Below are 53,602 nucleotides of genomic sequence, written 5' to 3'. Positions count from 1 at the left end.
GGAGGTCGGGCCGTGGAGCCGGTGCACGCGCTGGAGCGCATCGCGTTCCTGCTGGAGCGCGCGGACGCCGAGACCTACCGCGTACGGGCCTTCCGCACGGCTGCCGCGGCCCTGACCGAGCTGGGCGCCGCGGAGGTGGCGCGCCGGGCGGAGGCGGGCACCCTGCGGGCGGTCAAGGGGCTCGGGCCCAAGACCGTGGCCGTCGTCCAGCAGGCCCTGGCCGGCGGGGTGCCGGAGTACCTGGAACGGCTGGAGAAGGACGCGGACCGGCCGCTGGCCGCCGGGGGCGATGCGGTGCGCGCCGCACTACGGGGCGACTGCCACCTCCATTCGGATTGGTCGGACGGCGGCAGCCCGATCGCCCTCATGGCGCGTACCGCGGCCGACCTCGGCCACGCCTGGGCGGTGCTCACCGACCACTCGCCGCGCCTGACGATCGCCAACGGGCTGAGCGCCGAGCGGCTGCGCGAACAGCTCGCGGTGGTGGCCTCGCTCGAACCCGAGCTGGCGCCGTTCCGGCTGCTCACCGGCATCGAGTGCGACATCCTGGACGACGGGTCGCTGGACCAGGAGCGGGACCTGCTCGACGAGCTCGACGTGGTGGTGGCCTCCGTCCACTCCAAGCTGCGCATGGACGGCGCGGCGATGACCAGGCGGCTGCTGACCGCGGTGCGCGATCCGCTGGTCGACGTGCTCGGGCACTGCACCGGGCGGCTGGTGACGGGGCGCGGCCGGCCGCCCTCCGCCTTCGACGCCGATGCGGTGTTCGCCGCGTGTGCCGAGGCGGGCACCGCGGTGGAGATCAACTGCCGTCCCGACCGGCTCGACCCGCCCCGTCCGCTGCTGCGCAAGGCGGTGGCGGCCGGGGTGTACTTCGCCATCGACAGCGACGCGCACGCGCCCGGCCAGTTGGACTGGCTGTCCTACGGCTGCGCCCGGGCCGCCGAGTGCGAAGTGCCCGTCGAGCGGGTCATCAACACCTGGACCGCACGCCAGCTCACCGCCTGGACGCGTACCCGCAAACCCCCCGCCCGCGCCGCCGCCCGGCCATCACGGACCTAGGACGCGTTCCTCCCCGTACCCCCGACCGAACAGTTCGTCGCACGCCTCGTCGAAAGGGCCCGCACCATGCGCTCGATGTGGAAGGGAGCCATCGGCTTCGGTCTGGTCTCCATCCAGGTGAGGCTGTATCCGGCGACCGAGGAACACGGCGTCAGGCTGCACCAGGTGCACACCGCCGACGGCGGGCGCATCCGGATGAAGCGCATGTGCGAGCAGTGCGGCCAGCAGATCGAGTACGCGGACATCGCCAAGGGTTACGAGGACGTCGACGGCCGTACGGCGGTGCTGACCGATGACGACCTGACCGAGTTGCCGCTGCCGAGCAAGCAGCTCATCGACGTCATCGCGTTCATCGACGCGGCCGAGATCGATCCGCTGCGGCTCTCCCGCGCCTACTACGTGGGGGCCGACTCGCCCGCCGCGGCCAAGCCGTACGTCCTGCTGCGCGAGGCGCTGACGGACAGCGGGCGGGTCGCGGTGTCCAAGGTGGCGCTGCGCACCCGGGAGTCGCTGGCCGTGCTGCGCGTGCACGAGGACGTGCTGGTGTTGCACACGATGCACTGGCCCGACGAGATCCGCGCCGCGGGCGGGCTCGCCCCCGCCGACAACGTGACGGTCAGGCCGCAGGAGCTGAAGATGGCCACCTCCCTGATGGACACCCTCTCGGAGGACTTCGACCTCGACTCGCTGCACGACGACTACCAGGCGGCGCTCGACGAACTGGTCGCCGCCCGACTCGAAGGCAAGGCGCCGCCGTCGCCCGAGGGCACGGAGCCGCCGCCGGACAACGTCGTGGACCTGATGTCCGCGCTCCAGGCGTCCATCGACGCGCGCGGGGGCGAGGGTGGCCGGGGCCGCGCCAAGAAGGCCGCGGGTACGCGCGCGAAGAAGAGCACGGCGGCCAAGAAGACCACCGGCACCAAGGGCGGCGGCTCGGGGCGTACGGCCAAGACGGCGAAGTCCGCCGCGAAGAAGACCGGCTCGGCGGGGTCAGGGCGGACGGCCAAGTCGGCGTCGGCCAAGTCCGCCAAACCCACCGAGCGAACCACGCGCACCCGCAAGCACGCGTGAGCTCACGGGCGCCCGCACACGGGCCGCGAGCCGCCCGCGCCGGCCCGGCCGGAGCCCCCTGCGACAGAGCGGCGGCACCGTGTCGGCGGAGGTGTACGAGGCACGTGAGGTGTACGGCAGGTGGGCCGGGCGAGGACGCAGGGTGGGCCGGGGCGTCCGCGTGCGCGTACGCGCACGCCGCGAGCGACCGGCCCACCGTGCACGGCCCGGCTACGGCACCACCACGATCTTGCGCCCGATGCCGGCCCGGAACTGCTCCAGGGCCTGCGGGTACTGCTCCAGCGGCAGCCGGTCGCTGATGAAGACGGACGGGTCGAGCACGCCGGACGCGAAGAGGGCTGCGGCCCGCTCGTAGCTGTGCAGGACCGCCATCGAGCCGGTGATGGTGATCTCCTGGTTGTAGATGCGGTACGGCTCGATCGTTGCCCTGGTCGCGTAGTCGGCCACGCCGAACTGGAGGAACGTCCCTGCCTTGGCGACCCGCTGGAGACCGTCCTGGATGGCCCCCGCGTGTCCGGTGGCGTCGATGACCACGTCCCAGCCGCGCGGCTGCTCCAACTCATCGGCCGCAGCCGCCGAGCGCGAACAGCCCAGGGCGCGGGCGGTGGCGAGCCGGTCCGGGTTGAGGTCGAGCACGTCGACGCTGACCGCCCCGGTCCGCTTGGCCAACTCCAGCATCATCAGGCCCATGGTGCCGCTGCCGTAGATGAGGACCTCTGCGCCCAGGTTGCTCTTCAGCACGTCGTAGCCGCGTACGGCGCAGGACAGCGGCTCGATGAGGGCGGCGTCCTGGAGGCCCACGTGGTCGGGGAGCTTGACGCAGTTGCCGACCGGCGCCAGGGCGTACTCGGCGGCGCCGCCCGCCACGGAGACGCCGATCGCGTTCCAGTTGTCGCACAGGTTGCCGCGGCCGATCCGGCAGTAGCGGCACTCGTGACAGTGCAGGGACGGGTCGACGGCCACCCGGTCGCCGAGCGCGAGTTCGGTGACCTCGCTGCCGAGCCCGACCACCTCGCCGGCGAACTCGTGCCCTGGCACGATCGGCAGGGTGGGCGCGAACTCGCCCTCCAGGATGTGCAGGTCCGTGCCGCACAGACCACAGGCTGCGACATCCACGACGACCTCACGCGGCCCCGGCGTAGGGTCGGGGACGGTCGCCACGGTGACCTTGCCGACGGCCTCGATGAGTGCGGTCCTCATTGTTTCACTGCTCCTAGCGACAGGCCCTGGACGAGCTTGTCCTGGGCGGCGAACCCGGCGGCGAGCACCGGGAGGGAGATCACGACGGACGCTGCGCAGACCTTGGCCAGGAACTGGCCCTGGCTGGTGATGAAGCTGGTGAGGAAGACCGGCGCGGTCTGCGCGCGGACGCCGGTCAGTACGCGGGCGAAGAGCATCTCGTTCCAACTGAAGATGAAGCAGATCAGCGAGGTGGCGGCGATGCCGGGCCCGGCGACGGGGGCGACCACCCGGGCCAGGATGGTGCGCAGCGGGGCCCCGTCGAGCTGGGCGGCCTCGATGATCGCCACCGGGACGTCGGCCAGGAAGGACTGCATCATCCACACCGCGATCGGCAGGTTCATCGAGGTGTAGAGGATGACCAGCAGCCAGATGTTGTCGAGCATCCCGACGTTCTTGGCGAACAGGTAGATGGGCAGCAGCCCGGCGACCACCGGCAGCATCTTGGTGGAGAGGAAGAAGAACAGCACGTCGGTCCACTTGCGCACCGGGCGCAGGGACAGGGCGTACGCGGCGGGCAGCGCGAGTACCAGGACCAGCAGGGTGGAGACGACGCTGGCGGTCAGCGAGTTGATGAGCGAGGGCCAGGGGCTGGCGCCGTCGTCGGCCCCGAAGAAGGCGCGGTAGCCGTCCCAGGTCAGCGAGGCGCCCAGGGCGGGTGGGTTGGTGGCCGCGTCCTTCTCCGAGTGCAGGGAGGTCAGCGCCATCCAGGCCACCGGCAGGAAGAAGACGAGGCCGGCCAGCCAGGCGAGCAGGCCGAGGGCCGCGCCGCGGCGGCGTGCCGTGCGCCGCGGCCCGGCCGGTGTGCGGCGCCGGGGTACGGGCCGGGTGGGTGGCGGTGCCGTGGGGGCGTCGGCGGTGGCGGTCATGAGCGGGACGCCTCCTCGGTGAACAGGGACGAGACCACCCGGAGTGCGAAGGTGGCGATGATGATCGAGCCGATGACGACGAGCACGCCGGCGGCGGACGCCTGGCCGTACTCATGGGCCTGGTAGAAGGTCTGGTAGATGGTGTACGGCAGGTTGGCCGTGTCCAGGCCGCCCGAGGTGATGGTGAACACGGCGTCGAAGTTCTGCACGATGTACACCGAGCCCAGCAGCACGCCGAGTTCGAGGTAGCGCCGCAGGTGCGGCAGGGTGAGGTAGCGGAAGATCTGCCAGTTGCCCGCGCCGTCGATCCGGGCGGCCTCGATCATGTCCGTCGGCCGGCTCTGCAACCCGGCCAGCAGGATCAGCATCATGAACGGGGTCCACTGCCACACCAGGGACACTTCGACGGCCAGCAGCGGCATTTCGGAGACCCAGTCGGGCTGGGGCGGACTGTCGTCGCCGAAGCGCGCGCACACCCACGTCAAAGCGCCGTTGAGTAGGCCGTAGTTGGGGTTGTACAGGACGTGCTTCCACAGCAGGGCGGCGGCGACCGGGACGATCAGGAAGGGCGCGATGAGCAGGGTGCGGACGATGCCGCGGCCCCGGAACTTGCGGTCGAGCAGCAGGGCGAGCAGCAGCCCGAGGACGACGGTGACCAGGACGACGGTGGCCGTCAGCAGGGCGGTGGTGAGGACCGACTCGCGGAGCGCGGCGTCCTCGGCGGCGTGCCGGTAGTTGCTCAGTCCGGTGAAGCGGCGCTCGTCGGGCTCCAGGGAGTTCCAGTCGAAGAGCGAGATCACCAGGGTGGCGACGAAGGGGAGTTGGGTGACGGCGATGAGGAAGACCAGGGCGGGCAGCAGGGGGGCGCGGGTGGCCCACGCCTTGAGTCGGCCCGGTGGCTGGTGCGTGCGGGCGGCCGAGGTCGCGGGCGGCTTCGGGGCGCCGGCGGTGGGCTGCCCGGTGGTGGGTGCGCTCATCGGTCCTGGTACTCCTCACCGACCTGCTCGGCCAGTCGCTGGGAGGCACGCAGGGCCGTGCGTACGGACTGGCGCCCGGCGATGGCGGAGCTGATCTCCTGGGAGACCTTGGTGCCGAGGTCGGTGAACTCGGGGATGCCGACGAACTGGATGCCGGCCGCGGGCCGCGGCTGCACGCCGGGGTCGCGCGGCTTGGTGGCGGCGATGGAGCGGTGCGTGATGTCGGCGAACGCCCGGGCGGCGGCCCGGTATTCGGGGCGGGCGTAGGTGGAGGCCCGTTTCCCCGCCGGCACGTTGGCCCAGCCGCTCTCCCGGCCCACCAACTCCTCGTACTCCTTGCTTGAGGCCCAGGAGATGAAGCGCCAGGCGTCGTCGGACTTCTTGGACGCCTTCTGCATGCCCCAGGCCCAGGTGTAGAGCCAGCCGGAGTCGGTCGTCTTGTTCACCGGCGCCTTGACGTAGCCGATCTTTCCCTTGACCCGGGATTCGGGGCCCTCCAGGCTGCCGGCCGCCGCGGTGGCGTCGTACCACATGGCGGCCTTGCCCAACACCATGTTGAGCAGGCACTCGGCGTATCCGGACTGTGCGGCGCCGCTCTGGCCGTGCTTGCGCACCAGGTCGACGTAGAACTCGGTGGCGTTGACGAACTCCGGCGCGGTCAGCCGGGCCTGCCAGCCCTTGTCGAACCAGGTGCCGCCGAAGGTGTTCACCACGGTGGTCAGCGGTGCGGTCAACTCGCCCCAACCGGGCATGCCGCGCAGGCAGATGCCCTTCATGCCGGGGCGGGCGCCGTCGAGGTCGGCGGCGAGGTCGGCCACCTGCTGCCAGGTCGGGTTGGCCGGCATGGTGAGGCCGCGCTCGGCGAAGACGTCCTTGCGGTACATCAGGAAGGAGGACTCGCCGTAGAAGGGTTCGGCATAGACCTTGCCGTCGTCGGCGGTCAGCGACTGCCGTACCGGGGCCAGGACGTCCTGCTGGTCGAAGGCGGGGTCATCGGCGAGGTAGGGCCCCAGGTCGCGTAACCAGCCGTGGCGGGAGAAGAAGGGCACTTCGAAATTGCTGATGGTGGCGACGTCGTACTGTCCCGCTTGGTTGGAGAAGTCCTGGCTGATCTTGTCCCGGACATCGTTTTCCGGCAGGACGGTGAAATTGACCTTGATGCCCGTAGCCCGGGTGAAGTGCCGTTTGGTCAGCTTCTGTAACTCCGTCATCTGCGGGTTGTTGACCATCAGCACGTTGATGGCGTCGCCGCCGAAGAGCGAGGAGCCGCCTGCGCCGACGTACCCCTCGCACCCGGCGCACGCTGCGATGAGCACCCCCGCCGAGGCGGCGGCGACCAGCGCGCGGACGCCGCGCCGGCTCTGGATGGACATGGGTCCTCCCCGTCGATCGGTCTGTCGAGTCGTGGTGGGCGCGCCGGCCGCCCGGCCCGCAACCCGCCCCAGCGACGGGTGACCGTACGGGCGGCGGGTGGATACGGGCATGCGCGGTCACCGCACGGCGGTGCCACCGCGACCGGTGGGACGAGGTGGCGCGGCGGGAGGTCGGGCGGCCGGGTGGGGCTGCTGGGGTGGGGGGCTGGTGGGGCTACTGGGCACGTCGCGCCTCTGCACTGTCGGTGAGTCGCGCTCATGCGTCGTGGGTGGGTCGTGAGGCGTTCCTGTCGGCGCCGCTGACCGCGACGGGCACGGCGCTGTCTTTCGGGGGCGCCGGGGCGGCCCGAGGGGGTGGCGGAGCATCGTAGGAGGGGGCGCCGGCCGGCGGGGCTGCTGCCGCCACTTGGGCCGGCCGCGGCGCTGTGCCGGTCACACGCGCAGCACCTGCGGCCCGAGCAGGGCGTAGCGGTGGGCCTCGGCCAGTGGCAGCCCGGTGTCGGTGATGATGACTTCGAACTCGTGGGCCTCGGCGAATCGGCAGAAGCTCACGGCGCCGAACTTGGTGTGCACGCCGGCGAAGATGCGGCGCCTGGCGACCCGCATCACCTGGGCCTTGACCTCGCTGACGGCCGGGTCCGGGGTGGTCAGACCGTACTGCCTGGAGATTCCGTTGGCGCCGATGAACGCCAGGTCGATGACGAAGCCCTGGAGCATGTGGGTCGCCCAGTGGCCGACCGAGGCCAGCGTGCCGCCGCGGACCCGCCCGCCCACCAGGAGGACGGTGATCCGGTCGCTGACCGCGAGCCCGCTCGCAGTGGCGAGCGAGGAGGTGATGACGGTCAACGGCCGTTCTCTGGGCAGCGCTTGGGCGATGAGCTGGGGGGTGAAGCCTTCGTCGATGTAGATGGTCTCCGCGTCGCCGACGAGTTCGCCGGCGGCTGCGGCGATCCGGGACTTCTCGGCGACGTGCATGGTGGTGCGGAAGGCGAGCGTGGTCTCGTAACCCGCGCTCTCCACCGGGTACGCGCCGCCGTGCGTGCGCCGCAGCAGGCCGCGGTTCTCCATCGCGTGCAGGTCACGCCGTACGGTCTCCTTCGATACCCCGAGCTTCTCCGCGAGCTCCGTCACCACCACGGAGCCGGTGTGGCGGGCGAGTTCGAGGATGGTGCGCCGGCGTTCCTCTGCATCCACAACGACTCCCCATCCCCCATGCTGCGCTGCCCTCGTCTGCCCGTTCGGGCAGCTCCTGATCAGATTTCTACAAGGGGTACGGGGATGTGACCAGGCCAGACGCCGGGCATCTGGTGACCGAATATGCCCGGTTAACGATGTGCAAACATGCAGGCCAGCAGGGAGATGACCGGGCCGGTCAGCAGGGTGCGTGCCCCGTTTACGGGCATTATTGTGACCGCTTTCTGCCCGATCACCCGACGGGGAGGGCGTGTTTCCACCCGGCCACCGGAAGGGGAGGCGGGCACTCCGCCCGAGTCGACGGTGTTGCGGGTTTTGTTCGCACGTGGCCGGCGAGCCCGAGATGGCGCCTTGAGCGGATACGGTGCTGCCATGGCAAACAACGGGGCAGGGGCGGCGGACGAGTCGGGATACGCCCTGCTCATTGCGGCAGGCCCGACCGGCAAGCAACGGGCGATGGACGCAGCCGCCGCGCTGCCGCCGCTGGCGGCCGTTGCACCCACAGTGTTGCTGGGTACGGCGGGCGGCGCCCAGGTCGTGCAGTTGGTCGACCCCGACGACCCGCAGACCGTGCTGGCACATCTACGGACGGCAGCCGCGCACCCCGGGGCGGTGCTCGTCTACCTGGTCGGCCAGGTCACCCTGGACGCCAAGCAACACCTGCCGCACCTGGCCCTGGCCAGGACGACGCCGAAGACGGCCCGCTACACGGCGCTGCCCTGGCACTGGCTGTCCTCGGAGTTGGGACAGCGCCCGGCCGGTAGCACCACGGTCGTCGCCGACGTGGTGGCGGACGAGTCCGCCTGGCCCAAGGTGACCGTCGAACTCCTGGCCGCCGGGCTCGATCTGTACGGGTGCGTCAGTCCGCCACCGCGGCGGCGGCAACTCAGTACGCCGCACTACACGCGCGCTCTGGCCGGCACCCTCCGTTCGGTCAACACCCGCCCGCCGCTGCCCCAGTTGCACCAGCACGTGGTGGATCAGACCGGTTTCGGCCAGGGGCCGGCCCTCCTGCTGGCTCCCCACGGCGCCACTGCGCACAACGCCGGCGGGGGTGGGGCCGGGATGGCCGGCGCGGTGGCCGATCTACCGGCTGGCTTCGGAGCGGGGCCCGTTCCCGGGGCGGTGCCCGATTTCGGCCTGCCGGGGCCTGGGGCGGGCCTTGCTCCCCTTCCTAGTGCGGTGCCCCTTCCTGGTGTCCCGGCGGCGGGGCCCGTTCCTGGTGCGGTGGCTGCTCCTGGTGCCCCGGGGGCGGGGCCTGTTCCCGGCGCGGTGGCTGCTCCTGGTGCGCCCGAGGCGGGGCCTGTTCCCAGCGCGGCTCCCGCCCCCGGCGCGGCGCCCGTTCCCGGCGTCCCGGAGGCGGCGCCCGATTCCGTTCCTGGCGTGGCGCCCGGTTCCGACGGCTCCGGGGCCACTCCCGTTCCCGGCGCGGCGCCCGGTCCTGGTGCGGGTGCCGCTCCCGGCGCGGCGCCCGACCCTGATGGCCCTGAGGTGGGGCCTGTTCCGGGGACGGTGGCTGCTCCCCGTGCCCCTGGGGCGGGGCTTGTTTCTGACGCGGCGCCTGGCCCCGGTACAGCGCCCGACTCCGGCGTACCCGAGGCGGCGCCCACCCCCGTTCCCGGCGCGCAACCCGATCCCGGCGCCGCGGCACCGGCCGCCGCGGAGTGGCCGCCGCTCGCTCCAGGTGGGGTCGGTGGTCCTGGGCCGGCCGACCCCGGCCCGTCCGCTGCCGCGGCGCCCGCTCCGGCGCCGGCGCCGGGTGCCGGGGTCCCGCCGGCGCCCGACACCCAGCCCGAGGCAGGGCGAGGCGCCCGGGCGTACGCCATGGAGCAGGGCATCGGCACACCGCTCGATCCGCTGCCGGCCGCGGGCGCGGCTCCCGTTCCGCCCGCCAAGCCCGTGCCCGCACCGGGCACCACACCGACCGCCGCTACGGCCGGGGCTTCACCGGCAGCGCCGGCGCCCACCACACCCGCCGGCGCTGCTCCGGCGGCGGACCTCGCACCGCCGTCCGCTGCCGACCTGGTGGCCGGGGCTTCGGCGGCGAAGCCGTCCGCGGTGCCCCCGGCCACGCCGGCTGACGACACCGCCGCACGGCCCGCCGCTGGCACCGACTCGCCGGCCCCCGCCACGCCTGCCGCCCGCCCCGCCGGTCCCGTCGCCCGCCCCACGGTCGCGCTCACCACCGACGCCCCGGCCACCGCCCCGACCGGCGGTGGCACGCCCGGAGCAGCGCCCCGGGCCGGCGTCACCGCGGCGACCACGCGGGGCACGGGCTCCGCGGTGGACGTCCCACACCGGCCGACGTACGCCCCCGGGCCGCCACCGGCCCACACCCCCGGCCAGGCCGGCACGGCTGTCGAGGCGGCGCACGACCCGCACGGCGCGATACTGGAGGCCGCCCACGCCGGTCGGCACAGCGAGGCCGCGGCCATGGCGGCGGCCTGGGAGCAGGATGCGTTCCGTTCGGCCGGGCCGAACTCGCCGCAGGCACTGCACTGGCTCGAAGTCCGCGCCGACCTCGCCCGACTGGCCGGCGACCCGGCGCGCGCCTGCGAGCTGTGGATGGCAGCCGCGACCACCCGACTGGGCGCCGGCCAACCCGCGGACCAGCCCGACGTCGAGGGCGCCGTGGACCGGGCGCACCACCAGTGGCAACAGGTGGACGACCCGGTGCGGGCGCGCTCGTTGGCCACCGAGTTGATGACGCTCCGTACCCGTGTGCCCGGGCGGCGACCTGGTGCACTGCGCGCCATTGAGGCCAGACTGGAGGGCCTGCGCGCCGCGCGCGCCAGTTAGCGCGCGGCAGTTGCCACGCCGACGTTCGTACCCGGAGGTCCGCACCGTGTTCACCGACCTGCCCCTCCACGAGCTCCGCAGCTACCGGCCGTCGCTGCCCGAACCGCCGGGCTTCGACGCCTTCTGGCAGCGCACTCTCGCCGAGGCCGGGAATCACCCGCTGGACGCCGAGTTCACCGCGTACGACGCCGGTCTGAGCCTGCTGCACACCTATGACGTGGCCTTCTCCGGCTTCGGCGGGCACCGCATCCGGGGCTGGCTGCTCGCTCCGCGGGCGGCGGCGACCGACGGCGGGGGGCCGCTGCCGTGCGTGGTGCAGTACATCGGTTACGGGGGCGGGCGCACCCTTCCCCACGACTGGCTGCTGTGGCCGGCGGCCGGCCATGCGACGTTGGTGATGGACACCCGCGGCCAGTCCGGTCCGGGCCGGCCCGGCGACACCGCCGACCCGGTGGGGGCCGAGGGGCCGGCGGTGCCGGGAATGGTGACCAAGGGCATCCTCTCCCCGGACGACTACTACTACCGCCGGCTGTACACCGACGCCGTACGCGCCGTGGACGCCGCCCGCAGCCATCCGCTCGTCGACCCCGACCGCATCGTGGTCGGCGGGCGCAGCCAGGGCGGGGTACTGGCGCTGGCCGCTGCGGCGCTCGCGCCCGGCGTCGCGGGGGCCCTGATCGACGTGCCCTTCCTCACCGACATCCGACGCGCCATCGAGATCACGGACGCCGAGCCGTACGCCGAGATCGCCCGCTACTGCGCCGGCCAGCGCGACCGCGTCGACCAGGTGCTGCACACGCTCGACCACTTCGACGGGCTCAACTTCGCCTCGCGCAGCACGGTCCCCGCGCTCTTCTCGACGGCGTTGCGGGACGCCATCACTCCGCCCTCCACCGGCTTCGCCGCCCACCACCACTACGCGGGCGCCAAGGAGCTCCTGGTGTGGCAGTTCAACGGTCACGAGGGCGGTGGCCTGCACCAGCAGACGGAGCAGGTGCGCTTCCTCCAGAAGCTGTGGGCCTGACCCCACTCCCCCCGGCAGGGCTGATCACCCCACCCGTCCGCGTCAGCCGCCCGCTATCGCCTCCGTCGCGGCCTGCCTGGTCCCGTGCTCGGTTTCGGTCTCTCCCTGGACGAGACCTGCGTACCGCCCCTGGCGCAGCATGAGTTCTTCGTGGGTGCCGCGCTCGACGATCTCGCCGCGGTCCAGGACCACGATCTGGTCGGCGCTGCGCACGGTGGACAGGCGGTGCGCGATGGTGATGGTGGTGCGGTTGGCCGCGAGGGCGTCAATGGCCTGCTGCACGGCTTGTTCGGTGCGGGTGTCCAGGGCGCTGGTCGCCTCGTCGAGGATGAGCACGGGCGGGTCGCGCAGGATGGTGCGCGCGATGGCCAGCCGCTGTTTCTCACCTCCCGAGAACCGGTAGCCCCGCTCCCCCACCAGCGTGTCGTAGCCGTCGGGCAGGGCGGCTATGTGTGCGTGGATCTGGGCCGCTTCGGCCGCCGCCCGCATCTCCGCGTCGGTCGCGTCGGGCTTGGCGAACCGTAGGTTGTCGGCGACCGAGGCGTGGAAGAGGTACGTCTCCTGCGAGACGACGCCCACCGCCCGGGCGAGCGCGTCGAAGCTGAGGTCCCGTACGTCCACGCCGTCGATGAGCACCCGGCCGCCGGTCACGTCGTACAGCCTGGGCACCAGATAGCTGAGGGTGCTCTTGCCCGATCCGGTGGGGCCGACCACGGCCAGGCTGCCGCCGGCCGGGACGGTGAGGTCGATGTCGCGCAGGGTGGGCTCGCCCGCGTCGGCGTCGTAGTGGAAGCTCACCCGGTCGAAGCGGACGTCGCCGCGCACCCGCGGCAGGTGGACCGGACGCTCGGGCTCGGCGATGTCCACGGGCAGGTCGAGGTATTCGAAGATGCGGTGGAACAGGGCGAGCGAGGTCTGCATCTGGACGCCGGTGGAGAGCAGGCTGACCGTCGGGCGGAACAGGCCCTGCTGGAGGGTGACGAAGGCGACGAGGGTGCCGATGGACACGCTCGGGCCGCCGCTCTGCTGTGCTATCCCGGCCGCCCAGTAGATGACCGCGGGCATGGCGGCCATGACGATGCCGATCGTGGCCATCCGCCAGCGGCCGGCCATGTTGGAGCGCACTTCCAGGTCGACCAGCCGCTCGGACTCGCGGGTGAAGTCGGCGGTGAGCGAGTCGGCCCGGCCCATGGTGCGGCCGAGCAGGATACCGCTGACCGACAGCGATTCGGTGACCTGCGCGGCCATGGCCGCCATTTGTTTCTGGCGCAGGGAGGCGATCCGCTTGCGCTCCCGGCCGACGCGTCTGCTGATCCAGACGAAGACCGGAAGGAGGCAGAGGGACACCGCGGTCAGTCGCCAGTCGAGGGCGAGCATGGCCACGATGCTCGCCAACACACTGGTGAGGTTGGACACCAGGGAGGTGGCCGTGGAGGTCACGGTGGCCTGCATGCCACCGATGTCATTGGCGATGCGCGACTGGACCTCGCCCGTACGGGTGCGGGTGAAGAACGCCAGCGGCATGCGCTGCAACCGGTCGTAGACCGCGGTGCGCAGGTCGTGCATCACCCGTTGGCCGACGGTCGTGGAGATCAGCGTCTGGAGGACCCCGAAGATGCTGTTGACGACCGCGGCGATGATCATGCCGCACACCAACAGGGTGAGCAGGCCCGTCCGCCCTTCGGGGATGGCAGTGTCGAGCACCTCGCGCAGCATGAACGGTGAGGCCACCGTCACCAGCGAGGACGCGGCGACCAGCGCCCCGACGAGGGCGAGGCGGCCTCGATAGGGCCGGAAGAGGCGGAGGATGCGCCGCACCTGTGCGGGCTCGTCTCGGTCGGCGGGGGGAGGCTCCCACCGTGGCTCGTGATCGCGCATGGACTCCTTCTGCGAAGCGTGAGGTCATGCGAACCGGTGTTCGCACGTTTCCCCGAGCATAGCTCACTGTTACCTAGACTCACAATGAATAAAGTCCTGTAGTCTCGTGCCATGCCAGCCTCCGACGCCTCAGGTCATCTCGCTGAGCAGTTGCTGCGCCTGACCCGCAGGCTGCACCGCGCCCAGAAGCGCCATCTGGAGCCGTTGGGCATCACACCGGCCCAGGCCCGACTGCTGCGCGCGTTGGCCCAGTACGACACGCGGCCCCCGCGGATGGCGGACCTCGCCGCGCAGCTTGAGGTGGTGCCCCGGGCCGTGACCACGCTGGTGGACGCCCTGGAGGCGAGGGACGTGGTGCGCCGCGTGCCCGATCCGACCAACCGGCGCGTCATACGCATCGAGTTGACGGACACGGGTCGGGCGACGCTGCGCGCCCTGCGCCGGGCCCGCCGTTCCGCGGCCGAGGACATTTTGGAACCACTGACCGAGCAGGAGCGCGCCCAACTCGGCGCCCTCCTCGACACCCTCACCAACTGCCCCCGCCCAGCCCCCGGGGACGAGTGACGCACCACCGCGTACGGCATCGTCACGCGCGTCCACCGACTGGCGGCCCCGCGGCGTGAGAAGCTCGCCGCTATGGCTTCACCGGGGCGCGGGCCCCGGCGCCTCCCGCTAGCTGTCTGGACGCGCCCTGTATCCAAGGTGCGTGGAACGCACCCACTGCCCGCTACGGCACGCGTGGGTGATCTGCAAACGGGCCGACCTCATCGCCCCTGGCACCCCTGCCCCGCCCGCCTGGGTTAGCCCCGCATTGCGGATGGGCTGGTGGGCAGTTGCGGTCAGCGCCGTACCCCCCTCGCGGTGCCGCCCATACCCGTCAGAGACGTCCGCTTCGAGTGACCGGCATCGGCTGGGCCCCGAACGAAGGCTGCTGCCCCCACTGCAACCGCACCGAAGTTAATCAACGAGACAAACTCCCTCGCCCAAAACTCAGCCACCAGCCACGCAGGCGCTCGCACCCCTCACGCACACCAATTCGACTCCAGTCACTCCGACGCCCTCACAAAAAGGGGAGCCTGACCCGGCTGCCCCAACCAGGTCAGGCATGCGATCAAAGACCGCCGGCGCTTATCGCCAAGAATCCAGGGAGTTGGAGGTCTGCGCCCCCATCCGGACCTGTCCGCCCTCCCCCTTGGTTCCGATCACGTACTTTCCAGAACGGCGGAGTTGAATTCGCTCTCCGCCCACGTTGAACCGCTGGTTCTCATTCCCCTTGCAGTTCCAGATGACGGGCGCACCATCACCACCCGCAGGTGAGTCCATACAAAGACCCAGGTTGTACGAGGGGTGGAAGTACCATCCGCCTTCCGACGCCCGTTCCATACACCAGTACTGATTGGGCTTCCCATTCCACCGCCAGGTGATGACGTCGGCCCCGCTGCCACCGGCCCCCTTCACGTCGAGGTAGTACCCCGTCTCGACGTTCCGGTACGTGTTCTTCTGCTCGCACCTGTTTGGTGCACTCGTCGTGCCACTATCAGCGGCCACGGCCGGCAGCACCCCTGAAGCTACGAGAGCTCCAGCAGCAACGAGGCCCGTTATCAAACGCCTCATACTCGATCATCCTCCACTTCGGTGTGCACACCATTCGATGCGCATCAGCAGTCTCCCGAGCGCGCTGCAAACCGCCATTGGCAATGCGCGCACAGTTGTTGCACATCAGCGCTGAATGGGCACCCCGCCGATCCCACCGCCCCCTAATTCAACAAACTCCCCACTCACATCGCTGTACCCAAAGAAAGATCAAGGTCCCATCCACGACCGACGTCCTCCGCGGCGAAGGCGGCAGAACCTGGGCCGAACCGCACAACGGCCCGCGCCCCACAATCCACCCCAGCCCCACCCCCACAGCCACTCCCCGCCCCACCACCACCCACCATCATCTCAAGCAGCAAGCTGCCGCTTGTCCCCCATCACGACAACCGGGTGGAGAGCCGGGTCGAGCGTCTTGAGCAGGTAGACCATGCCGGACTTGGGGAGACCCACGCAGCCCGACGTGCCGCTGCCGTGGTCGAGGTGGAGCCAGATGCTGCCGCCCTTGCGGGTTCCCTGGGGCCGGGTGGGCTCCAGGGGGGAGGTGCCCTTCAGACGGTTGTAGTCGATGGCGATGACGTGGTCGAAGTCGTGCCAGTGGGTCTTGGGCCAGTAGTGCGGGGCGGCGAAGGACGCCGTGTGGTGGTAGGGCAACCGGGAGTCCGGTGCGGGCAGTACGCCGCCCGCGTCGCTGAGCGTGAAGACGCCGACCGGGCTGCGCTTGTCGTTCTCGCGGTGCCGGGTCGTCCACCCCTTTCTGCCGTTGTGCGCCCGCCAGGAACGGTCGCGGTGCCACCCGTCGCCGTCCTTCGTGTACAGCACGACCTTCGCATCGGCCGAGTGCTCGCCCCTGCCGTACACGGCGACCACCTGCCGTGTCTTCGCGGGTATCTGTGCCGACAGTCGGTCCCCCACCTTGGGGATGCCGTCCGACCGCGTCGAGGCCCTCCCGTCGGGGGTCCGCCGGGCCCCCTCCCGGGTGTGCTCGTCGTCATCGCCGCCCCCGCAACCGGCCACCACGGCGATCGCCAATGCGATGGCCACCGCCCCGTGCCGTATATCCGACATCCGCATGTCGCCCATGGTCGCACCGCCCCGGCTCGCTGCGCCGCGCCCGAACGGGCCGGACGGCCGGAACGAGACGGTCGGTCGGAAAACCAGTTGAAGCCGCCCCGCCCGACCGGCAAATCTTGTTGATCTCCCTCACCCCCCTCCTCAGAGTCCGGGATGCCATGCAACTTCGCGACCTTCCGTACGCCGATCCCGGCCAACCCGACGCACGCTCCGGCATCCGCCTGCTGTACTGGCTGGGCAAGCAGCAGTGGGGTCGCCAGGTCATGGCCGCCTTGTGGGGCATGCTGCATCTGGGGGCGCTGGCCTGCCTGCCGTTGGCCTTGGGCTTCGGCGTCCAGGCCGTGGTCGACCGGTCCGGCGGGCGGCTGCTGCTCGCGGGCGGGCTCATGCTGGTGCTCGGCGCCCTGGCCACGGTCGGCGACACCATGCTCCACCGGGTGGCCGTCACCAACTGGATCACCGCCGCCGCACGGCTGCAACAGCTCCTGGCCCGCAAGGCGGCCGACCTCGGTTCGGCGCTGACCCGCCGCGTCGCCGCGGGCGAGGTGGTCGCGGTCTCCACGGGGGACGTGGAGAAGATCGGCTGGTTCGTGGAGGCCGTCTCACGTTTCGTGGCCGCCCTGGTGGCCACCGTCGCCGTGTGCGTCGCCCTCATCGTCTACCAGCCGGCCCTCGGCCTCGTCGTGGCGGTCGGTGTCCCCGTCCTCGTCCTGGGCGTGCTGCCGCTGTTGCCGCGCGCCACCCGGCGGGCCGACGTCCAGCGGGAGAAGGCGGGTCGCGCCACGGAACTGGCCGCCGACACGGTGGCTGGCCTGCGGGTGTTGCGCGGCATCGGCGGCGAAGAGCTGTTCCTTGAACGCTACCGGGCCGCCTCGCAGGAGGTACGGGCCGCCGCCGTGCGCAGCGCCAGGATGTGGGCCCTGATCGCGGCCGTACAGGTCGCGCTGCCCGGGCTGTTGCTGATCACCGTGGTCTGGTACGGGGTCGGCCTGGCCCAGGACGGCCGGATCAGCGTCGGTGAACTGGTGACCGTCTACGGTGCGGTGACCTTCCTGCTCTCGCCCCTGCGCCGGTTCGAGGAGATCGCCATGGCGTACTCCTTCTCCCGGCCCTCCGCCGAACGCGCCGCCCGGGTCCTCTCCCAGCACCGCACGACGCAGGAGCCGGCGGCTGACTCTGTCGCGGCGGACGTTGTTACGGGCCGGGCCGAGGAGCCGAGTGGAGCCGCGAGAAGCCGCGCGGCTGCCGGAGGCGACCTGTACGACCCGGTCACCGGTCTGCTCGCGCCGGCCGGGCAACTGACGCTGGTGGTGTGCGGCGATCCGGACGCGGCCGGCCGGCTGGCTGACCGCCTCGGCGGCCATGCGCCGGCAGCCCCCGCAGACACCGACGCGCCGGAGCCGCCGGGGGCGCGCGAGGTGGGCGGCGCCCGGGACGCCGACGATCCGGCGCGGTCGCTGGCGCCGGAGCCGGCAGCGGCGAAGGCCGTTCCCTCAACCGCGGGAACGGCCGGCGCGGTCTCGTCCGATGCGCGGACGGCGGGCCAACAGGAGGCGGGTGCCGCACCGTCGAATCCCACTGCCCCACCGGCTAACCCTTCGACCACGCCGTCCAGCCCCTCTGCCGCACCGTCCGAGCCGACCGCCACCGCAGCGTCCGAGCCCGCGTCTGTCCTGCTCGGGGGCGTCGCCCTGGACTCCCTGCCGCTGTTCACCGCCCGCGCCACCGTGCTCGTCCAGGACAAGGACCCGGTGTTGCTGTCCGGGACGCTCGGCGAATTGCTCGACGTACCGGCCTCCGGCGCGGTCTCGGTCGACCAGGCGCTGGCAGCCGCCCAGTGCGGCGACGTACTGACCGCCCTGGCGCAGGCCGCCGACGACGGCTCGGGCGACCCGACCCGAGCGACGATCACCGAACGCGGCCGTTCGCTCTCGGGCGGACAGCGACAACGGCTGGCGCTGGCCAGGTCCCTGGTGACCGACCCCGACGTGCTCGTACTCGACGAACCGACGTCCGCGGTCGACTCGCACACCGAGGCCCGCATCGCCGACGGCCTGCGCGGGCTGCGCGCCGGGCGCACCACCGTCGTCTTCGCATCGAGCCCACTGCTCCTCGACCGGGCCGACCGGGTCGTCTTCATCCCCGACGGCGACGTGGTGGCCGTCGGCACCCACCGTGAACTGCTGCGCAGCACCCCCGCGTACCGCGCCGTGGTGACGCGCGAGACCGACGACGAGCTCGCGGCGGTCGGCGCGACCGGCTCCGCCACCAAGACCAGCGCCCTGGAGGACAGCGCATGATCGGCGTAGCACCGCCGGAGTACGATCCGGCCGCGCCCGAGGCCACGACGACACTGCCGGTCGGCTCGGCACCGACGGTGCGCAGCTACGTCCGTGAGCTGTTGAGCCGTCACCGCCGGGCCTTCGGCACGCTCATCGCGGTCAACATCGGTGCCGTGTTGGCGTCGATGGTGGGGCCGTACCTGCTGGGCGGCCTGGTGGAAGACCTGTCGGCCGACCGCGAGCACGCCCCGATGTGGCGCATCGTCACACTGTTTGCGCTGGCCCTGGCCGTACAGTCGGTCTTCGTGCACCAGGTGCGGCTGCGCGGCGCCATGCTGGGCGAACGTATCCTGGCCGACCTGCGCGAGGACTTCCTGGTCCGCTCGGTCGGCCTGCCGCCGGGCGTGCTGGAACGTGCGGGCACCGGCGATCTGCTCTCGCGCATCACCACCGACATCGACCGGTTGGCCAATGCGATGCGCGAGGCGGTCCCGCAACTGGCGATCGGCGTGGTGTGGGCCGGGCTGCTGCTCGGTGCGATCACGGCGACGGCGCCGCCGCTGGGCGCCGCGGTGCTGTTGGCCCTGCCGGTGCTGCTGATCGGCTGCCGCTGGTACTTCCGCAGGGCACCGAGCGCGTACCGCTCGGAGGCGGCCGGCTATGCCGCCGTGGCCGCGACGCTGGCCGAGATGGTCGACGCCGGCCGCACCATCGAGGCCCACCGGCTCGGTAGCCGTCGGGTGCAGCTCTCGGACCGGCGGATCGCGGAGTGGACCCGCTGGGAGCGGTACACCCTGTGGCTGCGCACGGTCCTCTTCCCGGTCCTCGGCACCTCCCACATCCTGATCCTGACCTCCGTGCTGCTCCTCGGCGGCAGCTTCGTCCTCCAGGGTTGGATGTCGGTCGGTCAGCTCACCACGGGCGCGCTGCTGGCCCAGATGCTCATCGATCCGGTGGGCCTGATCCTGCGCTGGTACGACATCACGTCCTGACCTGCGGTTTTTCCCAAGCTAACACGCCTACGGAGCGTTGACTACTAGCACGTCTAGGACTGCCGTACGCCGCCCCCGAACCAGACGGTTCGGGGTTTTTTCATCCCCCTTGTGAGGCCACCATGACCACCGTCGAAGACGCCGCGCCAGTCCCCATCCCCGCCGTACCCCACACCCAGGGCCGGGACGACTACGACGCGCACGCCGAGCCGCACCACACACCAGGCTGCGGCCGGCCCACCGAACGAGGGCACCTCAGCGCCGCCGACATCGACAAGGCAGCAGCCACCAACCCGCCCCGCTACGCCGGCGGCTACTACTGCTGACCCCGCCCCCTTTCGCGACGGAACGGAATCGACCTCATGAAGCGCATCGAATTCGCAGGTGAAGTGACCACGGCATCGGCCTAGGGGGTGATCCGGAATCTCCTTCGAGCACGGGCCGAAACGACTCCGCCCGTGCTCGTTGGTGTTCCCGGATTCCCCCTGCCAGACCGGAGTAGGCCATGAAGACCTTCTATCTGTGCACGCCGACCGGCATCACCCGAGTCGACACCATCACCGCCGCCATTCGCATCGCGCGCAACGAACCCGAATGGTTCGTCACCGACGCCACCGGGCGAATGCGCTGGTCCGGGCCCGCGATCCGCGTTCCCGACATTCCCGAGGAAAGCCCGCCGCACTAAGGACTCGCACATGGCATACACACTCACCGACCTGTTCTGCGGCGGTGGCGGCTCATCCACCGGCGCCACGCAGATACCCGGCGTCGTCGTACGAATGGCCGCGAACCACTGGCGCCTGGCCGTCGACGTCCACAACGAGAACCACCCCCACGCGGACCACGACTGCGCCGACCTGTCACAGGTCGACCCCCGCCGCTACCCCCGCACAGACATGCTCTGGGCCTCCCCGTCGTGCACCCAGCACAGCAGCGCGCGCGGCAAGACGGCCGACACCACCGACCCCGCCGCCGAACGCTCCCGCGCGACGATGTGGGACGTCCAACGGTTCACCGAGCACCACCGGTACCGCATGGTGCTGGTCGAGAACGTCTGCGAAGTCCGCCGCTGGGCCGGCTTCCGGGGCTGGCGGCTGGCTCTCCAAGACACCGGCTACTGCCTGCACGAAGCGTTCCTGAACGCCGCGCACGCCAACCAGCTCGGCGCCTCGGCCGCCCAGTGGCGCGACCGCTGGTTCTGCCTCGCCCACCCGAAGGGCACCCGTTGCCCGGACACCGCGCGATGGACCGCACCCAAGGCATGGTGCCCCTGCTGCGAGAAGCGGGTGGACACCTACCAGGCGTGGAAACGCCCCGATCAGCAGGCCGGGAAGTACCGGGCTCAGTACTTCTACCGGTGCTGCACCTGCCGGGCCGTGTGCGAACCGCACGCACGGGCAGCCGCCGAAGTCATCGACTGGTCGCTGCCTGCTACCCGCATCGGTGACCGGCCCCGGCCCCTCGCCGACCGGACGATGGGGCGCATTCGCGCCGGCCTGGAACGCTACGGGCGCACCAGCCTGCTGGTGCCCGCCGGCGGCACCTGGAACGACACGTCGTACCCGGCCGCGCAGCCCTTCCGTACCCGCACGACGCGCGAGTCTGAGGGTGTTCTCGTCCCTCCGCCCGGCCCCGGGCTGGTCGTGCCGTACTACTCGAAGGGCACAGCGCACGATACGCGGGAGCCGTTGATGACGGTTACGACCCGCGACCGTGCGGCCCTGATCCCCGAGCCCGCGCCGCGTGTCGAAGACTGTTCGTTCCGGATGCTGGGGCCGCGCGAGTACGCGGCGGCTCAGCACTTCCCTACCTCGTACGTGTGGCGGGGCACGAAGCGCGAGCAGGTCCGCATGGCCGGCAATGCGGTGCCGCCGAACATGGCGCGCGACCTTGTCGGCTGCGCCGTCGAATCGATGAACGGCTGACCCCATGGAACTCGAACACGTTGCGGGCTTCGACCGCGAACAGTGGGCCACCTGCCACATCGCCACCCTCGAACGTGGCGACATCTTCCACGCCCGGGGGCAGGTTGAGTTTTGGGTTGTCACCACCGTCCCGGAACCATACGAGGACACCGACGACCCCACCCAGTGGGTGAGGCTCGACGTGTGGGCCCCGGACGTCGGCCAGCAGGTGTGGCGGACGCGGGCTGACACGCCAGTCGTAGTCCGCTGCGACACCCGGGCCGCGCTGTGACGGCCGGCGACCGGACGTGCAAGGACTGCACGGCCGAGTGGGGTGGCTTCCCGCCCGCGCGGCGGCGCCCCGCCCCACATCCGGGCCCACGCTGCGCCACCCACCACCGGGCCCGCCAGCAAGCCGCCCGGGCAGCCGCGCACGACCGGCGGGTGCAGAACGTCTACGGCCTGGAGCCGGGCGCCTACGAGCGGCTGTACACCCTGCAAGGCGGCGTGTGCTTCATCTGCCAGCGCGCGACCGGCAAGACCCGGCGGCTGAGCGTCGATCACGACCACCGGTCGGACGAGGTACGCGGGCTGCTGTGCCGGCCCTGCAACTCGATGCTCGGCCACGGCCGCGACGACTACCGGTTCTTCATGCGCGCTGTCACCTACCTCGTGGCGCCCCCCGCGCGGGCCCTCACCGAAAGCGACCCCCATGGCAGCAACACACCGCCCCAAAGCTGACTGCCCCATCTGCGGCAAACCCACCGCGATCACCACCGAAGGCCGGTACTGGGACCACGCCCAGTACGGCGGGGGGCCTCGCTGCGATGCTGCCGGCACGCTAGTACCGGTCGACCGCCGCCCCGCCGAGCCGCCGCGCGACGCCGTGGACGACTTCTTCGACCAAGTCCTGCCGGCCCCGGGGCCGCGCACCGACATCGCGCCCATGACCCCGCTGGGCCAAGAGATCTGCGGCCGGTTGAAGGAAATGTTCCACGCCTACGACAACCGGCGCGCGGCCGACAACCGATCGGCGCAGACCCACCTGGGCCCCTCCGAAATCGGCACACCCTGCGACCGCCGGCTAGCCATGACCCTGCTCGACATGCCCCCGGTCAACCCAGGCGGCGACGGGTGGGCCGCGTTCCTCGGCACATGCACGCACGAAGGGCTGGCGCGCATGCTCCAGTGGGCCGACGCCGGCACCGGCCGCTACGCCACAGAGCTGCCACTTACGTTCCCCTCGGCCTTGGTGCCCCGGGGCACCGGTGACGTTCTCGACCGGACGCTGTGTCTGTTCGGTGACCACAAGGTCATGGGCCAGTGGTCTCTGAACCGGCTGCGGACGAAGGGCCCGCCGCCGGTGTACCGAACGCAGGTCCACGTGTACGCCCACGGGGCCCGCCTCATGGGCGAGACGGTGGACCACGTCGCCATCATCGGCTGGCCCCGCTACGGCGCCACGCTGGACGACCTGTACGTGTGGACGGAACCGTACGACCCCACCGTGCCCCGCGACGCGTTGGCCCGGGTCGACCGCATCGCGACGGCGGCGCAGGCGCTGACCGGACATGGCTTCCCGAACCAGATGGTCACGCAGTTCGACACGGCCGACGACTGCCGGTACTGCCCCTTCCACGCCCCCGGCGACACCACCGGCGAACGGGGGTGCCGGGGGCACGTCTGACGCGGCGGGCCGGCGGGTTAGCGGGCTCGGGTCACAGTGACGAGGGGGTCATCACAGCCATCGGCGATGCGGTTCAGGGCATCGAGTTCGGCCGCGTCGGTGGTCAGGCCCCACCGGGTCTTCACCGTGACCCAGTCGGAGATGTAGCGGCAGGTCGCTGACGTGGCCGGGGGCATCCACTCGGCCGGATCGCGGTCAGCCTTGGACTGGTTGGCGCTGTCGTGGACGGCCAAGAGGGATCGCTCGTCATCCAGGTCGTTCGCGTAGCTCTGCCGCTCGGCTGCGCTCCAGCCCGCGGCCCCTGAGTCCCATGCCTCACCTAGGGGCACCATGTGGTCGATATCGACGTCGTCCTTCGTGGTGAGGGTGACTTCGTCGTACCAAGACCACCACTGGCCAGTGCCGGCAGTAATCGTGCACCTTCGGGTCACCTCCGGGGACCGGGTCGCTTCGGCCAAGAGGACTTCATTGCGGGTGTTGCAGCCGTCGCGATCGGCATCGACCCAATGCTTGAACTGCTCACGGGAGTAGCCCTCCCTGCTGCCTTCCTCGTGAACCGGGAGGGCGGCGATCAGAGCGGAAAGCGGTGTGGTGGTCGTCTGCCCAGTCTCGGCGACAGCCGGGGATGAGAAGCAGGCCAGGGGCACGGCAGCAGCAGCCAGCGCACAGGCCAGCACAGTTCGGAATGTCAGCACACCCCATTGAGATAGCCCACGGTCGTCCCCTTGAGACAGACCTCAAGGCCATCTTCACCCAGTTGTGGGGCGCTCGTTTGCTCCCGCGCGCCTGGTTAGACCGCCGGGGCGCTCCACGTGCCTCAACCTCCTGTACGACAAACACGGAAAGCCGGTGGCTCATGCCCGAACACCTTGACCGCGAACTGCGTTCCCTGACCGGCGAGTTGAAGGCAACCGAGACGGCCTACCCCCAGTTGGTGTTCGCCGGATTCCTCACCTTCCTTGTCCTGCTCCTCGCGATCGTCACGGCCGGCGCCGGCCTCACCTGGTGCCTGGTCCACATCACCGCCAACATCTGAACCGCAAGGGAAACCCGCCGTGAGCACACCCCCGCAGAATCCTTCCGCCTACCCGCCCGCCTCTCCGCCCCCGCCAGACGCGAACGACTGGTTGATGAGCGGCGGCGTGAAGTCCGCCAGCTTCGATGGGGCCCCGCCCATCACATGGTCCGGCACAGTAACCACCGCCCCGACGATGATCCAGAAACGGGACTTCGACTCCGGCGAGCCCGTGTTCTGGAACGACGGCCGGCCGAAGATGCTCATGCAGGTCAACATCCAGACCGAGGCACGCGACCCGGCCGACCCGGACGACGACGGGGTACGAGCCCTGTATCTGGAGTACAAGAAGGCGTACGCCGTACGCGACGCCGTGAAGGCGTCCGGCGCCCGGGCCGTCGAACCGGGTGGGGTGCTGGCCCTCACCTACACCGGCGACGATCACGCGGCGGCACGTGGGCGGGGGAAGCCGCCGAAGAACTACAGCGCCACCTACCAGCCGCCGGCCCCCGGCCAGGGCGGCGCCGACCCGTGGGAGTCTGTGACCGGGCAGCCGCCCGGCCCTCCTATTGGCGCAGGCTACGCGCCGCCGGCTACGCCTACCCCACCCCCGGCGACGGTCCCGGCCGCTGCCCCTGCCCCTGCCCCTGCGCCGGCTGCCGGTGACCCGTTGCAGGACTTCCTGCGCGCCCAAGGGCTCGACCCCGCCCAGATGCCCGACCGCGCCACCGGCCTCACCGTCGCCCGCGCCTACGGCTACCAGGGGCAGTGATGGCCCGGATTCAAGTCCTCGACCTTCCGGGTGACCACGGCGCATTCGCCCTCATCATCGACGGGCTGACCGAGGACGAAGCCGCTTCGATCGCCGAACAGGAGACGCGCGAACTGGCAGAGAAGACCGAGGCCCGCGCCGTGGTCCTGGTGCCGTTCACGCTCAACGTCGAAAGCAGGTAGTGCCCGAGTACGGGGCGTCCCTTGTCCTCCGACTCCGGGACAAGGGACGCCTCATGCGGAAGGGCCCCCGGGCGCACTGGTTCGCGCCCGGGAGCTTCCGCGCCCAAACCCCACAGTGAGGGAGGTGCAACCTCATGCCGCAGCCAGGAGAGGCCGTCTACAACCACGATCCGACGATGCGCGCGATCGACTCGGCCTGGCGACTGCGCGGCAAGTGCGTCACCGACGACAAGCACGTGCAGAACACCGCCACCAGTCCCAACGTCACCGCGCGCCAAGCCCGCCATTTCGCGGGCACCTACTGCGAAGGCTGCCCCGTACGGGAACAGTGCCTGGACTGGGCCCAGTCCGAACCTGACTTCCTGGGCATTGCCGGCGGACACACCTTCCGCGAACGCGCCAAGACCCGTGTGGTCACACCCATCGACATCTGGGCCGAAGACCACACCCGCAGCGCCATCAATCTCAGCAAGCCGGCCGCCACCCGCCGTCAACACACCGTTGCTCTCGACGGACAGCACTTCGACGGCCGCATGTGGACCGCGATTTGCGGGGCTTCCGTACACCCCACCCGAACCATCGCCGACGAACGCCTGGCCATGACCGCCGTTCGCTGCCCGTGGTGCTCAAGAAAGGCCGCCTGATGAGCGCATGCCCCTCGTGCAGCGTCGACCAGTACGTGGCCGAACGGTCCGACATCTACCGCGCCGCGCACGCCCTGCTCCGCAACCTCTTCGACAGGGACGACGACCGGCCCCACGACCCCGAAGACGTACTCAGGCTCGCCATGTTCCTCGCCGGAGACCACGCGCCGTGATGCGCCACGCCGTCACCGCGCAACAAGCAGGCTGGCACATCTTCCCTTGCCGGCCCGGCGAGAAGACCCCCTTGCTGGAGTGGGCCGACGCCGCCACGAACGACCTGCGCACCATCACCACCTGGTGGGCCCGGCACCCACGCGCCAACATCGGCGTCGCATGCAAACCGTCGGGTCTCCTCGTAGTCGACTGCGACATGCCCAAGCCGTCCTACGTGGCCGCGGTGCTGGCCGGCCTGCCGCGCGAGAAGTGGTCACTGCACAACACCCCCTACGCCCACCTCCACGACCAGTACGGGCCCCTGGTCGACGGCACCGACTGCCTACGCGCCATGTGCCACCGGTACGGCCAGTCGTACGAGTCGCTGCTCGACACCTACCAGGTCACCACCACCCGCATGGGCTTGCACCTGTACTACCGGTGGCCCGCCGGCGTGCCTGCCTCGCAGGCGTCGCCCATCAAGGGACACGTCGACGTGCGGAATGGTGGGGGCACCCGCGGCGGTTACGTGCTGGCCGCCGGGTCGGCAACCCCCGCCGGCGCGTACGTCGCCGACAACCAGCGGCCGGTGGCCGACGCCCCGCCGTGGCTGGTCGAACTGGTCCGCGCGAAGCCCCAGCCGGTTCGGGCCCCCCGCACGCCCCGCATGGCCGGGGCCGGCCAGTTCGCCGGCCTCGTCGCGACCGTTGCTGCCGCAGGAGAGGGCAGCCGGGCCACGACGCTGCACTGGGCGGCATGCCGGATGCGCGACGACGGGGCCAGCGAAGCCGACGCGCTAGCGGAACTCGTGCCCCCCGCTGTGGCCGCCGGCCTGCCCGAGCGCGAGGCGCGGGGCATCGTCCAACGCACCCACCTCCCCACTCGGAGAACACCATGACGACCCCAGCCCCAGACTTCGTGGCCGCCGCGAAGGAGATCAACCAGGCGTTGGCCAATATCACCGAGGTTGAGACGCAACTCGCGGCCTACCAGGCCGAGGCCGAACGGTTCGCACTGCTCGTCCAACAGCAGCAGGCCGAGTTGGACTACCTCAAGACCGACATCAAACCGAAGATGCGGCAGCTTTCCGACGCGTTCAACGCGGAAAACCCACAGCCCGCCACGGGCGAGGCGGTGAGCCGCACATGAGCGCCCCCACGTACGACATCGCGAGCGAACAGGTACCGGCTGCCGCCGACAACGCACCGGCCGCCGCGCACGCGCTGTGCCGCGTCTGCTACCCGCGCGGCACATGGCCGCTCGTGGCGATCTGCGGTGAACCGCTGCTCGGCATTCCCTGCCCGCCGGGCACCCCGCGCTGTGAGCACTGCACCCACATCACCCCGCACCACGTCAGGGGGCACCTGTCATGAGGCATCGCGTCAGCTTTTCGACCGTGGCCTACGCCACCGTCACCGTCGACACCGAAGAGACCGATCCGGATCTCATCGCGGAAGAAGCCGCCGAGTACGGGGACTTCCCGACGGTGTGCGCGCAATGCTCCGGCTGGGGCCAAGGGTTCTCGCTCGAACTCGGCGACGAGTGGGAGGTTTGCGAGGACTCCGAAACCCGCGCCGCCGTCGTAAGGCCGGTGAACGAGTCATGACCGGCGGCTGGGACAACTTCGCCGACGAGGTGGCCGCCCAGTCCACCCGCCACTACCAGCGGTGCGGCGTCGCCATACTCCTTGACGAACTCCCCAACGACCAGGCCCGAGCCGCCGTGCGAGCCGCCCTGGACTCCGACCACGTCACCTCGGCCGGGCTTGCCCGCGTCCTCCGCCAGCGCTGCGGCGACATCGCGCCGAGCGGCAACACCATCGGCCGCCATCGCGGCGGCAACTGCACCTGCCGGAAGGAACCGAGCGATGAGCAGTGAAGACCTGGGTGACTGGAACGGCCTGGTGGACGACGCCAACCATGCTGACCAGATCACCACGCTCAAGGCCGCGAACGCCCGACTCGCCCGCCAGTTGCACGAGACAAAGCACCGACACGCCGACTACCTGACGGCCGTGTGGGACGCAACCACCGAAGCCATCGGACGTATCCACATCCCACCCATGCAGCGGCCGTCGGACATCTTCCTTGACTTTCCGGCCGACGGACAACGAGAAGAGTACGCCGTTGCCCTGCTCAGTGACCTACAGACTGGCAAGCGCACCCCCGACTACAACTCGGACGTCGCACGTGATCGTGTCATGCGATACGCACGGAAAATCGTGCAGCTATCCGACATCCAGCGGCTACACCATCCCGTCCGCCATTGCGTCGTTCCAATGCTGGGCGACATGGTCGAAGGGGTCGACATCTTCCCCGGCCAACAGTGGCTCATAGATTCGACGCTCTATGACCAGCTCTTCAACACCACCCCCGCGCTCTGTGCTGATTTTCTGCGGTACCTGCTCGGGCATTTCGAAACTGTCACTGTCCATGCCGTTGACGGAAATCATGGCCGCATTGGGCGTCGCGGCCAGTTCGGACCCATGGACAACGCTGACCGAATGCTCTACCGCATTCTCGGAATGCTCCTGCGCGACGAAAACCGCTTCAAACTCGTCATGACCGACCCGCAAGGCGAACGCAACTGGTACCAGGTCATGCAACTCGGCAACTACAGCGCCCTGTTGATCCACGGCGACCAGATTCGAGGCCACTCCGGCTTCCCCTGGTACGGGCTCGGGAAGAAGGTCAACGGATGGGGCAGCGGTGGAATCCCCGAGCGGTTCGGCGACGTTTTTATGGGCCACTACCACCAGTTGGGGCGAATCCCCCTCAACCAGCGGGCCGTGTGGTGCAACGGCTCCACCGAATCCACAAACACGTTCGCTGCGGAAACCCTGGCTGCGCAGTCGGAGCCGTCGCAGTGGTTGTTGTTCGTGGACCCGGATGCGGGGCGGGTTACTGCTTCCTATGGCGTTGAACTCGGACAGGACAACACATGATCTGCACTTCATCGTTCTACGACGACCAATACGGCATCACCCGCACCTGCGTCCGCGACCACTCCCTAAACGACACACTGCCAAGCGAGCGGATTTGGCACGGCGACAGATGGGGAGAGTGGCACACCCCCGGCGACGACAAGCCCGAGGCCGCCGCCGAGGAGACTGAACCGCCCCGCGCCGGCCTGCTCAACGAAGCCCGCAACCTCGTGGTCGGGGACCGCAACACGACCCACGGCGAACCGTACGACGACTTCCAGCGCACCGCCGGCGCACTCACCGCGCTCGGGTACCGGCGCTACGACGACCACGAACAGGTCTACGTCGACCTGGCGCCGTCCGACGTGGCCGTGCTCGTCGCCGCCGTCAAACTGTCTCGGCTCATGCACTCCCGCGCCAACCGGGACAACTGGACCGACCTCGCCGGATACGCCGCCTGCGGCTACGAGTGCACCACCAGGGAACCGGCGGTGAACACCAACCGAGCCGCCGCCCCATGACCCCACCGCCGGGCTGGCCCCGCACCCGCGCCGAGTGGTGGGCCTTCGCCGCCGGCGCCGCACTCGCCCTCGCGATGCTGCCCAGCCTCGCCAGAAAGGTCCGCGTCGAATGACCGGCATCGACTGGGGCCCCGAAGGCTACTGCCCCCACTGCAACCGCATCGAACCACTCAACGACACAGGCACCCTCGCCCGCCACGCAGCCACCGGCCACGCCGGCACCCGCACCCCGGCCGCACGCGCCCGCCACGCAGCCGCCCTCCACGCAGCCACAGGCGGCGTGAAGGGCGACGACGCCCTTGACCACGTCATCAGCGAATGGTGTCCCGGCAGCAACGAACAACCCGCCCCCACCCCCGGGGACCCTCACGAACAGGGCCCACCATGACGAACACCACCGACCGGCGCGCCCGCCAGAAACGATGGGACTACCTCCGGCAAGTAGGCCGACCCAGCCTCGTCACCGGCACCCCCGAAGTCGAAGACACCCGCCAGATGATCAACGACCTGCACGCCAAAGGCATGTCCTATCGGGCCATCGGCGCACAGGTCGGCGTACCCGCATCCACCGTGTCGACCTTCGCCGGGGGCCGAGCCGGAATCCTGCGAACCACCCTCACCAGACTCCAACAGGTCCAGCACGAGGCCCGGCCCGACGACGGAGCCGCCGGTGCCCGCGTGGACCCCACCGGCACACAACGCAGGCTCCAAGCCCTATGGGCCGCCGGCTTCCCCATCGGCTACATCCGGCAAGCCATGGGCCCCGACACCAACGAGCCCTACCTACGGCGCATCCTGCACGGCCGAAGCGCCCGCACCCACGCCGCCTACGCCCGCCGCGTCGCCGACGTCTACCAGCAACTCGCCGGCACCAACCCCGCCGACCTCGGGGCCACCCAGCACGGCATCACCTACGCCCGCAACGCCGCCGCCCGCGCCGGCTACGCCCCACCACACTGCTGGGACCCGGAAACCATCGACAACCCCGACGCCACCCCCGAGTGGACCGGCGAGTGCGGCACCGAAACCGGCTACCGCATCCACCGCCGCGAAGGCACCGAACCCTGCCCGGCCTGCCGTACCGGCCGCAACGAAGAACGCCGCAGCGAACGGGCCGACGCCGCCGAACAACGCCGTGCACACGTCGCTCAGCTACTCGCCGAGGGCCGCCTCACCGCCGCCCAAATCGCCGAGGAGACCGGTGTATCGGAACGCACCGTCCAGCGCACCCGGAGAGCCGCGTGAACCCGCTCATCAACTGGATCGAACACGACCTCCTCAGCCCCTACCGGCTCGACCAAACCGACATCATCAGCCGCTACAACGACTTCCACAACGGCATCGCGTACACGCTCGCCCAACGTGGATCGGCCGTGCTCGGCCACGTCCACGTACGGCCCATGTTCGAAGTCCTCCACCCGACCGGAGGCTGCTGCGCGCCTTCCATCTGGCGCAGCAGCGACTGCCCCGCTTGCAACAACCTGGCCTACACCGCCGACTGCCCCCAACACGGCGACCCCAGCCACCATGTCCTCGAAGCCTGGAACATCACATGACCCACACACCCCGCAGAGAAAACGGCAGCATCTGGGTCGAACCCCAGAACGGCAACGTCGTCATCAACGTCGCCACCACCAGCACCCACGAACGCACCCGCGTCACCATCGCCATCGAAGACGCCTACAGGCTCGCCCAAACCATCACCATGGCCGCCATACGCGCCGAAGAAGCCACCACCTGACAAAGGGGGGCCCGTTGCCTCACTGGACCGAATGGGACCCCACCACGGGCCACCCCTACCCCGGCACCGAAAACATCGCCGACCAAATCGCAGCCGACCAAAAAACCGAGCAGATAAACCAACTCGCCGAAAGCGAGAAAATACGGGCCATCGCCCGCAGAAAAGGCGCCGAAGCCGCCGAACAAGAAGAACAACAACTCCGCCAAATACGCACCACCCAAGCCCAAACCATCACACCCCGACGCGTCCAATGGCTCTGGCAAGAACGCATTCCCGTCGGCGAAGTCACCCTACTCGTCGGCAGAGGCGGCATCGGAAAATCCACACTCCTCGCCACCCTCACCGCCTGGATCACCACCGGCGACATGCGCGGCGAATACGCCGGCCACCCCAAAGGCGTCCTCTACGTCGTCAACGAAGACTCCCTTGAATTCACCGTCGTCCCCCGACTCGTCGCAGCCGGCGCCGACCTCACCAAGGTCCACTTCGTTCACGTCGACCAGGCCGGCCAGCACGACCGCGTCATCCTGCCGTACGACTGCGACCAGCTCGGCGCCGCCGCCCACCAGCACCACGCCGCCGCGGTCATCCTCGACCCCCTGTCGTCCAACCTACGGGCCAAGTCCAACAGCGGCGACGAGGTACGCCCCGCCGTCGAACGCATCCGACGCATGGCCGAAGCCCAGCAGCTCGCGGTCATCGGCAACGCGCACACCCGCAAGGCCCTGAGCACCAACCTCATGGACGCCATCATGGGCAGCTCAGAGCTGGGCAACGTCACCCGCTCCGTCATGGGCGCCATGGTCGACCCCGACGAGCCCGGCACCGCCGTGCTCTCCCAGGAGAAGAACAACCTCGGCCGCACCGACCTGCCCAGCTACCGGTACCGCATCGACTCTTACGTCTTCCCGGCCGCCCCGGGCGGCGACCTCATCGACACGTCGCGGCTCGAATTCCTCGGCAAGACCGACCTGCGCGTGTCGGACATGCTCGCGGACAGTGTGGCGTTCGGCGACGTGCGTACGGCCACCAAGGACGCGCAGGACTTCCTGCGCGCGTTCCTGGAGGAGAAGGGCGGCGAAGCGCTGCGCAAAGAGGTCATCCAAGCGGCGCGTGGCGAGGGGCTGTCGCAGCGGGCGGTGGAGCGGGCGGCGTCGAAGCTCAAGCTGACGTCGACTCGGTTGGGCTTCGGGTCGGCATCAATCTGGGGCCTACCGCACGGTCAGTGATCGGGCATCAGCACAGAGCATGATTACTCTGTGCATTCATGCCACCAGTGGCGGGACTGGCGTAAATGGCGCGACTGGGCGAACCCCCGAGGGGGGTTGGGCGTAAATGGCGCAATAGCGCGAATGCACAAAGAACGCGAGTCGCTACCGACCGTGACCTATTGCGCCACAGTCCCGCCACAGTCGCGCCACCATTCCCGCCACACAAAAGCCCAGGTCAGAAACAGTTAAACCATTTACACCAAATAACCCCCCTCACGCGTGCGCGCGAGGCGCACAGTCACGCCACCCGGCGCAACTGAACACCCCCACCCAACACACGAGGTGACCACACGCAACACCTCATCGACACCCAACCCCAAGCAGCCACCTGCACCCGCTGCACCCAACTCGTCCTCACCGCCCACGACGCCGGCTGCCACGTCACCGCCAACCCAACCCCCCTCACCCCACCCCAAGCCACCGCCCTCACCGCCGCCGGATACCAGCTCTACGAGTTCACCCCCACCCGACTCGCCCACCCCCAAAACCCACCCCGCCCCGGCGCCACACTCCTCACCGCCCACGCCTGCGGCACCCACGCCACCACCACCCACCAACCACCCCCACCAACACCCGCCACCAGCCCCTGCGACGCCTGGAAAGCCCAAGGGTGGACACCACCCCCAACCTGCCCGCGCACGGCCCTGTGGTGGGCAGACAGCCGCCCCGACGAAACGCCCCTGTCGTGCGGCACCTGCGACCCGCCCCCGTTCTGAACGGAACCCACATGATCACCCCCATCGACCACATGCTCATCACCGCCCACCAAGACGCCGTGATCGTCGGCTTCGACGCCCCCGCCGCCGGCAACCGCGAACCCCAACGCGCCATCAAACGCATCACCACCAGCAACGCCCAAACCCTCGTCTACCAACTCCTCACCGCAATCGACCAAGCCCGCGCCTACGGCGAATACCAACGCGGCGAAGTCACCGACAAACCCCGCAAACGCAGAAAGCGACGCCCGCCCGTGAAAGCCCCCACGGCGAATTCCAGAAAGGAGTAGGCCGACCAGTGGACGATCCAACGCATTTGGCGAACCTCGTGCACCCGTTCACGCATTGGTGGACAGAGCGGGTTGAATACCACGTGCGAATAGCCACCCACACCCCGGAATGCAAGACCGCCAGAGAAGCAATGCCGCCCGGCCTGCGACGCCACGCCGCGTGCCGATGCCCCAGCAGCGTCGAAGGCCGGGCCGCAGCAGTCCACCAAGCCCCACTTGGCCAGGCACTGCGCTCGTACTCAACCAGCGGCAACCAACACACCAAAGGCACGTTCACCGCGGGCGCCCGCAGCCACAAGCCAGCCGGCCGGCCCCCCGCGCCGCTGGACGCGGCCAATCTCCTCGCCGAGCTGCGCGCCGACACACGCGCCACCATCGCCACGATGGGTGCGACGCCTACGGTGCCGCGCGCCTCGCTGGAAGACGACCTTGACGCGCTACTCCTCGCCGCGACCATCGCCGTTCACTCGGAACAGCACGAGACCGTCACCGAGGCCGGGCGGATGCTGCGCCATCACACCGCCCGCGCCCGCGTACTGCTCGGCTACGACGACCCCCGCCCGCGCCGGCCCATCCCCGCTTCGTGCGGCGAGTGCGGCGGCGCCCTGGTGCTCTTCGGCCACGTGGTGCGCTGCGTCGGCACGACCACCGCCGACTCGTGCGGCGTGGCCTACTGGCCGTGGCAGTGGCTCGACGCCTTCACGGGCATCAGGCAACCCGATCATCCGCACATGACTGAGGTCTCAACATGAAAGGTCCGCCCTTGATGCCCACAGACGCTTTCGACCTTCCGCTGCCTCATGGAACCGCCGCCGCCACCGATCGGCCAAGCTGGCGGCTGCTGCGACAGCAGACCCTCGAAGTGGCTTGGGCCCCGAACGGCGAAGTTGAAGTTCGGTACTACGACGCGGCGGAAGGCGTTACGTACATCTATCTGGGCACCCTCGAAGTCGACGCCGATGCGCCGCCCCGTACGGGGGCTGACGGATCACTCCGCGTCCGTTTGGGACGAGTCGACCGCGATGGCGTGACGGCGCACCGATTCGCGGACGAATGATCCTGGTCGACACCGAGGCCGCCGCCGTCTACGTCCAGTGGGTGTTCGAAGAGCAGGTGCCGCTGGAGACGGTCCGGCGGCGCATCTACAACCTGGCCCGGGACGGGAAGCTGACCCGGTACGGGAGGCCCGGCAAGGGCAACGCACGGTGGGATTTGCTCCAGATTCATGAGGTTTGCGCACGAAAGGGTGACCCACCTATCCTGAACAGCCAGTAGCACAGGTGCGTCCCGATCACGGGGAGCCCCACAGACGCAGGGCCCGGTATCCGCTGAGGTACCGGGCCTTTCCTGTGTGGGCCACCCGGCTGAGCCGGACCCTGCTCGCCATACCGGACCCACCCTGGCCTATACCTCCACGCGCCCAGGCCCCACAGCCCACCCCGTACCTGTGCCCCAGCAGCAGGCACACCTGGCCTGTCGTCTGTGCGCTGAGCTGAGCAGCACTCCCAGCGCCTGCGATTGGTGGTGTGCCTCATGCCCAGTCGTGGCGGCAGACCATGGCGCCGGATACAGGCGCACCTACGCGCCACTGGTACCCACGTGTGCTGGCTGTGTGGCAAGCCCATCGACATGTCGATTGCACCGAACGATCCATGGTCTTGGACCATCGATCACGTCGTTCCATACAGCCTCGCGCCAGAGCTCTACCTAGAGATCAACAACCTCCGCGAAGCCCACCACTCGTGCAACAGCTCGCGCGGCGCCCGGCTCGACTGGCACAAGCCGATCAACTCCACCAGGTGGTGAGCAGCCCCTCGTACCACGAGGCGTCGGCCGGCCCAGCAGCTCGGCACGGCCACCAGCCCCACCGCTGCCAGATCACTCCGGCGTAGGGGGACGACAGGTCTCCAAAGCACCCCCCACCCTGCCGGCCGGACCAGGCCCCGGGCCCAGGGGGGCGGGGGTGGCACGTGATCAAGGCTCACGGGAGACCCCGCCCCATCGTGACCGTTTCTCTCTCTATTGATCAGCAGGGGGCGGTGGCGTGGATCGGGTGTCGCTTGAGGAGGCGGTGAACGGTGGTGACCTGCGGGCTTCGTTGATCGCGATGCGGGACTACATCGCTCACCAGCTCGAAGCGAACCTGTGCAAGTCGTGTCTCAGCTCGCGGTTGCGGACGGGTGACCAGGCGTCGCTGTTGCTGCGGCTCGAAAAGATCATCGAGCGGATTGAGGCTCTGCCGGACGCGGATGCGGAGGTGAGCCACCTCGATGAGATTCGCCTTCGACGCGAGCGACGTCATGGGGGTGCAGACCCCCCGGATTCTGCACAGTCCCACGAGCTTGGGACTAAGCACGCGGAGCGCCGGTCAGGAAGCCGTCGACCTGGCGGGGGCCGCCGGGCTGGTTCTTGACCCGTGGCAGCGGCTGTTCCTGGAGCACGCGTTGGCGGAGCGGGGGCAGCGGCTGGCGGACGGGACGCCGACGTGGGCGGCGCTGGAGTGCGGCCTGATGGTGTCGCGGCAGAACGGCAAGGGCTCGGTCCTGGAGGCGTACGAGCTGGCCTGCCTGTTCCTGTTCGGAGACCGGTTGATCATTCACTCGGCCCACCAGTTCGACACGTCGAAGGAAGCCTTCCAACGGATCGAAGCCTTGATCTCGGACAACCCGGAGTTCAAGTCCGAGGTCAAGCGCATCACCTGGTCCCACGGTGAGGAAGGCATCGAGCTGCTGTCGGGGCAGCGGCTGCGCTTCCGGACGCGCACCAAGGGCGGTGGCCGCGGCTTCACCGCCGACAAGGTGATCCTTGATGAGGCGATGTACCTCACGGACACGCAGTTGGCGGCCTTGCTGCCGACGATGTCTGCGCGGCCGAATCCGCAGCTCGTGTTGACGGGGTCGGCGGGCGACAAGGAGAGCACGGCGTTCGGCCGCATGAGGCAGCGGGCGCTGCGCGGCGTGGACGAGCGGCTGTGCTTCTTCGAGTGGTCGGTGGACGCGTGCAGCGAGTTCTGCCCGCGTGGCTGCACGGAGCATGATCCCGTGGGCATGCCGGACAACGAGACATCGTTGTCGGATGCCGAGCGGGAACGCGCGTTCGTCCGGCTGGTCGACTCGTACGCGAAGGCCAACCCGGGGTTGGGCATCCGCATCTCGGTCGAGCACATCGAGAGTGAGCGGGCCGCCATGGACCCGGCCACCTTCGCACAGGAACGTCTGGGCGGCGGTGACTGGCCGGTCGAAGGCGACGCGTGGCAGGTCATCTCCGAGGACGCGTGGACGGCCCGTTTCGACTCGGTGTCGTCGCCGCAGGGGCCGGTGTGCATCGGCATCGATACGTCTCCGGACCGACGCTCCTCGTGCATGGTGGCGTGCGCCTTCAACGGTGAGTCCGTTGACGGGGTGCGGGAGGTGCACGTGGAGGTGACGGGCGACGGCCTGCGGTACGACTACCGGCAGGGCGTGGACTGGGTGGTGCCGCGGGCTCGGGAGATCGCGAAGAACCGCAAGGTGGTGTTCGTGATCGACCAGGCTTCGCAGGCCGGCAGCTTCGTTGAGCCGATGCAGAAGCACGGGCTGACGGTCATCTCCCCGACGATGCGCGAGTACGCGCAGGCGTGCGGCAGGTTCTACAGCTCGGTGGTGCCGATGAAGGGCAACACCCCCGACCTGGTTCACCTGAACCAGCCCATGTTGAACATGGCGGTCGCCGGTGCCGCGAAGCGTGACCTGGCGGACCTGTGGGCGTGGGATAAGCGCAACTCATCCGTGGACATCACGCCCCTGGTGGCGGCGACGCTGGCCCGCTTCGGCCATGACCGCGGTGTGAACCGGCCGAGATCCCGCCCCCGGGCGGCGTGGGGGGAGTGATCGGCTGATGGGTTGGTTGTTTCGTCGGTTCGGGTTCGCCTCGTCGGTGGCCTCGAAGTCGTGGTCGGAGCCCGAGGTGTGGTCGCCGCAGCATGCGCTGAACCTGGCCGGCGGGTTCATGGACGGCGCGCCGGCCGGGGAGACCGAGCGCATTGAGAACGACTTCGAGTCGTACGTGAACATGGCGCTCAAACGCAACGGGCCGGTCGCGGCCTGCATGCTGGCGCGGCAGATGGTGTTCAGTGAGGCCCGATTCCAGTGGCGCCGCTTCGAGCAGGGCCGCCCGTCCGACCTGTTTGGGTCGCCCGAGCTGGGCTTGCTGGAGCGGCCGTGGCCTGGCGGTACGACGGGCGAGCTGCTGGCGCACATGGAGCAGGACGTCACGTTCGCCGGCAACTTCTGGGCCACCATCGCCGACGACAACGGCAACCTTGGGCGCGCGGCGCGGGGCTCTGGCCGGCGGATCGTGCGTATGCGCCCGGACTGGGTGACGTTGATCATCGGCTCGAAGTCGAAGGACCCGTGGGCGCTCGACGCCCGGGTGCTGATGATCGTGTACGAGCCGCGAGGTTCGCGGCTGGACAGCGGGCCGCGTGCCGAAGCGGTGCGGCTACTGCCCGACGAGGTGTGCCACTACTCGCCGATCCCGGACCCGGTGGCCCGCTTCCGGGGCATGTCGTGGATTACGCCGGTGGTACGCGAGGTGGAAGCCGACATATCTTCGACGGCCCACAAACGGAACTTCTTCGAGAACGCGGCCGTGCCGAACATGGTCGTGAAGTTCGACAAGGACGCCGACGAGGACGCGTTCGATGAGTTCGTGGCCAAGTTCAACCAGGGCCACCGGGGCGCGTGGAACGCGTACAAGACGCTGTTTCTGATGGGCGGCGCGGACGTCACGCCGCTGTCGTACGACTTCAAGCAGCTCGACTTCGCGGCCACGGTCGGCAAGGGGGAATCTCGGATCGCCGCGGCGGCCGGCGTGCCGGCGTCGTGGGTGGGGTTCTCCGAGGGCATGCAGGGTTCGTCGCTGAACTCGGGCAACTACAACGCCAGCCGGCGCCGGTTCGCGGACGGCACGATGCGCCCGCTGTGGCGGATGGCCGCCGCGTCCCTCGAACCGCTGCTGGTGCTGGGCAACTCCACCGTGTTGGGAGACGGGCGCAGCCTCTGGTACGACACGCGGGACATCGCGTTCCTGCGGGAGGACGAGACCGACCGCGCGGAGATCATGCGTATCAACCTCAACGCCATCGACGCGGGGATCAAGTCGGGCTTCGAGAACGACGCCGTGGTTGAAGCGGTGCGAGACAACGATGTCACCAAGCTGTTCGGCCGGCACACCGGATTGGTGTCGGTGCAGATGCAACCGCCGGCCCCGCAGGAGGACGACCAGGCGCAGCGGCGGTCGCAGGAGGAAGCCGCTGTGCGGCAGACCGAAGCGGCCATCATCACGTCGTTGACGGACGCGGGCTTCGAGCTGGACAGCATCGTCGCCGCGCTGGAGTCAGGCGACTGGGGCCAGCTTGCCATCGACCCGGTACGTCAACGGCAGGCTGAGGCCGCCGCCGTGGGCGCCGAGCGCGCCACCGAGGACCCGCCGCCCGAGCCCGACGAGGGCGGGCCGCCGGGCGGACGCAAGCCACCCGCAGCAGACAAGCCGGAACCGACTGCCGAGGAGGGTGGCGATGGACCGTAAGGCGTTTGGCCGCGTGGAGATCAAGGACGCCGACCGAGGCATGGTCACGGCGGTGTTCTCCACGTTCGACGTGGTGGACCGGGACGGGGACGTGACGGTGAAGGGGGCCATCAGAGATGGCGTCCCGGTCGTCATCTCTGCGTACAACCACGGCTCGTGGGCCGGGGCCCTGCCGGTCGGCAAGGGGGTCGTACGGACGGACGGCAAGGAAGCCCGGCTGGAGGGGCAGTTCTTCTTGAACACCCAGCACGGCCGGGACACCTTCGAGACCGTGAAGGCCCTCGCAGAGGACGGCTTGGGCGAGTGGTCGTACGGCTTCGACGTCAAGGACTCCGCCCCGGGCGAGCACGACGGGAAGTCGGTTCGCGTCCTCAAAGAGCTGGACGTGCACGAGGTGTCCCCGGTGATGCTGGGCGCGGGTGTCGGCACTCGCACTCTCGACACGAAGGGACTCAGGTTCTCCGAAGAAGGTGAGGCTGTCATGGCTTCGCTCACCTCCTTCACACAGCGGGCCGCCGACGTCATGGCGAAGCGGGCCGAAAAGGGCAAGGGGCTCGGCGACGAGTCCGGCGGACTGGTCAAGCGAGTGCGCGACGAGCTGGGGAAGCTCGACGCCCTGCTGGCCGTCGAACCCACCGACGAGGACGGCGCCAACGAGGCGCAACAGCTGTGGCTGGCATCGATCGCCAGCGACCTCTAACCGTCCCCCTTCCCTCTTTCAGCCCGGCCACCGCGCGCCGGGCTTTTTCACGCCCACACGCTTTCGCCTTTCGAAAGAGAGACAACGATGTCAGAATTCCCTGCGCTCAAGGACGCGCTGGGCAAGCTCGACGCCGCGCGCAAGTCTCTGCGCGACGTGTTCGCCGAGGCCGGCCCCGACTACGACATGTCCAAGGTCAAGTCCCTGACTGGTGACTCCACGGAGAAGCTCGGTTGGGTTCGGACCAAGAACGAAGAGATCACCGAGCTGAAGGGCGAGGTGGAACGGCTCAAGGAGATCAACAAGGCCGTTGACGAACTCGCCCTGGACGACGCCCACCGTGAGACGGGGGCGGACGCCGGACCGGAGTCCAAGGGCGGCGCCCGGTCGCTGGTCGGCCAGTTCCTCAAGTCCGATGCCTACCGCAACGTGGGCCGCAAGGCGACCCTTGACGTTGAGGTCAAGACCCTCTTTCAGCGTACGGCTGGTTGGGACCCCGAGGATGTGCGGTCCGGCCGTGTGGAGCTGACGCCGTTGCGTCCGGAGACCCACGTGGTGGACTTCATTCCGAAGGGCACCATCAGCCAGTCGGACTACAAGTACATGGAAGAGACCACCCACACCGCGACCGCAGTCGTGGAAGTCGCGGAAGGTGCCACCTTCGGCGAGGCGGCGCTCGCCCTCACCGAGCGGTCCCGGTCGGTCGAGAAGCTGCCCGCATGGATTCCCGTCACCGACGAGCAACTGGAAGACGAGCCCGCGGCGCGCGCCTACCTTGAGGCCCGGCTCACCGGCATGGTACGCCGCCGGCTGGACTCTCAGGTTCTGGTGGGCAACGGTACGACTCCGAACCTGCTGGGCACCGAGAACGTGGTGGGCATCCAGTCACAGGCTCTGGGCGCGGACACCACGCTGGACGCGATCTACAAGCTGTTCACGTCGATCCGCAGCGACGGGTTCGCCGAGCCGAACGTGCTGTTCATCGCCCCGTCGAAGTGGCAGGCCGTGCAGCTCCTCAAGACGGCGGACGGCCAGTACATCTGGGGTCACCCGGCCAGCTCGGGCCCGACCACCGTGTGGGGTGTGCCGGTGGTTCCGACGACGGCGCACACGGCCACCAAGGCAATCGCCGGCGACTTCGCCCAGTACTCGATGCTGTTCATCCGCCGCGGCATCGACGTGCAGGTGACCAACTCCCACTCCGACTACTTCATCAACGGCAAGCAGGTCATCCGCGCGGACATGCGCGCCGTGATGGTCCACTTCCGTCCGAAGGCGTTCGGCGTCGTCACCGGCCTGTGATCCGCGTTTCAGCGGCCAGAAGAATCGTTCCTTCTGGCCGCTGGGCACCTTGTGGGAGGAGTAACCCATGCCTCAAGTCGTGAATCCGCCGGCGGATGACGACGCGGTGGCACGCCAGCGGCTCTACCAGAGCGCGGGCGCGCCGACCACCCAGTTCAACGGCGTCGCCCCTAAGGGGGCGCTGTGCGTCGACTACACGAACGCTGTGCTCTACATCAACACCGGCACGAAGGCCGCGGCGACGTGGACCAAGGTCGGGACGCAGACCTGATGGCGGAGCGCGTCACGGTCAACCGGCACCTGTATCTCACCGAGGACAGGTGCCGGGTCGTGGAGGAAGGCGACCCGGCCGGCCGGTGGCTGCACTGGGCCCCCGGCCACCTGGTCCCCCAAGACGAGTACGAACGCCTGCTGCGGCCGGCCCCCAAGCGGCGGGGTCGGCCGCCCGGCAGCAAGAGCCGAACCCCTTCCGAGAACAAGTAGACATCGAAGGGGGGTCGCTCCATGGCCCTCGGCGATAGCTACATCACGCTGCCAGAGTTGAAGGCGTACCTGGGCAACGTCTTCGTGGACACGTCGCAGGACGCCAGTCTGACGGGCGCGCTGAACTCTGCTTCGCGTGAGATCGAGCGGTACACCCGACGGCAGTTCAACAACGCCGGCGCCGCGACGGCTCGCCTCTACCGGCCGACGTCGCCGCGACGGCTGATCGTGGACGACTTCCATACCGAAGTCGGCTTCTCCCTGCGCGTGGACTCCTCGGACAGCGGCACGTTCGACACCACCTGGTCGGGGGCTGAGTACCAAGCGGAGCCGTTGAACGGGGTGCGCAACGGATACGCGGGCTGGCCGTACTGGCGGCTGAGCGCGGTCGGCTGGCGCACGTTCCCGGGCGGCTGGCGCCCCAGCGTGGAAGTGACCGCTGACTGGGGCTGGTCCTCCGTGCCGGCCCCGGTGAAGCAAGCCTGCCTCATCCTGGCGGCCAAGAACTTCCAGCTCAAGGACTCGCCACTAGGAGTCGCGGGGTTCGGCGAATTCGGCGTGGTACGCGTGCAGGACGACCGGACCGCCATGGGCAAGCTCAGCCCGTTCTGCCGCGACCGAATCCAGGTGGCGTGATGGCCAGCCTGATGGAACTGCGGACGGCGGTGAAGACCGCGCTCCAAGCGCAGATTCCGGGACTCATCTGCTACGACACCGTCCCGGATGTGGCCCAGTGCCCGGCCGTGGTGGTCATGCCGGTAGACGCAGACTTCGCCGTGTCGCTCCAACGCGGCACCGATACCTGGAACTTCGACCTGTTCGTTCTGGTGCCGCGTACGGACAGCGGCCTGTCGCAAGACCGGTTGGACAACTACCTGAGCGGCTCCGGGCCCTCGTCCGTGCGGCAGGCCATCTACGAAAACCGTTCGCTCGGCCTGCCTGACACGGAATCGCTCATCAAGTCCATGCGCGGCTACGGCGGGGAGTTCGCCACCGCCCGCATTCCACATGTCGGCGCCGTACTGCGCCTCGTAGTTCACACGTCGGGGACGGCGTAACGATGAAGGGAAAGCCATGGCCGCACTGACGACTCAGCGCATTGTCCACGCGGGGACCAAGCCGACGTTCACCGCGGCGGCAGCCTCAGACACGGCCGAGGTTGGCACCGGCCTCAACACCTTCGTCGTGTACAAGAACACCGACGCCGCAGCCCGCACGGTCACCGTGACCCTTCCGGTGACTGGCACGGTGTACACCGAGGCCACCCCGGCGACCGTGACGTTCACTCTGGCGGCGAACACCGGCGAGGTGTGGATTCCGCTGCACAGCGACTATGCCGGCGCCGACGGTCGGGCGGCGCTCTCGATCTCCGCCACGGCCAACGTCACCGTCGCCGTGATCCGCGCCGACTGGACCCTGTGATGGCTCGCCGACGTCGGGCGCCTGTGCCGACTCCCGAGCAGTTGGCCGCGCTCGCTCAGCAGCGCGAAGAGGAGAAACGTTCCCGCAAGGCGGCTCCCAACCCTCCCCGGGAGGCAGCGCGCGGACCGGAGCGGGCGGCCCCGAACCCGCCTCGCGAACCCAAGCCGGCCACTGCGCGGGCCGAGCACCCCAAACCGGCCGTGAAGCCGGGGAACCAGCAGTCGGCCATGGCTGGCCGCAAGCACGTGAAGGACGACCACCATGGCTAAGACCGTTCTCGTTGACTGCGTTGTGATGGTCAACGGCACCGACTTCTCTGACCACGTCAACTCAGTCGAGATCAGCGCGTCCAAGGACGAGATCGACACTACGAGCTTCGACGGCGCCGGCCGCGAACGGAAGGCCGGCCTGGAGGACAACTCGTTCACCCTCAACTTCCAGCAGGACTTCGCTGCCGGCGAAGTCGACTCGGTGCTGTGGCCGCTGTGGAAGAACGCCACGGAGTTCGTCGTGTCGGTGAAGCCCACGGTGGGCGCCGTCTCGGCCACCAACCCCGAGTTCAGCGGCACGTGCATTCTTCTGGAGTACTCGCCCCTGAACGGCAAGGTCGGTGAGCTGTCGGAGACGTCGGTGAAGTTCCCGGTTCAGCGGGGAACCTTCAACCGGGACGACACCCCGTAATGGCCGCGACGGTCCGCATCGTCGCCGGTGAGGACTTCACCCGCGTTGCCAACGCGCTCCGCGCCATCGATGCCCGGATGCCCACGCAGCTCCGCAAGGAGATGCGTGACGCCGTCAAGCCGTTCGTCAGGCAGGCGCAGCAGAAGGTACGCACCCTCCCGGTCGCGGGAAACGCGGGGCACACCGGCCTGCGCCGCAAGGTCGCCCGCGGCGTACGCGCCACGGCCGCCGTCGGGGGCCGGCGCGGCTCGTACATGCGGATCGTCACGAGCATGCCCGAAGAGAACCAGGTCATGATTCCCCGTGGGCTGGACGGCGAACGCGGCTGGCGGCACCCCGTCTTCGGCAACCGGAACGAGTGGGTGACCCAGAGGCCGATCCAGCCCGGCTGGTTTGTCGAAACTCTCTCCGAAGCTCGTGAGCCCATGACGACGGCCCTTCTGGGCGTGCTCCAGCGGGCGCGTGACACTGTCGCTGCCGCTAGAAGCTGACAACGTTGTCTCACATGCTGGCGCCCCGGGTGCGTGCGGGTCCCCGGGGCGCCTTTCCATACCGCCACCCGCAGGCAAAACCCGCAATTGCACGAAAGGTCACACCCGCATGGCTCTCTTGTCGAAACAGCAAATCTTCGAAGCGGACGACATCGAAACGGAAGACGTGCACGTACCGAAGTGGGGCGGCGAAGTCCGACTTCGCGGGCTTTCCGGCTCGGAGCGTGACCGCTACGAGGATTCGCTCGCGAAGATGAAGAACGGTGAAACCGTCCCCGACATGGTCAACGCCCGTGCCCGGCTGGTCGCCTGGTCCGCCATTGACGAAGGTGGCCGCCGCATCTTCACGGACGCAGACATTCTCAAGCTGGGCACCAAGTCGGCGAAGTCGCTGGCACTCTGCTTCGACGTGGCGTGCGCCCTTTCCGGCATAACCCCGGAAGACCAGGAGCAGTTGGCCGAGGGTTTTACCGACGACCAGAGCGAGCCTTCTATTTCCGATTGACCCTCGCCCTGCACCACAAGTCCGTGAAGGACATGCTGTCGTCGGTGAGTTCACGCGAACTTGCTGAATGGATGGCGTACGAGAAAGTGGCCGGACCCGTTGGTTCGGTACACGGGGACGAGATCCTTGCGGCCATCCACGAGCAGTTGGGCTTTATTGCTCACCTTCTGGGCGCAGCTCACTTCTCGGACGAGTCCCATCCGAATCCGATTCCCGCGCCTGAGCGGTACCCACGCCCTCATGAGCTTGCCCTTCGGGCCCCTTCCAAGAAGAGGAACCGGGATTCGGGTGAGGTAGAGGAAGAATAGCGCCAAGGGGGTGGTTTCTCGTGGCCACCCTCACGCATCTCGGGTTCAGCATCTTCAGCCGTTACGACGGCGCCGGGGTGCTGCGGGCCCGCCGGGATCTGCGCCGGCTGAACAGCCGACTTCAGGACAACGAGAAGGCGTTGCTCGCAACGTCCAAGCGGTTCGGGGGGCTCCGCACGGCTGCGCTTTCGCTGGCGCCCGCGCTCATTCCTATTGGCACGGTGGCGGCCGGAGTTGGCGCCGCGACGGTGGGGATGGCTGTCACTGCGGGCGCCGGTTTCGCCATGTACGGCGCCATGGTGAAGCACCAGATCGAAGCCGTGCACAAGATGCGCGACGCTCATTCGAAGCTGTCGCAGACTCAGCAGTCGTATCTGAAGTCTGAGGACAAGGTTTCGGATGCGCTGCGGCGTGTGTCACGGGCGACGCGGGATGCCACGCTTGCGCCGATCATTCCTGTTCTGAATGGGGCGGCCAAGGCGGCTGGTCTGGTTGCGCCGGTTTTCAAGCTGGTCAGTCGGGAAATGCGTGTCCTCGGCGTCGCCACGGGTGACTGGCTTACCGACGCTGACGGCTTCCGCCGTTTCATGGGTCTGATCAAGTCCGTTGGCGTTCCGGCCATGCGGGACCTGATCAAGGCCGGCCGCGATATTGCGGCAGTGCTCGGATTCGGGTTCCGGGCGTCCACGCCGTTTGTCAGCAGCCTGACGGGTGCACTCGTGCAGGGAGCTGCGGCAGCACGGCGCTGGGCCGAGGGCGGTGGCTTTACCCGCTTCTTCGCCCTGGTCCGTTCGCAGGGTCCCTCTGTTGGGGAGTTTTTTCGTCTCCTCGTGCAGGTTCTGGGGCACGTTGGTACGGCAATGGCTGGGCTGGGCCCCTTGGCCCTCGGGTTGGCAACGGCCCTGTTGCGCATCATTGCGGCGTTGCCTATCCCCGTTCTCCAGACGATCATCATTCTCTTTTACGCTTGGAAGGCCGCGATTCTGGGTCTGATGGTCATTCGGACCATCGTCACTCTGATCACGATGCTGAAAATGGCGTGGGCTACGCTGAATCTGGTCTGGGCTGCAAGCCCGATCGGAATAGTCACTCTGGCAATTATCGCTCTGGTGGGCGCTGTTGTCCTCATCGCCACGAAGACCACCTGGTTCCAGACGATTTGGGCGCACACCTGGAGCGGGGTGCGAACTGCTTTCTCCGCTACCTGGGCCTTCATCAAGGGGCTTGCCCTGACCGTATGGGGCTTTCTCGGCGGAAAGTGGAAGTGGCTGATCCTGCTTATCGGCCCCGTGGGCTGGCTGCTTCTTCTGGCCGCGAACTGGCGGGCAGTCTGGGGCGGCATCCGCGCCTTCGCTTTGCTGGTCTGGGGGGCCATGCGGACTGCGTGGGCCGCAGGTTGCGTCGCCATGCGCGCGGCGTGGACCTTCCTCGGTCGAGTGGCGCGGGCCGTCTGGGTGAGCATGATCCGGCCGGCGCTCATCGCCGTCCGGGTGCTGCTTGGCGGGGTCCGCGCGTCCTTCCGCGTGGTGGGCGCCGCATGTCGCGCAGCATGGTCGCTGCTTGGCCGCGTCGTCCGCGCTGTGTGGCTGACCACGATCCGGGTCGCCTTTGTCGCCGTCCGGATGTTGCTCGGCGGGGTCCGCACCTCTTTCCGCGTTGTGGGAGCCGCATGTCGCGCGGCCTGGTCGTTCCTCGGCCGGGTCGTCCGCGCCGTGTGGGCGAACACGATTCGTGTTGCCTTCACGGCTGTCCGCGTACTGCTTGGTGGGGTCCGTTCCTCCTTCCGCGCGGTGAGCGCGGCCTGTCGTGTGGCCTGGTCGCTACTGGGCCGCGCAGTCCGGAGGATCTGGAACGACGCTATCCGTCCGGCCTTCAACGCCGTGCGCGGTGGTCTGCGTACGGTGAGGAAGGCGTTCGAAACGGCTGTACGGGGCATCGACCAGGCTTGGTCGAAACTGCGCGGCGTCACCAAGAGCCCGGTCAAGTTCTTCGTCAACACCGTCTACAACGACGGTCTGCGTCGAGCGTGGAACTCCACGGCCGGCAAGATCCCGGGCGTCCCGGACCTGCCGAAGGCCAAGCTCGGCTTCCGCAGCGGTGGCGAGATTCCCGGTTCCGGCTCGGGTGGCGACCGAGTTCCGATCATGGCGCAGGCCGGCGAGTACGTCATCCGTCGGTCTCGCGTCCGCGAGCTGGGCACCAAGACGCTGGACTGGCTGAACGGTGGCTCCGGCAAGAGCGCCCTCAACCACTTCGGGCCCCAGCGGCGCCCCGGCTTCTTCCTCGGCGGCGCGATCCCGAACCCTGTCGACGTCATCAAGGATGCCGGCAAGGCCGCGGCCGGCTTCGTCACCGACCCGGTGGGCCAGGTCTTCGACTGGGCCGGGGGCATCTTCCGCAGCTTGGCCGGCCGCGCGATGAAGGCGCTGTTCACCCCGTACCGGAAGCTGGTCGGCGGTCTCGCGAAGGACGAAAGGGGCAAGTCCGGGGTCGTTTCCACGGCCATCAAGGAGAACGCCAACCGGGGCTTCGATGCCCTGATCGACTTCGTCATGTCGAAGGCTACCGACGACTCGGGCAACGGCTACATCCCGTGGAAGGGGTGGAAGGCGGGCGATGGGAAGCGCGTTGGCTTCCGAGGCGTCACCGTCAACGTCCGCACCCGCGCCATGCTGCTCAACGCCGAGCGCCTGGCGCGCCGCCGGTTCAGCTACGCGCAGGGCAGTTACAGCAACGCCAAGGCCAGCGCGGGAACGCACACCGGTGGTGGGGCGGTTGACCTCAACCCGGCGTCGAACTCGATCGTCGGCAACATGCGGGCTTCCGGGTTCGCGGCGTGGGCGCGCAGCCGGAAGGAGGGTTTCTCTCCTCACATCCACGGCATTGCGGTGGGCGACCCCACGGCGTCGGGTGCTGCCAAGTCTCAGGTCAAGGACTTCTTCCAGGGCCTGAATGGCTTGGCGAACAAGGGGCCGGATACCTACCAGGGTGGCCCGGGTGGCAGTGGCGTGAACCGCTGGCGTGGGCTCGCCCTGCAAGCCCTGCGGCTCGGTGGTGTCAACGTCAACCAGATCGGCCGCTTCATGGCCCTGATGGCGGCCGAGTCGGGTGGTAACCCTCGGGCCATCAACCGGTCGGACTCCAACGCCCGCCGGGGTGATCCGAGCCGCGGGCTCATGCAGTTGATCATGGCTACGTTTCGGGCCAACCACGTCGCCGGCACGTCGAACAACATCTTCGACCCGTTGGCGAACATGGCCGCGTCCGCCCGCTACATCAAGCGGCGGTACGGCGGAAAGGTCCCCGGCAGCCCCTACCACCTCGGAGGACTGGTCAACAGCTTCGACCAGGGCGGCTTCCTGCCCACCGGTCTGAGTCTGGCGTTCAACGGCACCGGCCGACCGGAGCCCGTTGGCCATGACCTCGTGCCCCGCGGCAGGGGCGAGGGGGACTGCACGCACGTCCACATCCACGGCAACGTGTACGCCAAGTCGGAGCGCGAGTTCGAGCAGATGTTGGCGGGCGCCATGCAGAACCTCAAGCGGAAGGGGCGGCTGCCCAAGTGACAGATGCGACGTACACGTTCAGCATCGACTGGGACGACGACGGGGACTTCGGCGACGCGGGCGAGAACGTCTCCGCCCGCGTGCTGGGACTCCGGCAGGCCGTCGGGTTCCGCTCCGGCCGGGACGAGGCCCGGGCCCTGTCCGCTGTGGCCCCGGGCGAGACCTCGTTCGAGCTGGACAACGAGTCGGGCGACTACTCGCCCGACAACCCGGGCTCGCCCCTGGCCGGCCGGCTGACTCCCGGGAAGCGAGTCCTGGTGCAGGCCACGCACCAGGGCGTCACCCGGGACCTGTTCCAGGGGTACGTCGATGACTTCGAGCTGCTTCCCGACCGCGAGTCACGGTCGGTGAAGCTGTCGGTGCTCGACATGCTGTCGAAGTTCCGTGAGGCCCAGCCGTCCACGGCGCTATTCCGGTCGGTGCAGACCGGCGCCGCCATCCACGCCCTGCTCGACGTGATGGGCTGGCCGGCCTCACTGCGCGACATCGACGCCGGCGCCACCACCATTCGGTGGTGGTGGGCGGACGGGGAGGACGCGTTGACGGCGCTGGCCGGCATCGTGGAAGCGGAGGGCCCGCCGGCTATCGCCTACGTGTCCGGCAGCGGCGCCTTCGTGTTCCGCGACAGGCACCACCGGCTGACCCGGCCGGCCTCCACCACGGTGCAGGCCACGTTCCGCCCCGTCGGCCTGGAGCCGACATTCGCTTCCCCCATGACCTACGACATCGGCTGGCGGGACCTGGTCAACCAGGTCACCGTCGACGTGGAAGAGCGCGACCCCCAGCCGACCCAGGTGGTGTGGGAGACCGACGAGATCTTCACGCTGGGCACCGGCGAGTCCCGCACGATCGTCGTCCGCACCGATGACCCGTTCATCGACGCCGAGGCCCCCGAGGCGGGCACCGACTTCACCCTGGTGTCCGGCAGCGTCACCACGACCGTGACTCGGGCCAGCGGCCAGACGACGTGGATCGAGATCACGGCTTCGGCGAACTCGGTGATCGAGGGGCTTCGCCTGCGGGCCAAGCCGGTCACCGTCTCCCGCACCCTGCGCGTGGAGGCCAAGGACTCGGCTTCGCAGGACGTGCACGGGGTGCGAACCCTGCAAGACGCCGAGCTGCGTTTCGCCTCGCGTAACGACGCGGACGCCATCGCGAACGTCATCATCGGGCAGCGCGCGAAGCGGCTTCCCGTGGTCACCATCACGGTGAACTCCGGCAACGACACGCGAATCACCCAGATACTCGACCGGGCGCTGTCAGACCGCATTCACGTCGTGGAGCCAGAGCAGACGTTCGTGGACCATGACTTCTTCATCGACCAGATCGAACACGACATCGCGCAGGTCGGCTTGGACCACCGGGTGGCGTTCTCCTGCGAGCGGGCCCCGGAGTCAGCCGGCGCCACGCCGAACTACTTCACTTTCGACTCCCCCACGGCGGACTTCGACAACGGCGTGTTCGCCGAAGCCGGAGTGTCGTTCTCATCGGAGATCTTCGTTCTGGACGACCCGACGATGGGGCAGCTCGACAATCGCGGATTGGGGTTCTGATGACCGCACTCATCACGGCCAAGGCCAGGGCCTACGTCAACCACGGCCGGTGGGTCGCAGACTGCCCGGTCGACTGCGGTTCAGCCCTGGCGCTCCAGCCGCGGCAGTCCGCCTACCACTGTCCGGAGTGCAAGCAGCTCGCCAAGGTGGAGTGGCCGGCGAACGCCGACGACATCATGGCGGCCCTGGAACGGCGCATGGTGCCGCGTACCCGGAACTGGTTTCCCGCCGGACACACGCTCGCTCTGCGCTCGGGCGCCCCGCACGGGCAGTCCGTGAAGGATCTGGACGACGAGACGGCCGAGCACACCGGGGGGTAGCCGTGGCGTGGACAGCCCCGATGACTGCGGTGGCGAACGCTGTGTGGACGGCCGCGCAGTTCAACGCCCACGTGCGGGACAACCTCAACGAGACGATGCCGGGCAAGGCCACGACGGCTGGCCGCTGGTTCGTCTCGCAGGGGGCGAACAGCATCGCTGAGCGCGAGATCGCGTCAGCGACCGTGAACACATCGCAGACCACGACATCCCTGGCCTACACCGACCTGGCGACGGTGGGCCCGTCGGTGACGTTGACGACCGGCACGCGGGCTCTGGTGTTCCTGAACTCCGGCACGTCCAACACGTCCGCCAACGTGCAGAACAGCTTCTCGTACGCCGTGAGCGGGGCGACGACGATCGCGGCCAGCGACACCTGGCGCGGCCTGGTCGACGGTGTGGCGGCCGGCGCCGCCCCAAAGTTCGGCACCGTCCACTTCGTGACCAACCTGACCCCCGGGGCCAACACGTTCACGATGAAGTACAAGACCGGGTTCGGCACGGCAACGTTCTATGGCCGGAACATCATCGTCATGGCCATGTGAGGGGGCTCGGATGGCGTGGACAGCCCCGATGACGGCGGTGGCCGGCGCCACGTTCTCGGCGCAGGAATACAACCTGTACATACGCGACAACCTGATGACGACGGCCCCGGCGAAGGCGACCGCGGCCGGCCAGCACTTCGTCACCTCCGGCGCCCGGGAGATTACGGCCCGGACCACCACGGGGTCCAGTGCGGCCGGCACCGTGACCGCGACGACGGACATCTACACGGCGAAGACCGGCGGCCCGCAGGTGACGGTCACCACCGGGTCTGAGGCCCTGGTGTGGTTCGCCGCCGAGCTGAGCAACGACACGGCGCAGGGCCAGTCGAGTTGCAGCGTGGCCGCGACGGGGGCGAGCAACGTGCCGGCCCACAACAACTGGCGGCTGATCAACGACGGAACGCCGGCCGGCCAGCCGCTGCGCGCGATGAGCTTCCACCGGTTCACCGAACTCAACCCCGGCTCCAACACCTTCACCATGCTCTACCGGGCCGGCACCACGTCGGAGATCGCCAGCTTCGCCGAACGCCACCTGGTGGTCATGCCGCTGTGAAAGGGGGTCCCGGATGGCGTGGACAGCCCCCATGACGGCCGTGCCCGGCTCGCCGCTGACCGCGGCCCAGTTCAACACCTACGTGCGTGACAACCTGCTGGAGACCGAGGCCGCCAAGGCAAACTTCACCGGCAACATGCTCATCACCACCGGGGCCAACGCCATCACGGCCCGGAACTGCTTCCGGTCCCGAACCCTGACGGCGAGCACCACCAGCTCGACCACGTACACAGGGCTCGACAGCGGTGGAGGGCCGACCGTGACCGTGACGACTGGCACCACGGCCCTGGTGTGGGTGGCGACCTGGATGGAGAACACGGCCCCATCCAACGCGACCATGGCCAGCGTTTCGGTGTCCGGGGCGACCGTGGTCGCGGCGTCGGACACCAACATGGTCGCCATGCAGGGGTTGTCGGCCAGCCCGCCGACGCCGAACAGTGTCCGCTACGGGGTGACCTACCGGTTCACCGGCCTCACCCCGGGCGTCAACACGTTCACGATGGAGTACCGGGTGTCCGGCGGCACCGGGACCTTCTCGAATCGGGAACTTCTCGTCATGGCCCTGTGAGATCGAAAGGGGGCCCTGATGGCTTGGACGGCTCCCAAGACGTGGACTGCCGGCGCTGTGCTCACCGCGGCCGAGCTAAACGAGCAGCTTCGCGACAACCTGCTGGAAACGATGCCGGCGAAGGCGATGACGCCCGGCGCGTTCTTCGCCGTCGAGGACGAGAACTACATCGTGGAGCGGCGCACGCAGAGCGCCCGGGTGAACGCGGTCGAGACCACGGCGTCAACCACGTACAGCGACCTGGCCACGGTGGGCCCGTCGGTGACTGTTACGACGGGCACCAGGGCGTTCGTGTTCATCTCGGCCCAGTTGAGCAACGACACCGCTTCGGCCCAGTCGGTCATGTCGTGGACGGTCTCCGGCGCCACGAACCGTGACCCGGTAGCCGACGCCACCCTGCTCGACCTAACAGCGATCGTGGCGGACGGCGTACCGGCCTCGTCGCCATGGGGCATGGGGCAAGTCGACCTGCTCACCGTACTCACACCGGGCGAGAACACGTTCACGGCCAAGTACCGGGCCGGCGGGTCCGGCACCGCCAGGTTCCAGAACCGCTTCATCGCCGTCTTCCCCTTCTAGGCGGCACAGTGAAAAGCACCGCCACCCCCAGCCCTCGAAGGGACCGAGGAGTTAGGGATGGCGGTGCTTCTATGCGGCGAATTACAAGGGTCTCGTTCGGTAGCTCTGGTGGTCGTGGTAGTAGCAGTCAAAGGTGCGTACACCGGATTGGTAACTGTCGTCTAGGCATTTGCCAGTCATGTGGTTCTTAAAGACGGCCCAGCCGGCTGCCGTGTATGACAGGGTCCAGTTCTGGTAGACCTCGTCGTTGCATTTAAAGGTACGCAATCCAAATTGCTGACTGTCGTCCAGGCAGCCTCCAGTCCACGCGTTCTGCAAGACCACGTGCCCGTCCGGGTAAATCTGAATCCACCACTTCTGCTCTAGCGTTCCGTCGCAGGCCCGACCACGTACCCCCTGGCCTGGGTAATCTTCGGTGCAGCGCTGGGTCTTGATGTTCCTAAGCTCGAAGTTCCCTGACCGTGTGCCAGGTTTCACGGTAGCGCTATTCGACTCAGGCTGAGGCTCAGCCGAGGCGGCTCCGCTGGTAAGCATGAGAGCCGTCATAGCCGTGCTGGCGGCCAGCGCCCACGGCGCCTTCTTGAAAGCCACGTCATTCTCCCCTTTTCGCTCGTTCGCAAGATCCGGCCCTTATGGAACCACGGAGGGTTTCCCTCCGGGAGTCGTGTTTCTGCCAGACGACAAACGAGTCTCGATTACGCCGAAGGAGAGCAGGCACATGGTGTGGACACACCCGATGACGTTCACCACGAACACCGTGCTCACCGCCGCCCAGTTGAACACCCACCTGCGCGACAACCTGCTGGAGACCGAGGCCGCCCGCGCACAGGCGGCCGGTGACTTCTTCGCCGTCGAAGGCATCAACCGGATAGGCCGCCGCCGCGTGGCGTACGCCCGGATTCAAGGCAACAGCAGCGAGACGACGACTTCGACGGAGTACGCCGACCTGCCGACCGTGGGCCCGTCCGTCACCGTGACGACCGGGACCAGGGCGTTCGTGTGGATCGGCGCGCACATGACGGCCAGCCTCGCGAACTCACGGGTCCGCATGAGCTGGGCGATCTCCGGTGCGACCGAGCGCGACGCGTTGGATTCAACCGCGCTGGCGCATGACGGGCTCACGGCGGGCTCAGCCACCCGGCGCAGTAACTACGACTTGATTCAGACGACGCTCACGCCGGGCGTGAACACGTTCACCGCGAAATACCGGGTCGG

General features: G+C 69.1%; 65 protein-coding genes and 1 pseudogene (1 of these 66 running past the window's edge). 56 read left to right on the top strand and 10 right to left on the bottom strand.

All coding sequences use genetic code 11. The annotated features are described in order from the left end of the window. Positions 1 to 12: 12 nt before the first annotated feature. Together ACMA1D_RS10955 and ACMA1D_RS10950 are read left to right on the top strand one after the other, a co-directional pair. Positions 13 to 1,062, top strand: a complete 1,050-nt coding sequence (locus ACMA1D_RS10955) for a PHP domain-containing protein (protein ID WP_414723695.1) — start codon at positions 13 to 15, stop codon at positions 1,060 to 1,062. Positions 1,063 to 1,128: 66 nt separating this feature from the next. Next, positions 1,129 to 2,133, top strand: a complete 1,005-nt coding sequence (locus ACMA1D_RS10950; protein WP_414723694.1) for a Ku protein — start codon at positions 1,129 to 1,131, stop codon at positions 2,131 to 2,133. A gap of 210 nt (positions 2,134 to 2,343) precedes the next feature. Here the strand turns inward: ACMA1D_RS10950 and ACMA1D_RS10945 are convergent, their stop codons facing one another. The 5 genes from ACMA1D_RS10945 to ACMA1D_RS10925 all read right to left on the bottom strand — a co-directional run bounded on the left by ACMA1D_RS10945 (position 2,344) and on the right by ACMA1D_RS10925 (position 7,785). Continuing rightward, positions 2,344 to 3,333, bottom strand: a complete 990-nt coding sequence (locus ACMA1D_RS10945) for a zinc-dependent alcohol dehydrogenase family protein (protein ID WP_414723693.1) — start codon at positions 3,331 to 3,333, stop codon at positions 2,344 to 2,346. After that, on the bottom strand, positions 3,330 to 4,241 hold the full coding sequence (locus tag ACMA1D_RS10940) for a carbohydrate ABC transporter permease (protein WP_414723692.1): 912 nt from the start codon (positions 4,239 to 4,241) through the stop codon (positions 3,330 to 3,332). Before ACMA1D_RS10940 ends, ACMA1D_RS10945 begins: the two co-directional genes overlap by 4 nt. Further along, positions 4,238 to 5,218, bottom strand: a complete 981-nt coding sequence (locus ACMA1D_RS10935) for a carbohydrate ABC transporter permease (protein WP_414723691.1) — start codon at positions 5,216 to 5,218, stop codon at positions 4,238 to 4,240. The genes ACMA1D_RS10940 and ACMA1D_RS10935 overlap by 4 nt, the downstream gene beginning before the upstream one ends. Further along, the gene (locus tag ACMA1D_RS10930) at positions 5,215 to 6,591 is read right to left on the bottom strand and encodes an ABC transporter substrate-binding protein (RefSeq protein ID WP_414723690.1); all 1,377 of its coding nucleotides are present in this window, start codon (positions 6,589 to 6,591) and stop codon (positions 5,215 to 5,217) included. The genes ACMA1D_RS10935 and ACMA1D_RS10930 overlap by 4 nt, the downstream gene beginning before the upstream one ends. A 432-nt stretch (positions 6,592 to 7,023) precedes the next feature. After that, entirely contained in the window at positions 7,024 to 7,785 is a 762-nt protein-coding gene (locus ACMA1D_RS10925; protein WP_414723689.1) for a DeoR/GlpR family DNA-binding transcription regulator, read from the bottom strand. Positions 7,786 to 8,157: 372 nt separating this feature from the next. Here ACMA1D_RS10925 and ACMA1D_RS10920 point away from each other — a divergent pair, with 372 nt between their 5' ends. Together ACMA1D_RS10920 and ACMA1D_RS10915 are read left to right on the top strand one after the other, a co-directional pair. Continuing rightward, complete coding sequence (locus ACMA1D_RS10920; RefSeq protein ID WP_414723688.1) at positions 8,158 to 10,584, top strand: hypothetical protein; 2,427 nt, start codon at positions 8,158 to 8,160, stop codon at positions 10,582 to 10,584. 46 nt (positions 10,585 to 10,630) lie between these two features. Next, a complete protein-coding gene (locus ACMA1D_RS10915; protein ID WP_414723687.1) occupies positions 10,631 to 11,608 on the top strand; it encodes an acetylxylan esterase in 978 nt (325 codons plus the stop codon). A 42-nt stretch (positions 11,609 to 11,650) separates the two neighbouring features. On the opposite strand, the gene ACMA1D_RS10910 is transcribed toward ACMA1D_RS10915, so the two are convergent. Beyond that, positions 11,651 to 13,486, bottom strand: coding sequence for an ABC transporter ATP-binding protein (locus tag ACMA1D_RS10910; RefSeq protein WP_414723686.1), 1,836 nt, complete (start codon positions 13,484 to 13,486; stop codon positions 11,651 to 11,653). 111 nt (positions 13,487 to 13,597) lie between these two features. Between ACMA1D_RS10910 and ACMA1D_RS10905 the strand changes: the two genes are divergently transcribed. Next, on the top strand, positions 13,598 to 14,050 hold the full coding sequence (locus tag ACMA1D_RS10905) for a MarR family winged helix-turn-helix transcriptional regulator (RefSeq protein WP_414723685.1): 453 nt from the start codon (positions 13,598 to 13,600) through the stop codon (positions 14,048 to 14,050). A gap of 564 nt (positions 14,051 to 14,614) precedes the next feature. Here the strand turns inward: ACMA1D_RS10905 and ACMA1D_RS10900 are convergent. Further along, positions 14,615 to 15,100: an RICIN domain-containing protein gene (locus ACMA1D_RS10900; RefSeq protein ID WP_414723684.1), complete on the bottom strand. Its 486-nt coding sequence runs from the start codon at positions 15,098 to 15,100 to the stop codon at positions 14,615 to 14,617. Between the two features lie 330 nt (positions 15,101 to 15,430). Further along, a complete protein-coding gene (locus ACMA1D_RS10895; protein ID WP_414723683.1) occupies positions 15,431 to 16,153 on the bottom strand; it encodes a L,D-transpeptidase family protein in 723 nt (240 codons plus the stop codon). A 158-nt stretch (positions 16,154 to 16,311) separates the two neighbouring features. Between ACMA1D_RS10895 and ACMA1D_RS10890 the strand changes: the two genes are divergently transcribed. The 8 genes and pseudogenes from ACMA1D_RS10890 (at position 16,312) to ACMA1D_RS10855 (ending at position 23,018) form a co-directional block, all read left to right on the top strand. After that, on the top strand, positions 16,312 to 18,453 hold the full coding sequence (locus ACMA1D_RS10890; RefSeq protein ID WP_414723682.1) for an ABC transporter transmembrane domain-containing protein: 2,142 nt from the start codon (positions 16,312 to 16,314) through the stop codon (positions 18,451 to 18,453). After that, positions 18,450 to 19,415: pseudogene (locus tag ACMA1D_RS10885) on the top strand (ABC transporter transmembrane domain-containing protein); the annotation flags it as partial. The gene ACMA1D_RS10890 and the pseudogene ACMA1D_RS10885, both read left to right, overlap by 4 nt. A gap of 134 nt (positions 19,416 to 19,549) precedes the next feature. Continuing rightward, positions 19,550 to 19,753 carry a hypothetical protein gene (locus tag ACMA1D_RS10880; RefSeq protein ID WP_414723681.1) on the top strand — a complete coding sequence of 68 codons (204 nt, stop codon included), beginning with the start codon at positions 19,550 to 19,552 and terminating at the stop codon, positions 19,751 to 19,753. Between the two features lie 179 nt (positions 19,754 to 19,932). Next, positions 19,933 to 20,112: a hypothetical protein gene (locus ACMA1D_RS10875; protein WP_414723680.1), complete on the top strand. Its 180-nt coding sequence runs from the start codon at positions 19,933 to 19,935 to the stop codon at positions 20,110 to 20,112. 10 nt (positions 20,113 to 20,122) lie between these two features. Beyond that, entirely contained in the window at positions 20,123 to 21,352 is a 1,230-nt protein-coding gene (locus ACMA1D_RS10870; RefSeq protein WP_414723679.1) for a DNA cytosine methyltransferase, read from the top strand. Between the two features lie 4 nt (positions 21,353 to 21,356). Continuing rightward, positions 21,357 to 21,623, top strand: a complete 267-nt coding sequence (locus ACMA1D_RS10865) for a hypothetical protein (protein WP_414723678.1) — start codon at positions 21,357 to 21,359, stop codon at positions 21,621 to 21,623. A gap of 152 nt (positions 21,624 to 21,775) precedes the next feature. Continuing rightward, on the top strand, positions 21,776 to 22,072 hold the full coding sequence (locus tag ACMA1D_RS10860; RefSeq protein ID WP_414723677.1) for an endonuclease VII domain-containing protein: 297 nt from the start codon (positions 21,776 to 21,778) through the stop codon (positions 22,070 to 22,072). Further along, positions 22,044 to 23,018 (top strand): hypothetical protein, encoded by a 975-nt coding sequence (locus ACMA1D_RS10855; protein ID WP_414723676.1) that lies wholly within the window; start codon positions 22,044 to 22,046, stop codon positions 23,016 to 23,018. The genes ACMA1D_RS10860 and ACMA1D_RS10855 overlap by 29 nt, the downstream gene beginning before the upstream one ends. A gap of 17 nt (positions 23,019 to 23,035) precedes the next feature. On the opposite strand, the gene ACMA1D_RS10850 is transcribed toward ACMA1D_RS10855, so the two are convergent. Next, the gene (locus ACMA1D_RS10850; RefSeq protein ID WP_414723675.1) at positions 23,036 to 23,695 is read right to left on the bottom strand and encodes an HNH endonuclease family protein; all 660 of its coding nucleotides are present in this window, start codon (positions 23,693 to 23,695) and stop codon (positions 23,036 to 23,038) included. Between the two features lie 179 nt (positions 23,696 to 23,874). On the opposite strand from ACMA1D_RS10850, the gene ACMA1D_RS10845 reads away from it, so the two are divergent. The 22 genes from ACMA1D_RS10845 to ACMA1D_RS10740 all read left to right on the top strand — a co-directional run bounded on the left by ACMA1D_RS10845 (position 23,875) and on the right by ACMA1D_RS10740 (position 35,052). Then, the gene (locus tag ACMA1D_RS10845; protein WP_414723674.1) at positions 23,875 to 24,054 is read left to right on the top strand and encodes a hypothetical protein; all 180 of its coding nucleotides are present in this window, start codon (positions 23,875 to 23,877) and stop codon (positions 24,052 to 24,054) included. A gap of 175 nt (positions 24,055 to 24,229) precedes the next feature. Then, positions 24,230 to 24,805, top strand: coding sequence for a hypothetical protein (locus ACMA1D_RS10840; protein WP_414723673.1), 576 nt, complete (start codon positions 24,230 to 24,232; stop codon positions 24,803 to 24,805). Beyond that, positions 24,805 to 24,987, top strand: coding sequence for a hypothetical protein (locus ACMA1D_RS10835; RefSeq protein ID WP_414723672.1), 183 nt, complete (start codon positions 24,805 to 24,807; stop codon positions 24,985 to 24,987). The genes ACMA1D_RS10840 and ACMA1D_RS10835 overlap by 1 nt, the downstream gene beginning before the upstream one ends. A 134-nt stretch (positions 24,988 to 25,121) precedes the next feature. Then, positions 25,122 to 25,631, top strand: coding sequence for a WhiB family transcriptional regulator (locus ACMA1D_RS10830; RefSeq protein WP_414723671.1), 510 nt, complete (start codon positions 25,122 to 25,124; stop codon positions 25,629 to 25,631). Next, positions 25,631 to 25,804, top strand: coding sequence for a hypothetical protein (locus tag ACMA1D_RS10825; RefSeq protein WP_414723670.1), 174 nt, complete (start codon positions 25,631 to 25,633; stop codon positions 25,802 to 25,804). Before ACMA1D_RS10830 ends, ACMA1D_RS10825 begins: the two co-directional genes overlap by 1 nt. Continuing rightward, on the top strand, positions 25,804 to 26,682 hold the full coding sequence (locus tag ACMA1D_RS10820; RefSeq protein WP_414723726.1) for a bifunctional DNA primase/polymerase: 879 nt from the start codon (positions 25,804 to 25,806) through the stop codon (positions 26,680 to 26,682). Before ACMA1D_RS10825 ends, ACMA1D_RS10820 begins: the two co-directional genes overlap by 1 nt. Next, entirely contained in the window at positions 26,679 to 26,933 is a 255-nt protein-coding gene (locus tag ACMA1D_RS10815; protein ID WP_414723669.1) for a hypothetical protein, read from the top strand. Before ACMA1D_RS10820 ends, ACMA1D_RS10815 begins: the two co-directional genes overlap by 4 nt. After that, the gene (locus ACMA1D_RS10810) at positions 26,930 to 27,157 is read left to right on the top strand and encodes a hypothetical protein (protein WP_414723668.1); all 228 of its coding nucleotides are present in this window, start codon (positions 26,930 to 26,932) and stop codon (positions 27,155 to 27,157) included. Before ACMA1D_RS10815 ends, ACMA1D_RS10810 begins: the two co-directional genes overlap by 4 nt. A 23-nt stretch (positions 27,158 to 27,180) precedes the next feature. Next, complete coding sequence (locus ACMA1D_RS10805) at positions 27,181 to 27,390, top strand: hypothetical protein (protein ID WP_414723667.1); 210 nt, start codon at positions 27,181 to 27,183, stop codon at positions 27,388 to 27,390. Beyond that, complete coding sequence (locus ACMA1D_RS10800) at positions 27,387 to 27,662, top strand: hypothetical protein (protein WP_414723666.1); 276 nt, start codon at positions 27,387 to 27,389, stop codon at positions 27,660 to 27,662. Before ACMA1D_RS10805 ends, ACMA1D_RS10800 begins: the two co-directional genes overlap by 4 nt. Continuing rightward, positions 27,652 to 28,728: a hypothetical protein gene (locus ACMA1D_RS10795; RefSeq protein ID WP_414723665.1), complete on the top strand. Its 1,077-nt coding sequence runs from the start codon at positions 27,652 to 27,654 to the stop codon at positions 28,726 to 28,728. The genes ACMA1D_RS10800 and ACMA1D_RS10795 overlap by 11 nt, the downstream gene beginning before the upstream one ends. After that, the gene (locus ACMA1D_RS10790) at positions 28,725 to 29,228 is read left to right on the top strand and encodes a DUF6378 domain-containing protein (RefSeq protein WP_414723664.1); all 504 of its coding nucleotides are present in this window, start codon (positions 28,725 to 28,727) and stop codon (positions 29,226 to 29,228) included. The genes ACMA1D_RS10795 and ACMA1D_RS10790 overlap by 4 nt, the downstream gene beginning before the upstream one ends. A 109-nt stretch (positions 29,229 to 29,337) precedes the next feature. Then, positions 29,338 to 29,616 (top strand): hypothetical protein, encoded by a 279-nt coding sequence (locus ACMA1D_RS10785; RefSeq protein ID WP_414723663.1) that lies wholly within the window; start codon positions 29,338 to 29,340, stop codon positions 29,614 to 29,616. Then, on the top strand, positions 29,613 to 30,473 hold the full coding sequence (locus ACMA1D_RS10780; RefSeq protein ID WP_414723662.1) for a helix-turn-helix domain-containing protein: 861 nt from the start codon (positions 29,613 to 29,615) through the stop codon (positions 30,471 to 30,473). Before ACMA1D_RS10785 ends, ACMA1D_RS10780 begins: the two co-directional genes overlap by 4 nt. Then, a complete protein-coding gene (locus ACMA1D_RS10775) occupies positions 30,470 to 30,784 on the top strand; it encodes a hypothetical protein (protein ID WP_414723661.1) in 315 nt (104 codons plus the stop codon). The genes ACMA1D_RS10780 and ACMA1D_RS10775 overlap by 4 nt, the downstream gene beginning before the upstream one ends. Beyond that, on the top strand, positions 30,781 to 30,969 hold the full coding sequence (locus ACMA1D_RS10770) for a hypothetical protein (RefSeq protein ID WP_414723660.1): 189 nt from the start codon (positions 30,781 to 30,783) through the stop codon (positions 30,967 to 30,969). Before ACMA1D_RS10775 ends, ACMA1D_RS10770 begins: the two co-directional genes overlap by 4 nt. A 14-nt stretch (positions 30,970 to 30,983) precedes the next feature. Then, complete coding sequence (locus tag ACMA1D_RS10765) at positions 30,984 to 32,198, top strand: AAA family ATPase (RefSeq protein ID WP_414723659.1); 1,215 nt, start codon at positions 30,984 to 30,986, stop codon at positions 32,196 to 32,198. Positions 32,199 to 32,967: 769 nt separating this feature from the next. Next, complete coding sequence (locus ACMA1D_RS10760; protein WP_414723658.1) at positions 32,968 to 33,246, top strand: hypothetical protein; 279 nt, start codon at positions 32,968 to 32,970, stop codon at positions 33,244 to 33,246. Between the two features lie 8 nt (positions 33,247 to 33,254). After that, positions 33,255 to 33,998: a hypothetical protein gene (locus tag ACMA1D_RS10755; protein ID WP_414723657.1), complete on the top strand. Its 744-nt coding sequence runs from the start codon at positions 33,255 to 33,257 to the stop codon at positions 33,996 to 33,998. A 14-nt stretch (positions 33,999 to 34,012) separates the two neighbouring features. Next, complete coding sequence (locus ACMA1D_RS10750; protein ID WP_414723656.1) at positions 34,013 to 34,303, top strand: hypothetical protein; 291 nt, start codon at positions 34,013 to 34,015, stop codon at positions 34,301 to 34,303. Then, the gene (locus ACMA1D_RS10745; RefSeq protein ID WP_414723655.1) at positions 34,300 to 34,521 is read left to right on the top strand and encodes a hypothetical protein; all 222 of its coding nucleotides are present in this window, start codon (positions 34,300 to 34,302) and stop codon (positions 34,519 to 34,521) included. Before ACMA1D_RS10750 ends, ACMA1D_RS10745 begins: the two co-directional genes overlap by 4 nt. A 258-nt stretch (positions 34,522 to 34,779) precedes the next feature. Then, on the top strand, positions 34,780 to 35,052 hold the full coding sequence (locus ACMA1D_RS10740; protein ID WP_414723654.1) for an HNH endonuclease: 273 nt from the start codon (positions 34,780 to 34,782) through the stop codon (positions 35,050 to 35,052). 220 nt (positions 35,053 to 35,272) lie between these two features. Here ACMA1D_RS10740 and ACMA1D_RS10735 read toward each other — a convergent pair whose 3' ends face one another. Beyond that, positions 35,273 to 35,548 carry a hypothetical protein gene (locus tag ACMA1D_RS10735; RefSeq protein ID WP_414723653.1) on the bottom strand — a complete coding sequence of 92 codons (276 nt, stop codon included), beginning with the start codon at positions 35,546 to 35,548 and terminating at the stop codon, positions 35,273 to 35,275. Between the two features lie 40 nt (positions 35,549 to 35,588). On the opposite strand from ACMA1D_RS10735, the gene ACMA1D_RS10730 reads away from it, so the two are divergent. The 21 genes from ACMA1D_RS10730 to ACMA1D_RS10630 all read left to right on the top strand — a co-directional run. After that, positions 35,589 to 37,115 carry a terminase gene (locus tag ACMA1D_RS10730; protein WP_414723652.1) on the top strand — a complete coding sequence of 509 codons (1,527 nt, stop codon included), beginning with the start codon at positions 35,589 to 35,591 and terminating at the stop codon, positions 37,113 to 37,115. Between the two features lie 7 nt (positions 37,116 to 37,122). Then, the gene (locus ACMA1D_RS10725; RefSeq protein ID WP_414723651.1) at positions 37,123 to 38,814 is read left to right on the top strand and encodes a phage portal protein; all 1,692 of its coding nucleotides are present in this window, start codon (positions 37,123 to 37,125) and stop codon (positions 38,812 to 38,814) included. Then, a complete protein-coding gene (locus ACMA1D_RS10720; RefSeq protein ID WP_414723650.1) occupies positions 38,804 to 39,514 on the top strand; it encodes an HK97 family phage prohead protease in 711 nt (236 codons plus the stop codon). The genes ACMA1D_RS10725 and ACMA1D_RS10720 overlap by 11 nt, the downstream gene beginning before the upstream one ends. An 87-nt stretch (positions 39,515 to 39,601) precedes the next feature. Continuing rightward, positions 39,602 to 40,816, top strand: a complete 1,215-nt coding sequence (locus ACMA1D_RS10715) for a phage major capsid protein (RefSeq protein WP_414723649.1) — start codon at positions 39,602 to 39,604, stop codon at positions 40,814 to 40,816. 67 nt (positions 40,817 to 40,883) lie between these two features. Beyond that, the gene (locus tag ACMA1D_RS10710; RefSeq protein WP_414723648.1) at positions 40,884 to 41,087 is read left to right on the top strand and encodes a hypothetical protein; all 204 of its coding nucleotides are present in this window, start codon (positions 40,884 to 40,886) and stop codon (positions 41,085 to 41,087) included. Then, positions 41,087 to 41,299 carry a hypothetical protein gene (locus ACMA1D_RS10705; RefSeq protein WP_414723647.1) on the top strand — a complete coding sequence of 71 codons (213 nt, stop codon included), beginning with the start codon at positions 41,087 to 41,089 and terminating at the stop codon, positions 41,297 to 41,299. Before ACMA1D_RS10710 ends, ACMA1D_RS10705 begins: the two co-directional genes overlap by 1 nt. A gap of 21 nt (positions 41,300 to 41,320) precedes the next feature. Beyond that, positions 41,321 to 41,935: a hypothetical protein gene (locus ACMA1D_RS10700; protein WP_414723646.1), complete on the top strand. Its 615-nt coding sequence runs from the start codon at positions 41,321 to 41,323 to the stop codon at positions 41,933 to 41,935. Further along, positions 41,935 to 42,357 (top strand): hypothetical protein, encoded by a 423-nt coding sequence (locus ACMA1D_RS10695; RefSeq protein WP_414723645.1) that lies wholly within the window; start codon positions 41,935 to 41,937, stop codon positions 42,355 to 42,357. The genes ACMA1D_RS10700 and ACMA1D_RS10695 overlap by 1 nt, the downstream gene beginning before the upstream one ends. Positions 42,358 to 42,373: 16 nt before the next feature. Further along, positions 42,374 to 42,721 carry a hypothetical protein gene (locus ACMA1D_RS10690; protein WP_414723644.1) on the top strand — a complete coding sequence of 116 codons (348 nt, stop codon included), beginning with the start codon at positions 42,374 to 42,376 and terminating at the stop codon, positions 42,719 to 42,721. Positions 42,722 to 42,982: 261 nt separating this feature from the next. Beyond that, positions 42,983 to 43,402 (top strand): hypothetical protein, encoded by a 420-nt coding sequence (locus ACMA1D_RS10685; RefSeq protein WP_414723643.1) that lies wholly within the window; start codon positions 42,983 to 42,985, stop codon positions 43,400 to 43,402. Then, on the top strand, positions 43,402 to 43,893 hold the full coding sequence (locus ACMA1D_RS10680; protein WP_414723642.1) for a hypothetical protein: 492 nt from the start codon (positions 43,402 to 43,404) through the stop codon (positions 43,891 to 43,893). The genes ACMA1D_RS10685 and ACMA1D_RS10680 overlap by 1 nt, the downstream gene beginning before the upstream one ends. A 109-nt stretch (positions 43,894 to 44,002) precedes the next feature. Then, positions 44,003 to 44,398, top strand: a complete 396-nt coding sequence (locus tag ACMA1D_RS10675) for a hypothetical protein (protein WP_414723641.1) — start codon at positions 44,003 to 44,005, stop codon at positions 44,396 to 44,398. A 23-nt stretch (positions 44,399 to 44,421) separates the two neighbouring features. Continuing rightward, positions 44,422 to 44,706: a hypothetical protein gene (locus ACMA1D_RS10670; protein ID WP_414723640.1), complete on the top strand. Its 285-nt coding sequence runs from the start codon at positions 44,422 to 44,424 to the stop codon at positions 44,704 to 44,706. Positions 44,707 to 44,726: 20 nt separating this feature from the next. Continuing rightward, on the top strand, positions 44,727 to 48,272 hold the full coding sequence (locus ACMA1D_RS10665; RefSeq protein ID WP_414723639.1) for a transglycosylase SLT domain-containing protein: 3,546 nt from the start codon (positions 44,727 to 44,729) through the stop codon (positions 48,270 to 48,272). Then, the gene (locus tag ACMA1D_RS10660) at positions 48,269 to 49,825 is read left to right on the top strand and encodes a hypothetical protein (RefSeq protein WP_414723638.1); all 1,557 of its coding nucleotides are present in this window, start codon (positions 48,269 to 48,271) and stop codon (positions 49,823 to 49,825) included. The genes ACMA1D_RS10665 and ACMA1D_RS10660 overlap by 4 nt, the downstream gene beginning before the upstream one ends. Beyond that, on the top strand, positions 49,825 to 50,145 hold the full coding sequence (locus ACMA1D_RS10655) for a hypothetical protein (protein WP_414723637.1): 321 nt from the start codon (positions 49,825 to 49,827) through the stop codon (positions 50,143 to 50,145). Before ACMA1D_RS10660 ends, ACMA1D_RS10655 begins: the two co-directional genes overlap by 1 nt. Before the next feature lie 29 nt (positions 50,146 to 50,174). Beyond that, a complete protein-coding gene (locus tag ACMA1D_RS10650) occupies positions 50,175 to 50,687 on the top strand; it encodes a hypothetical protein (RefSeq protein ID WP_414723636.1) in 513 nt (170 codons plus the stop codon). 10 nt (positions 50,688 to 50,697) lie between these two features. After that, positions 50,698 to 51,240 (top strand): hypothetical protein, encoded by a 543-nt coding sequence (locus ACMA1D_RS10645; protein WP_414723635.1) that lies wholly within the window; start codon positions 50,698 to 50,700, stop codon positions 51,238 to 51,240. 13 nt (positions 51,241 to 51,253) lie between these two features. After that, complete coding sequence (locus ACMA1D_RS10640) at positions 51,254 to 51,808, top strand: hypothetical protein (protein ID WP_414723634.1); 555 nt, start codon at positions 51,254 to 51,256, stop codon at positions 51,806 to 51,808. An 18-nt stretch (positions 51,809 to 51,826) separates the two neighbouring features. Beyond that, positions 51,827 to 52,387: a hypothetical protein gene (locus tag ACMA1D_RS10635; RefSeq protein WP_414723633.1), complete on the top strand. Its 561-nt coding sequence runs from the start codon at positions 51,827 to 51,829 to the stop codon at positions 52,385 to 52,387. A 736-nt stretch (positions 52,388 to 53,123) separates the two neighbouring features. Next, positions 53,124 to 53,602, top strand: partial view of a hypothetical protein gene (locus ACMA1D_RS10630; RefSeq protein WP_414723632.1) — the 5' portion only. Its footprint extends 58 nt past the window's final position; only the first 479 of its 537 coding nucleotides appear in the window; the start codon lies at positions 53,124 to 53,126; its stop codon lies off the right edge, out of view.

It is taken from the genome of Streptomyces sp. 796.1, assembly GCF_047525675.1.
GTDB lineage: Bacteria > Actinomycetota > Actinomycetes > Streptomycetales > Streptomycetaceae > Streptomyces.
This window is presented reverse-complemented; position numbering and strand designations above follow the sequence as displayed.

What these genes read in the sequence shown, in the direction of transcription:
- ACMA1D_RS10690 (WP_414723644.1), top strand. Translation starts at nt 42,374, where the DNA reads ATGGCCGCACTGACGACTCAGCGCATTGTCCACGCGGGGACCAAGCCG.
- ACMA1D_RS10890 (WP_414723682.1), top strand. Translation starts at nt 16,312, where the DNA reads ATGCAACTTCGCGACCTTCCGTACGCCGATCCCGGCCAACCCGACGCA.
- ACMA1D_RS10840 (WP_414723673.1), top strand. Translation starts at nt 24,230, where the DNA reads ATGATCCAGAAACGGGACTTCGACTCCGGCGAGCCCGTGTTCTGGAAC.
- ACMA1D_RS10705 (WP_414723647.1), top strand. Translation starts at nt 41,087, where the DNA reads ATGGCGGAGCGCGTCACGGTCAACCGGCACCTGTATCTCACCGAGGAC.
- ACMA1D_RS10825 (WP_414723670.1), top strand. Translation starts at nt 25,631, where the DNA reads ATGAGCGCATGCCCCTCGTGCAGCGTCGACCAGTACGTGGCCGAACGG.
- ACMA1D_RS10875 (WP_414723680.1), top strand. Translation starts at nt 19,933, where the DNA reads ATGAAGACCTTCTATCTGTGCACGCCGACCGGCATCACCCGAGTCGAC.
- ACMA1D_RS10635 (WP_414723633.1), top strand. Translation starts at nt 51,827, where the DNA reads ATGGCTTGGACGGCTCCCAAGACGTGGACTGCCGGCGCTGTGCTCACC.
- ACMA1D_RS10905 (WP_414723685.1), top strand. Translation starts at nt 13,598, where the DNA reads ATGCCAGCCTCCGACGCCTCAGGTCATCTCGCTGAGCAGTTGCTGCGC.
- ACMA1D_RS10900 (WP_414723684.1), bottom strand. Translation starts at nt 15,100, where the DNA reads ATGAGGCGTTTGATAACGGGCCTCGTTGCTGCTGGAGCTCTCGTAGCT.
- ACMA1D_RS10810 (WP_414723668.1), top strand. Translation starts at nt 26,930, where the DNA reads ATGAGCGCCCCCACGTACGACATCGCGAGCGAACAGGTACCGGCTGCC.
- ACMA1D_RS10640 (WP_414723634.1), top strand. Translation starts at nt 51,254, where the DNA reads ATGGCGTGGACAGCCCCCATGACGGCCGTGCCCGGCTCGCCGCTGACC.
- ACMA1D_RS10700 (WP_414723646.1), top strand. Translation starts at nt 41,321, where the DNA reads ATGGCCCTCGGCGATAGCTACATCACGCTGCCAGAGTTGAAGGCGTAC.
- ACMA1D_RS10790 (WP_414723664.1), top strand. Translation starts at nt 28,725, where the DNA reads ATGATCTGCACTTCATCGTTCTACGACGACCAATACGGCATCACCCGC.
- ACMA1D_RS10675 (WP_414723641.1), top strand. Translation starts at nt 44,003, where the DNA reads ATGGCTCTCTTGTCGAAACAGCAAATCTTCGAAGCGGACGACATCGAA.
- ACMA1D_RS10945 (WP_414723693.1), bottom strand. Translation starts at nt 3,333, where the DNA reads ATGAGGACCGCACTCATCGAGGCCGTCGGCAAGGTCACCGTGGCGACC.
- ACMA1D_RS10865 (WP_414723678.1), top strand. Translation starts at nt 21,357, where the DNA reads ATGGAACTCGAACACGTTGCGGGCTTCGACCGCGAACAGTGGGCCACC.
- ACMA1D_RS10685 (WP_414723643.1), top strand. Translation starts at nt 42,983, where the DNA reads ATGGCTAAGACCGTTCTCGTTGACTGCGTTGTGATGGTCAACGGCACC.
- ACMA1D_RS10950 (WP_414723694.1), top strand. Translation starts at nt 1,129, where the DNA reads ATGCGCTCGATGTGGAAGGGAGCCATCGGCTTCGGTCTGGTCTCCATC.
- ACMA1D_RS10830 (WP_414723671.1), top strand. Translation starts at nt 25,122, where the DNA reads ATGCCGCAGCCAGGAGAGGCCGTCTACAACCACGATCCGACGATGCGC.
- ACMA1D_RS10845 (WP_414723674.1), top strand. Translation starts at nt 23,875, where the DNA reads ATGCCCGAACACCTTGACCGCGAACTGCGTTCCCTGACCGGCGAGTTG.
- ACMA1D_RS10920 (WP_414723688.1), top strand. Translation starts at nt 8,158, where the DNA reads ATGGCAAACAACGGGGCAGGGGCGGCGGACGAGTCGGGATACGCCCTG.
- ACMA1D_RS10655 (WP_414723637.1), top strand. Translation starts at nt 49,825, where the DNA reads ATGACCGCACTCATCACGGCCAAGGCCAGGGCCTACGTCAACCACGGC.
- ACMA1D_RS10935 (WP_414723691.1), bottom strand. Translation starts at nt 5,218, where the DNA reads ATGAGCGCACCCACCACCGGGCAGCCCACCGCCGGCGCCCCGAAGCCG.
- ACMA1D_RS10855 (WP_414723676.1), top strand. Translation starts at nt 22,044, where the DNA reads ATGGCAGCAACACACCGCCCCAAAGCTGACTGCCCCATCTGCGGCAAA.
- ACMA1D_RS10770 (WP_414723660.1), top strand. Translation starts at nt 30,781, where the DNA reads ATGACCCACACACCCCGCAGAGAAAACGGCAGCATCTGGGTCGAACCC.
- ACMA1D_RS10645 (WP_414723635.1), top strand. Translation starts at nt 50,698, where the DNA reads ATGGCGTGGACAGCCCCGATGACGGCGGTGGCCGGCGCCACGTTCTCG.
- ACMA1D_RS10820 (WP_414723726.1), top strand. Translation starts at nt 25,804, where the DNA reads ATGCGCCACGCCGTCACCGCGCAACAAGCAGGCTGGCACATCTTCCCT.
- ACMA1D_RS10710 (WP_414723648.1), top strand. Translation starts at nt 40,884, where the DNA reads ATGCCTCAAGTCGTGAATCCGCCGGCGGATGACGACGCGGTGGCACGC.
- ACMA1D_RS10895 (WP_414723683.1), bottom strand. Translation starts at nt 16,153, where the DNA reads ATGCGGATGTCGGATATACGGCACGGGGCGGTGGCCATCGCATTGGCG.
- ACMA1D_RS10735 (WP_414723653.1), bottom strand. Translation starts at nt 35,548, where the DNA reads ATGACGTCGCTCGCGTCGAAGGCGAATCTCATCGAGGTGGCTCACCTC.
- ACMA1D_RS10835 (WP_414723672.1), top strand. Translation starts at nt 24,805, where the DNA reads ATGGCCCGGATTCAAGTCCTCGACCTTCCGGGTGACCACGGCGCATTC.
- ACMA1D_RS10785 (WP_414723663.1), top strand. Translation starts at nt 29,338, where the DNA reads ATGACCGGCATCGACTGGGGCCCCGAAGGCTACTGCCCCCACTGCAAC.
- ACMA1D_RS10760 (WP_414723658.1), top strand. Translation starts at nt 32,968, where the DNA reads ATGATCACCCCCATCGACCACATGCTCATCACCGCCCACCAAGACGCC.
- ACMA1D_RS10800 (WP_414723666.1), top strand. Translation starts at nt 27,387, where the DNA reads ATGACCGGCGGCTGGGACAACTTCGCCGACGAGGTGGCCGCCCAGTCC.
- ACMA1D_RS10880 (WP_414723681.1), top strand. Translation starts at nt 19,550, where the DNA reads ATGACCACCGTCGAAGACGCCGCGCCAGTCCCCATCCCCGCCGTACCC.
- ACMA1D_RS10930 (WP_414723690.1), bottom strand. Translation starts at nt 6,591, where the DNA reads ATGTCCATCCAGAGCCGGCGCGGCGTCCGCGCGCTGGTCGCCGCCGCC.
- ACMA1D_RS10815 (WP_414723669.1), top strand. Translation starts at nt 26,679, where the DNA reads ATGACGACCCCAGCCCCAGACTTCGTGGCCGCCGCGAAGGAGATCAAC.
- ACMA1D_RS10795 (WP_414723665.1), top strand. Translation starts at nt 27,652, where the DNA reads ATGAGCAGTGAAGACCTGGGTGACTGGAACGGCCTGGTGGACGACGCC.
- ACMA1D_RS10695 (WP_414723645.1), top strand. Translation starts at nt 41,935, where the DNA reads ATGGCCAGCCTGATGGAACTGCGGACGGCGGTGAAGACCGCGCTCCAA.
- ACMA1D_RS10740 (WP_414723654.1), top strand. Translation starts at nt 34,780, where the DNA reads ATGCCCAGTCGTGGCGGCAGACCATGGCGCCGGATACAGGCGCACCTA.
- ACMA1D_RS10725 (WP_414723651.1), top strand. Translation starts at nt 37,123, where the DNA reads ATGGGTTGGTTGTTTCGTCGGTTCGGGTTCGCCTCGTCGGTGGCCTCG.
- ACMA1D_RS10680 (WP_414723642.1), top strand. Translation starts at nt 43,402, where the DNA reads ATGGCCGCGACGGTCCGCATCGTCGCCGGTGAGGACTTCACCCGCGTT.
- ACMA1D_RS10780 (WP_414723662.1), top strand. Translation starts at nt 29,613, where the DNA reads ATGACGAACACCACCGACCGGCGCGCCCGCCAGAAACGATGGGACTAC.
- ACMA1D_RS10940 (WP_414723692.1), bottom strand. Translation starts at nt 4,241, where the DNA reads ATGACCGCCACCGCCGACGCCCCCACGGCACCGCCACCCACCCGGCCC.
- ACMA1D_RS10720 (WP_414723650.1), top strand. Translation starts at nt 38,804, where the DNA reads ATGGACCGTAAGGCGTTTGGCCGCGTGGAGATCAAGGACGCCGACCGA.
- ACMA1D_RS10750 (WP_414723656.1), top strand. Translation starts at nt 34,013, where the DNA reads ATGCCCACAGACGCTTTCGACCTTCCGCTGCCTCATGGAACCGCCGCC.
- ACMA1D_RS10745 (WP_414723655.1), top strand. Translation starts at nt 34,300, where the DNA reads ATGATCCTGGTCGACACCGAGGCCGCCGCCGTCTACGTCCAGTGGGTG.
- ACMA1D_RS10870 (WP_414723679.1), top strand. Translation starts at nt 20,123, where the DNA reads ATGGCATACACACTCACCGACCTGTTCTGCGGCGGTGGCGGCTCATCC.
- ACMA1D_RS10910 (WP_414723686.1), bottom strand. Translation starts at nt 13,486, where the DNA reads ATGCGCGATCACGAGCCACGGTGGGAGCCTCCCCCCGCCGACCGAGAC.
- ACMA1D_RS10715 (WP_414723649.1), top strand. Translation starts at nt 39,602, where the DNA reads ATGTCAGAATTCCCTGCGCTCAAGGACGCGCTGGGCAAGCTCGACGCC.